The following is a 46,079-nucleotide window of genomic DNA, read 5'->3' as shown; positions in this document are numbered from 1 at the left end:
GGAGCGGTTCGAGGTTCATTTACAGGAATGTCCGGAATGTGAGAAACTGGTAAAGGAATACCGCCAGGTAATCGGCATGCTCCCTCTTGCCTCTGAGCCTGTTGCACCGCCGCTGGGGATGAAAAAGCGGATTATGTCTTCTGTATTCAAAGCAGATGCACCGGTTCATGTAGAGCGTAAGCCTGTAACTGAGGCGCCTAAGGCGCTTCCGGTAGAGCGTGAAATTAAAGTGGAAACGGCTGTGCCGGCGGTCAGAAGATTGCCCGTCTGGCGCTATCTCAGCACTGGGCTCGCGGCAGCGGTTGTGGTGCTGCTCGTCTATACCGGCCAGCTGCGCGAGGATGTCGGCCGGCTGAAGCAGCAGGTAGCTGTCAGTACAGAGCCGCTGCAGGGGCTCAAGGTGAGTGAAGCGGTTGCGCTGAGTCCGGCTGTCGCGGATATGGCGGCGAAAGGCCTGGCAACCATTATCGCAGACAAGAGCGGGACGCATCTCGTGGTACAGGCTGAGCAGCTGCCGGAGCTTAAGGGTACAGAGGTCTATCAGGTCTGGCTGATCAAGGGCGACGTCCCGCAGAATGCGGGCACCTTCGTGTCACAGGGAGGCAACGGGGCGCTGTATTATACCTTTGAGCCGCAGGAATACGACACTGTGGCAATCACGCTGGAGCCGGATGGCGGCGGAGTAACACCCAGAGGACAGATTGTGCTGGCGGCACCGATCAAGCAAGGGTAAGTGCTCTTATAAGGGAAATCCGGGAGGAACATGGGATGAAAGAGAACGGGAAGCTAAAGGAAGCGGCCTTATCTGAAGTTGCACATGTGAAGGTTCACGGCAGAACTACGGGGAGCCTTGCTCCCCTCACCCTGTTCTGGACCGGAAGCGCGGTTGAATTCAATGCCACAGGCTCGGAGCTATGGGTGGAAGTAGAGGTGGATTATGACCTCTATGAGCCGTGGATCAGCATAGTGATCAATTCCTTTCCTGTCAGCAGACAGATGTTAACGGCAGGCAGGTATTGGGTCTGTGTATTCAGAGGCATGAATGAGAGTGCTGTGAAGAATGTCCGGATCGTCAAAGAGCTGCAGGCCATGAGCGACGACCCGGGATGCTGTCTGCAGATACACGCCGTTAAGTTCGACGGGGAGTTCCTGCCGGTTCCAGACCGGGCGCTCAAGCTTGAGTTCATCGGGGACAGCATCACCTCAGGTGAAGGTGTGATCGGCGCGAAAGCGGAGGAAGACTGGATTCCAATGTGGTTCAGCGCAACTGATAATTATACGGCCATGACAGCAGAAGCGCTGAAGGCCGATTACCGGGTTCTTTCCCAGAGCGGATGGGGTGTGCTGACAAGCTGGGATAATAATCCGAACCGCAATCTGCCGGATTATTACGGGCAGGTCTGCGGGGTGCTCCGCGGGGAACGGAACGAAGCACTCGGAGCCACTCAGGGGAATGACTTTGACGCGTGGCAGCCTAATGCTGTGATCGTTAATCTGGGTACCAATGACGGCGGCGCTTTTTATTCTCCGGAATGGACTGATCCGGCCAGCGGCCAAGTCTATAAACAGCGGTTGAACGATGACGGCACCGTCAACGCGGAGGATCTGCAGGCTTTCGAGGCCGCGGCGGAGTCGTTCCTTGTGAAGCTCAGACAATATAACCCGGAGGCGCATATGGTGTGGGTGTACGGAATGCTGGGACTCCCGATGATGCCGGCTATCTACCGCGCAGTAAATAGCTACACGGCGAAATCGGGAGACCGGAAGGTCTCAGTATTCCAGCTACCCAATATTACAGAGGAAAGCGTAGGCGCGAGGAGCCATCCGGGTAAATTAGCCCATGAGCAGGCGGCCAGGGTGTTAAGCGCCTATCTGCAAGAAATTCTGCATAGTTGAATTTATAGAGCAAAAGAGCTGCCCGCGAGTGGGACAGCTCTTTTGTCATTTCCTATGCTTAACGCTTACAATTAAGCGTGTCTGCGGATTGCTGCGAGCAGCTGATCGGCGATATAGCCGGTTCCCGCTGCCAGATGACTGCGGTCAAAGCGAAGCTTCACGAAGCTCTCATCCGCATTTAGCGCTTCGGCGAACAGTCCGGATAATCCGCGTGCTCTGCGGTCGACTTGCAGCAGCAGCTCAACACCATGCTCATCCGGGTAGAACATGATTTCCAGCTCATCCAGCTGGCCGCGGAATTGGCTGGAAGGTGAGAATTCAAATTCCTGAACGAAGGGGAGCCCGTTTCTTTTACCGTAATGAGGAGCGTATTCACAGCTGACCTCGCGGAGCCGGAAGCCGAGCTGGGCTGCAGCATCCAGAACAACCGCCGAATGCGAATGAGGCAGCACCTGGAGATGGTCCTCGTCCTTCGGGTCCACAGCTTCTTTGATATCCAGTCCAGTCTGAATCCATACGGGAGTTCTGCCCATCGTTACCGGAGTAACTCCCGGAAGCTGGAAGGATACAGGGAACTCATAGACCTTCTCTGCTTCCACGATGAATCCGGAAGCGAGCAGAAACTTGGCTATCGTCGCTTCCACATGGCTCTTGGCATCATTATGCTCCTTCACGTAACGGGTCTTAACGAAGGCGTACACATCATCAACCTTCTGATCTACGCGGCCGCCCTGGATACGGACGATTCCGCTGAGTGTATCTCCTGCTCTAACCACATCTTGATGGAGCATAAGATTAACTTCGGCGGCACCGATTCCTGCGCTCGCGAGCATTCTTTTGAACATGGACATTGCTGAGAATCTCCTCCTTCCATAATAATTCTGATACGGAAGGGTCCTTCACTTGGTTTCACCGAAAGACGCTATTGGGACAGCTGGACATAGAACGTAGTGGATTCACCGGCCACGCTTTTTGCGTAGATCTTGCCTTTATGCTGCTGCTCGACGATCGATTTGGCGATCGCAAGTCCGAGGCCGTAGCCGCCCTGCTTACGCGCACGGGACGTATCAGTCCGGTAGAACCGGTCGAAGATCCGGGTGAGATGCTCTGGAGCGATACCCTCTCCGGTGTTGGTGACGGCCAGCACTACATCGTTATACTGTCTGCGCAGGGACAGGGTCACCTCGCCTTTCGGCCCCGTATATTTCACGGCATTGTCCAGCAGAATCATGACAACCTGCTTAATCTGCTCACTGTTGCCTTGAACGGTCAGATTAGGCTCAATGTCATACTCCAGCGCGACATTCTTCTCGAAGATGACGGCTTCCATAGTCAGGATGATATTCTCAACCGCTTCGCTGATGTTGAAGGGAGCGTGAACCATACCGGTGCGGGAATCATCCATTTCCGTCAGATAGAGCAGATCATTGGTCAGCTTCGCCATCCGCTCCGTCTCTGATTTGATATAATGCAGCCATTTGGACTGGTTAAAAATCGTGTCTTCCTCATTGGCAAACAGCACATCGGTATTGGTATTGATGATGGCGAGCGGTGTTTTCAGCTCATGGGAGGCGTCAGCGATGAACTGCTTTTGCTTATCGAAGGCCTCCTTTACCGGCTTGATGGAACGGTTCGCAAAGTAGCGGCTGGTGAAATACAGGATAATCAGCATCACGACACCGACAAGAGAGAAGGTATAGATCAGATTTGTAAGAATCTTCTGTCTGGCGGTAATGTCAAGGAATACGAGCTTATGCCCGTCAGTGGTCGGCTTGATCTCAAAGATCCAGAGACTGCCGTCCAGCTCGAATTGTCCCCGGGTGGTATCCATGTCCACGGCTTCCTGCAGCGCCTGAGCATAAAATTCGTCATCCATGGTTAGCTGTGATGCAGGTGTACCTACCTGGTTCCACTCGGCATCCGTTTCAATCATGAAGGAAATCAGACGCTCCGGCGGAGGATCGCCTATCTTGCCGAATGAACCGCCGTCCTGACGCTGCATTCCGTCGTCAATCCCGCCATCCGCGCCGCCATCAAATCCACCGGTAATCCCGCCGTGGCGCTCCCCGTTGCCGGGCTTCTGGTACAATTCCACGCTCCGCTGCAGATCCCTGTTGATATCATTATGAACATCCAAGTAGTTAATAACATAGATGGTAGCAAAGGCGGCCAGCATCATTACGGAGATCGTCACCAGATTCACAATCAAGAAGCGGTTTCTGAGCTTTGTGAACATCAGGCATTCACCTCTAATACATAGCCTACATTCCGTATCGTGCTGATCCGTGTCCCCGAGCCGAGGAACGTCAGCTTTTTACGCAGAAAAGAGATGTACACCTCCACATTGTTATGCTCAGCTTCCGAATCGAACCCCCACAGCTTCTCGATAATCTGCTCCTTGGAGGTTACGGATTGCTTACGCAGAATCAGCAGCTCCAGCAGCTCGCTCTCCTTCAGGTTCAGCTTCATTTCCTTACCGCTCACTGTAAGCCGCAAATTGGTTGTATTCAGCTCCAGATCCCCGAACTTCAGCGCATCATCCGGCAGAATCTCACCTTTACGCCGCAGCACTGCACGGATTCTCGCCAACAGCTCTTCCGACGAAAAGGGCTTGGCAATATAGTCATCGGCCCCGTAGTCCAGCCCGGTCACCATATCGGTAATTTCTCCTTTTGCAGTCAGGAAGATGACAGGAGTGGCTACGCCCTTGGTCCGGAGCGCCCGCAGCAGGCTGATTCCATCCAGCTCCGGCATCATGATGTCAAGCAGCAGGAGATCATAGATCCCGCTCAGCGCGTAGTCCATGCCCGATCTGCCGTCATGTACCGCGTCGACCGAATAATTATGTTTTTTCAAGATTTGGGTAACGGCCTCAGCCAGATGCACCTCATCTTCGACGATTAATATTCTCATAGGTTTGTCATCCTCTGCGTGCTTGATGTGTACTGCTTAACTTCCGCTATTATATCAAGATTACCTTTAACCAACCTTAACCGCGGCGACAAAAGATAAAGCCTCTACTATATATCCGTGGTAGCCCAAAAACACAATTGTTAATCGAGTGTAAATAAATCAACGCAGTGTAAAAAGCATTTAAGATTCATTAAAGGTTTAGCCGCTAAGATACATTCATAAGCAAGCGAGACACGCGAACTACTCCAATAAGAAAGGAACTGATCCCCATGGCTATCGAAGTATTCAACCGATATGAGAACAAATACTTGTTCGATACTACAGCCTACCACCAGCTCTATAATGAACTGCTTGAATATATGGAACCGGATGATTACAACAAACAGCATGAGTTTTATTCCATTACTAATCTGTACTACGACACACCGAGCAACACGCTAATCCGCAACAGCCTGTCCAAGCCGAAATACAAAGAGAAGCTCCGCCTCAGAGCTTACGGTGTTCCGAATGAAGACTCGAAGGTCTACCTGGAAATCAAGAAAAAGGTATTCGGTCTCGTCAACAAAAGAAGAACCCCGCTCAAGCTGCATGAGGCTTATGATTTTGTCCGCACAGGTAATCCGCCGGAATACAAGGACTACATGAACAAGCAGGTGATTGAGGAAATCAAGTACTTCCTGAGCTGTTATGACCTTAAACCGATGGTGTATCTCTCGTACGACCGCAAAGCCCTGTTCTGCAAAAATAACCGTGATCTCAGAATCACCTTTGATACGAATATCAGAAGCCGGCGGTACGATCTCAAGATGGAGCATGGCACGCATGGCGAACTGCTGATGGAGCCGGGCCAGTGGCTAATGGAGGTCAAAGCCGAGAAGACGATTCCGGTCTGGCTGTCCAAAATGCTCTCAGAGCATCAAATGTACCGCACCAGCTTCTCCAAATACGGCAATGAATATAAAAAAATGCTGAGAAACAGCAAAGTAGAAAGTGAGAGTGTACTCTATGCTTGATTCCATCTTCGCCGCCGTCTCTGATTCCACGGAGCTAACCTTTGGCAATGCAGTGCTGACTATTCTGATCTCCCTGGCGCTGGGCGCGCTGATCAGCTTCACTTATATGAAAACAAGCCCTGCCGGTTATTCGCAAAGCTTCACGCTCACCATGGTACTGCTGCCTGTTATTGTAGCCATCATCATTCTCCTGATCGGCAGCAACGTTGCCAGAGCCTTCAGTCTGGCCGGAGCGTTCTCGATTATCCGCTTCAGAAGTGCACCCGGCGATCCTAAGGATATCACTTTTGTCTTATTCACGATGGCATCGGGCCTAGCCTGCGGCGTCGGCGCGTATGCTTACGCAGTCCTGTTCACAATTATTCTCTGCATCATCATGGTAATCCTGAATCGCACCGGCTTTGGCGTAAGAAAATCAGCGCAAAAAACGCTGAAGGTAACCATCCCGGAAAATCTGGGCTATGAAGAAGCTTTTGCCGAAGTGTTCAACAAGTTCAATGTCGCTTATGAGCTGAAAAAGATCAGAACCACCGAGCTCGGCAGCCTCTATGAGCTGGTGTATAACGTTACCCTTGATGAGCACACGAGCCAGAAAGAATTCCTGGATGCCATCCGCACCCGGAACGGCAACCTGGATCTGTCGCTTACGATGTGCCCCACTACCACGGAATACTAAACCAGAAACTGAAAGGATTGATCCGATATGAGTAAATTTATAATGGCAAGCAAAGCGGGGCTGATTCTGCTGCTCGCAGCTGTCATGTCAGCCTGCAGCACAACCAGCAATGCCTCTACCTCTTCCTCTGCTGGTACGGCAGCAGTAACTACAGCAGCTGCAGCCAGCGGGGCTGCAGCAAGTGTACAACTGGCAAGTGTGAAGGCGGCGGACCTCGTCAGCTTTGATGAAGAAGACAAAGCGGCAGCCTGGAGCGCTGACAGCGCCACTACGATTGCGTTAAGCGGAACCAGTGCCACCGTGACTGGAACCGGCGCGGCTGCTTCCAGTAACACGGTAACCATCTCGGCTGGCGGAACCTATGTGCTGAGCGGCACCCTGAGTGACGGACAGATTATCATTGATGTACAGGATGACAGCAGCGTGCATCTCGTGCTGAACGGGGCAGAGCTCACGAACAGCAGCAGTGCACCAGTCTACATTAAGGAAGCCGGCAAGGTAATCATGACGCTGGAAGACGGTACGGTGAACACAGTAACCGATGCCACAAAATATGTGTACCCGGATGCGGCTACGGATGAGCCGAGTGCAGCGATTTTCAGCAAGGCGGATCTGACCATTAACGGAACCGGGACGCTGAAGGTTAACGGCAACTATAACGACGGGATTGCAAGTAAAGATGATCTGAAAATCGTCTCCGGCACAATTGAAGTACAGGCTGCAGATGACGGGATGGTCGGGAAAGACCTGGTAGCTGTGCAGGACGGGAATATTACCATCAAAGCGGAAGGCGACGGGATCAAGTCGACCAATGCTGAAGAGGCAGACAAAGGCTTCATTGCTATTGCCGGAGGAACCTTTGATATTACGGCTGTAAATGACGGTATTCAAGGCGAGACTTCTCTTGTGATTGACGGTGGCACGTATAATCTGGTGACCGGCGGAGGCAGTGCCAATGCTGAAGTGAAGACAGGCGATCAAGGCGGCTTCGGTGGCGGCGGCTTTGGCGGAGGCGGCATGGGCGGCGGTATGCGCGGCCAGGCTCCGTCCGCGGACGGTACACAGGCTGCGCCGCCGGATAGGCCAGCGGCTGATGCAGTGGCAGGCGCTACAGCAGAGGCAGCAGAAGGAACTGCAGCAGGGACCGCAGAAGGGACCGCAGAAGGGACCGCAGCAGGAACCGTAGCACCGGCACCAGCAGACAGCAGTGCTGCGGCATCCACTGCTACTGCAGCCACTACCGAAACAGAATCGACCAGCATGAAGGGGCTGAAATCCGGTGGTGACCTTACCGTTAACGGCGGCAGCTTCACGCTTGACTCCGCAGATGATGCGGTACACAGCAACAGCAACGTGTCGATCACAGATGGGGAGTTCCAGATTGAGGCAGGAGATGACGGCATTCACGCCGACAGCCTGACAGCCATCTCCGGCGGCACCGTGAACATCACCAAGAGCTATGAAGGGATTGAAGGCGGCAATATTACCATCTCCGGCGGTGACATTGATGTGGTAGCCTCCGATGACGGCGTCAACGTAGCGGGCGGCAATGATACTAATGCCGGACAAACATCGGGCGGACAGGATCAGTTCGCAAGCTCCGGCAGCAATATGCTGACGATTACCGGCGGCACACTGACTGTAGATGCTACAGGCGACGGTCTGGATTCCAACGGGGCGATCACAATGAGCGGCGGTACCGTTACCGTCTACGGTCCGACCAATGACGGCAACGGCGCCCTCGATTATGACGGTTCCTTCGAAATCACCGGCGGATATCTGGTTGTGGCAGGAAGCGCGGGTATGCTGCAGGCACCTGGCGATGCTTCCAGCCAGTATTCTATCGCCATGACCTTTACGGATTCACAGGAAGCCGGACAGCTGGTGAACCTGCAGGATAGTGACGGCAACACCATTGCAACCTTTGCTCCATCGAAGAGCTACCGCTCGGTTGTAATCAGCTCGCCTGACCTGAAAGAAGGCGGCTCGTACACCCTCTCCACCGGCGGCAGCTCGACAGGCACCGCAGTAGACGGAGTGTATACAGACGGTACTTACAGCGGCGGCACAGAAGTCGTAAGCTTCGACCTCTCCAGCAGCGTAACCTGGCTGAATGAATCCGGTGTTACCGAAGCAACCCAGGGTATGGGCGGCATGGGTGGCGGCGGCCGCGGCCAAGGCGGCTTCGGCGGCGGTACAAGACCTGACCGCGGAATGGCGGGAGGCACTCCGCCGGCAGGCGATGACACACAATAATTAAGAACAAGAACGAACAAGCTGACGCGAAATGCGCCAGCTTGTTTGTGTATTGTTTAGGAAATTATAAGATCCAGTAAAGTCACGTTATCCTTCGCCGAAAGCGGGCAGTGGGGCGAGATAAACGGTATAAATACCGTTGAATCCGCCGAAAGAGGGCAATGGAGCGAAATGAACGGTATAAATACCGTTGAATCCGCCGAAAGCGGGCAACGGTAACCCAAGAGAGCCCCGCTGTCCGCCGGCCAGGTTTACATGAAATCAAAGAAATACCGGATCACATGGAAAAAGATCGGTGAGGTGTACGCCAGGCTGTCGACCCGGCTCAGATAGCTTTTTTGCAGGGCGGCGAATTTATCATCGTCCCCGATCAGCAGGTCACGCTTCAATACGGAGACAGTCAGGCTGCCAAAATAGCCGCTCAGGCTGATCAGCACCCCTGACAGCAGTCCGAACAGCGGAGTGAGCGGGGTCAGGTACGGATAGATGAGATAGGACACGGTTGTTGTGGCCACAAATCCGCAAACAAAGCCCTCCCAGGTCAGATGCGGGTTGGCGGTCGGAACGACCTTGTGCTTGCCGAAATAAAGCGACCCCAGATAGTGGGCCACATCGTTCAGCTGGGTGAGCACCACCAGGAAGAGTACCAGCCCCGCGCCGTATTCCGGAGTGGCGAACTGGAAATAGGCCAGATGGCTGAGCCCGAATACCATCAGCATCATCCCCCACTGGGTGGAGCTGACACTGCGCAGAAAGCCGAGCGTCCCCTTATTCAGGAGCCGGGGGAGCGGCAGCAGCAGGAAGACGTAGACCGGTATAAAGACGATGAACATGCCGTACCACTCAATATAGATCCAGTAGAACTGCAGCGGAATCGCCAGATAAGCCCACAGGAACAGCCTGCGGTCGGCCTTGCGCGTACGGATCATGGAGAAATATTCTTTAAGCGAGAAGAAGCACAGCACCATCAGCGACAGCAGGGACACCACTGCATTGAACAGCGTGGCCAGGCAGAAAATAAACAGCATGCCCCACCAGGTTTTGATGCGGAAGCCGATACCGGTATAATCCTTATCCTTCTGAAGCCTGCTGACAGCGAGATAGATCAGATGAATGGCCGAAAGGCCGGCCGTAATAAGGAGTAGCGTAAACAAAGAGCTGTTCAAGAGCCGATCACCAGCCTGTTTCAGGATAGGATTCCATTAAAGGAATCATATGTTATTATGAAGGAAATGTCCGAACATGATAAGGGGAAAATTTGTAAATGGAAGGTAATCAATCGGTCTTTATTTTGCTTACGAATACAGGCACACTGTTTACCAGGCTCATTCAGGGCTACACGAAGGCTCCGTATAACCATGCCTCAATCTCATTTACCCGTGATCTGTCAGAGATGTACAGCTTCGGGAGAAAGCATCCCAGCAATCCATTGAACGGGGGCTTTGTGAAGGAAGATATTCAGACAGGCACCTACAGCAAATATCCGAATACGACCTGCGTTATCTACAAGCTTCAAGTCACGGAGCGTGAAGTGGAGAAAATGAAGCGGGTTCTGCATATTTTTATCCGCAGCCAGCAGAAGTACCTGTACAACATTCTCGGTGTAATCGGCATCGCGCTGAAAGAGCCGGTTGAATTCAGCAACTCTTACTTTTGCTCGCAATTCGTTGCGGAAATACTGGACCGTTCCGGAATTAAGCTGTGGAATAAGCTTCCTGCGCTCGTGACGCCGGATGATTTCCGCCAGAGCGGAAGGCTGGAATTAATCTATCAAGGAAAATTAAGTGAATATAAGCCGGAGGAGTGAGAGCTATGGTTCATGCCAAAGAGGTGCTGGCCAATCAATTGCTCGCGGGTGCCAATGATCCCAGCTGGCACCTGCCGTTCATGCAGGCCGTTCAGGGAATTACGGAAGAGGAAGCCTTTTGGAAACCGGGAACAGGCAGTAACAGTATTGCCGAGCTGACGCAGCATTTGCGGTATTGGAATGAAACCTGGCAGATCCGGTATAGCGAAGGCCGTGTGGATGCGGTGCCGCCGATCGGCGACAACAATGCCAGCTTTATCCTGCCGGAGAATTTGTCTTATAGTGAGTTGAGCGTAGCTCTGCTGGAGGTGCTGCTGCGGTGGCAGACACTCCTTGGTGAAGACAGCATGGAAGCGCAAGTGACCGGCTTCCCTGAGCCGGCCCGGTGGTGGGAGATCATCAGCAATGCGGCAACGCATAATGCTTATCATATCGGCCAGATCGTCTATATCCGCAAGCTGCAGAAAAGCACTTAAACCAGATACTCTGCAATCCGGAGGATTATGGCTCCGGTACTATGACCTCGATATAATGGGGAAGCACACTAAGCCGGATCGGCAGCGCCGGTCCCTCTTCGCCGTCAACATTGGTCCGCATGGAGTCGGATGACTGGACCGTCACGCTGCGCGCCGTAAAGTAAATAACATCCTTATGATTACTAAGATTGCCGAGCAGGAGAGAGATGCTTGCGGTCAGGGTACTCAGAATCGTGAGGTCTTTGATGATAAAGCAGTGGATCAGGCCGTCGTCAACGGCCGCACCGGGTGCCAGCCGCTCAAATCCGCCGACAGAATTCGTTAATGCGGCAATAAACAGCGGGGAGTCCCCTTCCCATATCTCACCGTCATGGGTGATGGTCAGATGATGAGCAGTGTTTCCTGTCAGTTCTTTAATGCCCTCCTTGAAATAGGCCAGCGCCCCCAGCTTCGACTTATCCTCAGAGGTTACTGAAGAGACGGATTCAGCAATCGCCCCGGCGGCTACCACATTAATAAATAAGCGGTCATTTAACCGGCCGGCATCCACTGCGCGGGTGCTGGAGGAGGCGAGCGCCTTAATCGCCTCCTCCGGAACCAGAGGAAGCCCGATGGCCCGGGCGAAATCATTAACCGTTCCAAGCGGGATAATCCCAAGCTTCGGGCGGTGCAGCTGACCGCCCAGTCCGTTGATCACCTCGTGCAGTGTGCCATCTCCGCCTATCGAAACCACCAGTTCATAGCCTTCTTCACATGCCGCGATGCAGAAAGACGTTGCATCCCCCGCCTTTTGCGTCTCATTAATCGTAATTTCATACCCCTTCGCACGCAGAATTTCTTCCACCATGGTAATATGTGCGGGTCCTTCTTCTTTACCGGAAGTAGGATTGATAATAATCATTGCTTGTTCCATCGGTAACCTCGTCCTCTCGTCCTCAGGTTAGTGTTCTTCACGCCGCCTGCGGAAGGATTCCCCGTAGGCGCTGTGGCGGAAATGAAGGATAGGATCCTCAGACAAGGCTATGCCTTCCGGAACCTCAGCCGGGTCCATCAGCAGCCCTTCCGGCTCGTCAATAATTTCTGTAAGGTGCAGGCTCCCGATTTCGATCCGCCTCCGCTCGTCGGGCCAGGCATGGGTCGGATCGTCGGTTGGGTCGTCCTCCTCACCAAAAATAACGGCCAGCTGAAACACGGGGGACTCATCCTGCAGGCGCAGCACCAGCTCATCCTCCAGATAATGGTCCGGCTGCTGTGAGGCATCCTCCAGGGACAGGGCACGGACTCCGGTAACCGGGGTCCATTCGAATTTCACCGGCCGCTTGTTCCCCCCAGTATCCACGAAGAAGTAAGTATGAATGCAGTAATAATGAGACTCGGCATAGCTGGCGGGCGGCTGCAGCTTTTTGAGGGCAAGGAAGCTGGACTTACTCTCGGTGAAGTGGGCCGAAATCTCCTTGATCAGCTCCAACGGACCGAGATTGCCTGCGCGTGCCCGGTGCACGGAACGAACGATGTCAACAAAGGATTCAGGGGTACGGGCGAAAAAAACCGGCAGCGTCACCCCGACTAAATTCGTAATACTGCCATCCGGCAAGCTAAACTGCACGGCCATCCCTTTGGCCGGGGAGAGGAGATCAGCCAGTGCCGGATCGGTAGAGCTGCCGGAGAAACGGACAACCGCCTCTACCTCCTGTTCCTGAAGATGTGCAGCAGTAGTGAAAGGGGCGGCGAGTCCGTTCGGGCGGAAGACCGCGCGGCAGCAAATCCCCTTGGCATGCGCACGGCGGTAGCCCGGATGGACGCCGGACAGATCCTCAATAGCATCTACCGCCTGCGCGGTGAGGCCGGAACTGCCCGCAGCAGCGGGAATTCTGCCAGGTGAACCGGAATCCTTCATAATGGAATGACCTCCTAAAAGATTTGCTCTATCCACATTCATAACCACGCGGGTTTTTAATTAAACGCTGGCTGCCACGGAATCTGCCGCTATTCATTTTCCTTCCAGTATTTTTGCGATGATAATAGACTCGGTCTCTGGTATACTTTCGGCAAATTGAACCCCGAAGGAGGCTTCTTTAATATTATGAAGAGTATGGTGGGAAGATTAGCAGCGGGTGCAGCCGCCGTCTTGTGCGCAGCCGGGCTGTTTATTCCGTATGGCCAGTCTGTCTCCGCTGAGGCTACGCTGCCCTTTGACGATATAGCAGCCAGCTATGCCAAGAATGAGATCATAGACTTATATAAGCGGAAAATATTAACCGGCATATCGGAGACCAGCTTCTCGCCGGAGGGTAAGGTGACGAGAGCGGAGTTCATTACGATGCTGGGCCGGCTGCTGAAGCTTGAGCCTGTGGCCAGTCCTGTCTCTCCCTATATAGATACCGGGAAGGGCGCATGGTATTACGGCTGGATACAGGCAGCGGTTCAGCTGGGTCTGGCGGGCGGCACCTCGGCATCCACCTTTGCACCGGCGAAGCCGGTAACGCGTCAAGAGGCTGCCGTCTGGTTAACCAAAGCGTTCAAGCAAACGGGGAGCAATGCGGGCGGGGCAACGGTGTTTACCGACGCAAGCACCATCGCTGCCTGGGCAGACAGTGCCGTGGAAGCTGTAAACCGCTTAGGCTTGATGAAAGGCGACGGAACAGGTGCTTTCCGCCCGGCCGCCCCGATTACAAGGCAGGAAACGGCAGTGCTCCTGTACCGGGTGCTGCAGCAGGAGAAATGGACGGCAGAGCTGGCGGGTGCGAAGGACCCGCACATTGTGCTGGGATGGCAGTATGGCCAGACGACCACAGAGTATGAGAGTAATATTCTGCAGTCCAATGTGAATACCTTATCTCCGCGCTGGTATTTTGTAGGGAGTACGGGTGTAGTCCCGGATTCCACGGTGGCTTCACTGGTAACCTGGGCGAAGAAGAACGGCAAGCAGGTGTGGCCGCTGGTCGGTAACCGGTTTGATCAGGCGGCGACACATCAAATGCTGTCCAGTACAGCAGCGAGGAATACGGCGGTTAATCAACTGGCGGGATTAGTCAGTACATACGGCCTGGATGGGCTGAATATTGATTTTGAGAATGTGGCAGCGGCAGACCGGGCTTCGCTGACCGCTTTCATTACACAGCTGGCCGGGAGGCTTCATGCGCTAGGCGCAGTGCTGTCGATAGATGTGTCGCCCGATCTCGGGACAGACTGGACGGAGGCTTTTGATTATGCGGCACTTGGCAGGCAGGCTGATTATCTGGTGATGATGGGATATGACGAGCACTATAGCGGGAGTATGAGGCCCGGCTCTAACGCTTCGCTGCCCTATGTTCAGCACGCGGTAAGCACACTGCTGAAATCTGTATCCGCCGAAAAGGTGATTTTGGCAATGCCTCTATACACCCGTGACTGGACGCTCAAGCAGAACGGCATCACTCCGTCGTCCGCTGAACTTTCGCTAACCCAGCAGAACCAGCTCTTGAGCAGCTATTCACTGCACCCTGTATGGAACAGCACACTGGGGCAATATGTGGCCAGCTATACCAAGCAGTCACTGAAGCATACTCTCTGGCTGGAGGACGGACGGTCTCTTACGGCAAAATACAATCTGGCAGTGAAGCACAAGCTGGCGGGAATTGCCTACTGGCATATAGGCGGGGAGAGTCCTGATATTTGGTCCAGCATAAGTAATGCGGAGAAATTCGCCGGCTATTCCTTCTAAAAATAAATCGTATACAGCACTTATAATGGCGCCTTTGTATGGGCGCCTTTTCATTTGCTCATTGCATCCGCTAAGCAGCTTGGCTTATTGGGGAGAGTAGGGCAGCGCTCAATAAAATACTTTTCCTGCAGCAGATCAAGCGCCCGAGTGATCTCTTGGCGTTCGGCTTCGCTCAGATGTCCGGTGCGCTCGGCGAACCGGATCCCGATGTGCCGGAACGCTTCGTTCATCATGTCTTGGCCTGCAGCGGACAGCGTGATGCCCTGCTTGCGCCGGTCCCCGGGATCGGTCACCCGCTCGCACAGCTGCTTCTCCGTTAATTTCTTCAGCTCCCGGCTCGTATTAGGCATAGACATGTGCATGCAATCGCTGATTTCGCTCAGTGTAACCGGCTGGCTTACCGCAATATATTCGAGAATTTTATACTGCAAAGGCGTTAGTGCCTCAGATTTCACATCTTTGGATATTTCACTGGTTATTTGATGGACGGCGGTGGTGAAGGTCACAAATTTCTGAAATAAAGTATTGTTGTCCACAGGATCACCTCTTGAGGACACCATAGCAAAATAATTATCAAAATACAATTATCATTTGACAACTAAATTTCAGGTGTGCTACCCTTTGGTTATCAAATGATAAGTAAAGGGGTGCCGACATGAACACACTGGTTATCTATACTCATCCGAATCATCAGAGCCTCAGCTATGCTTTTTTACAGGAGGTGCTGCGGGGCAGCCGGGAGAATTCTGAAGTTACAGAAATTAAAGTGCTGGATTTATATGAGGAGGGCTTTGATCCGGTGCTGGTGTTTAATGAACAGAAACGCCGCAGAGATATGCACAGCGATCCGAGGCTGGCCGTGTACAGGGAGCAGCTGATCTGGGCCGACCGGATTGTACTGGTCTATCCGATCTGGTGGGGCCGGCCTCCGGCGATGCTCATGGGGTACATTGATCAGATGTTTGCTTCAGGCTTCGCTTACAGGGATAAGGGCGGGATGCTGCCGGAGGGGCTGCTGAAGGGGAAGTCTGTAGTGTGCATCTCCGTCATGAAGGGACCGGCGCATTATCCGCTGCTGTGGCTGGGTAATGCGCACAAGATCCTGATGCGTAAAGCATTGTTCAACTATGTCGGAATCCGCAAGGTGAAGTTTTTTGAGTTCGGCAGCATGGAGAGTCCGCGCGGCAAGCATGAGCGCAAGCTTCAGCAGGTATACCGCTATTTCAAGACGGTAAGGGGATAGGAGCAGCCGGTTAGCTGTATTGCTCCACGTACCAGTCTATGATTTTGCGGGCAATACTGACATGTGGCGGGATATTCGGGAGATTGTCCGGCTTGAACCAGGCGGCGTGGTCCAGCTCTACCCCGTCTACGGTAATTTCTCCACTCTCGTATTCGGCCAGGAAGCCGACCATTAGCGAATGGGGGAAGGGCCACTGCTGGCTGCCGAAATATTGGATGTTCTTGACCTTGATGCCCACTTCCTCGCTGATTTCACGCTGCACGCAGTCCTCAAGCGTTTCGCCCGGCTCGACGAAGCCGGCAATCAGCCCGTACATATTATTCTGGAAATGCGGTGCATGGGCGAGCAGAATCTGGCCGTCCTTCAGGATCGCGGTGATCACCGCCGGTGCGATCCGCGGATAACTGACCTGTCCGCATGCCGGGCAGACCCGGGCATGCTCTGCCCCGGAGAGGACGGTAGCTGTGCCGCACTTGCCGCAGAATTGATGGGTCTCATCCCAGGCCAGCAGCTGCAGGGCCCTTCCCGCCAGATGGAATACATCCTCATCGAGCACATCATACAAGGTGCGCAGAGGATGGAAGGCCATACCGGCAGGTTCAGGCATATCTGAAGGAACCTCTGCCGCGAAGCAGGGTGTGCCGGCGAACAGGCCAAGATAAAGTATCCGGGTGGGGGCGGCCGCAAGCTGATCCGGCGATTCCAGCTGCGGGATATCGGCTTGTCCGGAAGTTTCGTTTACCAGCAGCTTGCCTGAATGGGTGATGAACCAGTAGGCAGCTCCGCTGTACTCCGGGTCTGGATTAACGGACGGAAGATAACGCTGATAAACAGATGCTCTTGGTTTAGGCATAATACAGAACCTTTCTGAGTAACGGTAATGGAATTCTTTTGCTGTTAAGAATAGCACTATGCGGGAAGGCTAACAAATAAATGGACTGACGGCGGGCTCCCCAGGCTATGGGCGGGCCGCTTTTTGCGTCACGAAAAACAAAGGATTTGACAACCAGCCAACTTGTAACTACAATAGTTACAGGAAGCGCGAATCCTTGAATACAACATGAAATGCACAGCAACACAAATAAATAGTTCTTAAATGGAGGAAATTGAGATGAAGATCGGATTAACAGGTGCAACCGGACAATTTGGTTCTATCGTGGCAGAAGCTTTACTGAAATCTGTACCCGCCGGCAGTCTTGTGGCCAGTGTAAGAAACCCGGAGAAGGCGGATAACCTGCGGGCTCGCGGTGTTGACGTCCGCCACGGCGATTTCGATCAGCCGGAGACTTTGGATGCGGCGTTTGCCGGTGTGGAGCGCCTGCTGATTGTCTCGGCAGACGGCGACAATGACACACGTATCCGCCAGCATAAGGCGGCTGTAGAAGCTGCAGTACGTGCAGGCGTAGGCTTCATCGTCTATACCAGCGTCGGGCATGCAGATTCCAGCTCCCTGTTCCTCGCTCCGGTACACCGTGCAACCGAGCAATTCATTCGTGAATCCGGCATTCCGTACTCCTTCCTGCGCAACAACTGGTATTTGGAGAATGAGGCCGGCTCAATTCAGGCTGCTGCAGCCGGAGCACCTTGGCTGACTTCTGCCGGAGAAGGCAAGGTTGGCTGGGCAACCCGCCGTGATTATGCAGAGGCAGCAGCTGCTGTTCTCGCCGCTGAAGGCCACCAGAATTCGGTCTACGAATTATCCGGCAAACCGGCTACCCAAGGGGAACTGGCGGCGGTTGTCGGCAGCGTGCTCGGCAAGGAAGTGCAGGTGCAGCAGGTGGATGATGCTACATATTCCAGTGTGATGGCTGGAGCGGGTGTGCCGGAAGCGGTGCTGCCGATTGTGGTTGCAATCCAGGCCGCAATCCGTGAAGGAGCACTGGACATCGAGAGTGGCGACCTGGAGAAGCTGCTGCAGCGTCCGCTTAAGCCGCTTAGTGAGGGTGTAAGTGAAATCCTGAATGGCGCCAAGGCTTAAGACATCAAAAACATCTGGTACACCAGTGGAGGTTTTGCAGTAAAGCAAAAGAGAAGGCGGCTCTGTATACAGGGCCGCCTTCTCTTTTAGGCGATTTTGGAGAAAGGTAAAACAGCAATGATATCGAAGGTGGATTCATTTTTCAAGACGCTCATACTTCCTCCGTATTTATCGGTTACATTTCTAATGTTGTCTAAGCCATAACCGCGTGTTTTGCAATCATACCTGCCGGAATCGGATTCAGCATGATCGACTTCATAAGGGTTGATAACTTGTATAATAAGAAAGTTTTTCTTAGAGTGAATATTGATCTCGATCCACTTCGGCTTCTGTCCAATCCCCTCCACAGCTTCTATTGCGTTGTCCAGAATATTTCCCATGAGTATACATAGATCATACCGCTCGATGCTGATGTTATTCGGAACTGCATGAATTTGATGGGTAACCTCAATTCTTTTTTGGTTAGCGGTATTTAGGGTATAACCCACAAGCGCATCAATGATTATGTTTCCGGTATTTACAAGATGATATGAATGATGAACTTTTCGAAGAATTTGGTTTATATGTATAACAGCATCTTGCGGCAAGTCTTCAACAATACATTTTTCAATGTATATTAATTGCTTGTTGATATCGTGAATTACACTCTGGATGCTCTTAAACGTATTTGACATGTGTTTTAAATTGTTATCTTGAGCTACAAATTGTTCATTTAGCTGGTTGTTTATTTTAGATAGTTTAGTGGCTTTGGCAGCCAGCTCAAAATAATAAATGATAAATAGGCAAGTGCATGATATTGCCATCGCAGCAAGAAGATATGGCGTGTTGTGCTTGTTGTTAATGAACAGATAAGCGGTGATAAATATATTACTGATAAGGATCAGAATGAAGGCGAAGCATTGCAATTTAGACAAACCGGGTGTAATTTCTTTTTTTGTTGATGAGCTAAAAGTTATAAGGAGAAATAAAAATAGTAATGACAGTAAGATAATTATTAATTGGGATTCATCTTTAAATACATTCAGAGGTGTAAATTTAATAAGTAGAAAAAAAAGGCAGCTGGAACCAATGTGTGTTATGGCTACCAGAGATACGTATCTGAATGAATAGTACATAATCCGGGCAGCTCCATCTCTATAAACAACGGCAAACAGCAAGGTTCCGGAAACGGTCAGACAGGCGTGAACAATAATGGGCAGAATGAGTGAATTTGATAGGGTATACAGAATGCTTCCCATAGACAGGTAAAATAATCGAAAGCATGTGTTATTCCGGAGCGTTTGAAAATATATTGAAAAGTAACGTTTGGCTATAAAAATAGAAAACAAAGAAGCCCCCATATACCATATTGAAAGTTCTTTAAACATTGCTTTTTAGACCCGTAACCAAATTTCGTGCCAATGCTTCTTTAACAAGCCTGGATTTAGAACGGCTGAGGGGGAACTGAGAATCATTGATCATGATAACCGAAGATGCTGTCAATTTACGGAGATGATCCAGATTAATAAGTACTGAACGATGAACCTGCAGAAACGGAAATTCCAGCTTTGAATAAATCTCCGATAAGATTCCTTTGGAAGTATAATACTCCTCCGACGTAGTAATAATCTCCATATAGTCCCGCCCAACCACCTTCTTGCTTTTCTGTATGGCTACAATCTCCGAATATCTAAAGAAAAAGTCCTCTCCTTCAATTTTAATAGATAAATACTTCTTGGACTGAGAATACAGGTAATTTAACAGTTTGAACATTTTGGATTCAAAAAACTCATAAGGGACCGGCTTTATTAAATACTGAAAGGGTTGGGTGTCCAGGCTATCCAGTATATAAGCAGGGTGATTTGTCAGGAAGACAATTTGTACATCAAAATCCGGGGAATTTCGTATTTCTTGGGCTAAGTCAATTCCATTAATATCAGGCATTTCTATATCAAGCATTATAATCTGAAATGCTGAGGGCGTTTGCTCTTTATATTTTCGAAGGAGTTGCTCTCCAGATGTGAAGTAATGAATTTGTATGTCAAATGAAGAGCAAACAGCAAGTCTTGCAAACATTTTTTGTAACCGGGCGATCTCATTAATATCATCATCACACACTGCAATGTTAATCAAATTTTAACCCTCCCTGCAAATGAATGCGCAAAAAACAGACAATAAACAGTATACAATAACATCCTATATTTTTACATAAATTATATTATAGAATTTAATAATTAACATCTATTCCATTAAAAGTTAAAATCCAAAAAATTAAAACAATATACCACTCGGACTCTAATTTTTGCAGTTCGGACGCCCATTGAATTTTTGACAGGTATTGGAATTATAATTAAGAATGAAAAGGTAAGCACCGATGAGAAGCTGGTTAAGGATTTAAGCAGTATGGGCTGGGGGTTTTTTTCAGATACCAAAATATATATATAGATAAGCTCAGAACGGTAAATGTTTTAATCAGAAGAAGTTTTGGAAAGATACCCCCGTAATCAGTTCCGCGATATTACAACTGACTAATCAGTGTAATCTGGACTGCAGTTTTTGTAGTAGCGCTTTTTGTCCAATGTGTATAAAATTAGAAAATAATTCCAACAGCTTGAAGGAAGAAGAGTGGTATAAACTCATTGACGAGCTTAGCTTTTTTGGCGTAACAAATTTGGTGTTAACGGGCGGGGAACCGGCTGTTTTCCCTCATCTGGTCGACATCGTTAACTATGGATTGAACCAACAGCTCAATGTCACAATAAGTACCAATGGCCTGATTAAAATTGATGGACTGCCGCTGGAGACCAATGTATATATTAATTTGTTTAGAATCTGGTAATTAGAGAGAGCTCGATTATTAAAACAGGGATGAATAAATTTTTTATCAAGAAAATGAATGACTGGTGCTTAAGCGGCAGAATAACCATTTGTCATAATGGCGATGTCATAAGCTGTCTGGGCAAACGGGATGAGGTGATCGGGAATGTAAACAGAATGGGCATTTCAAGCATATTAAAGATTCTTGTAGAAGAGCATTGGAATAAGCCTGTTTATACCAAGGGCAAATCCGGCAAGTGTATCCGGTGTGAGTTTAACGAATAGTTATCAGAATTCCCCCACTTCTAAAGTGGCGGGATGAATGACAACGGTTTACCTTTGCTTATCAGGAGATTTTCGGTAAAATAAAAACAAGAACATACATTCTTATTTTGAACCGTGGAAAATCGAGGTGAGTTTTCGTGCTCAAAGCCTTCAAGTATCGCTTGTATCCGAGCGATCAGCAGGCCGAATTCTTTGCCAAGAGCTTCGGCTGTGTACGCAAAGTCTACAACCTCATGCTGAATGACCGCATCGAATCCTACAAAAAGAACCGGGGAACCGGCGAAAAAATCAAGTTTCCCACACCTGCCCAATACAAAAATGAATTTCCCTTTCTTAAAGAAGTCGACAGCTTGGCGCTATGCAATGCCCAGCTTCATCTGAACGCAGCCTATAACAACTTTTTCAGTAAGCCCTCCTCCGGTTTTCCAAAATGGAAATCGCGCAAAAATCCTGTTCAATCCTACACGACGAACAATCAGAATGGGACGATCGCCATTGTGGCAGGACGTTATTTGAAACTGCCCAAAATGGAACCAGTGCGGATCAAGCTGCATCGGCAGCTTCAGGGTCTCATTAAAACGGCTACGATCTCGCGTACCGCGACTGGGAAGTATTTTGTCTCGATTCTGTGCGAAACCGAAGTGGAAGCTAAGAAAAAAACCGGTTCCGTCATCGGGATGGACCTCGGCGTAACTTCTTTTGCTGCTTTCTCAGACGGAAAGAAAGTCCAAAATCTGAACCATCTGGCGAAAACCTCAGACCCATTGGCAAAGGCCCAGCGCAAGCTATCGCGCCGAGCTGGGCAGGCAAAGAAAGAGGGACGCTTACTCGCAGACAGCCGCAATTACCAGAAGCAACTCATTCTTGTGGCTAAGTTGCATCAAAAAATATCCAATCAGCGAAACGACTTTCAGAACAAACTCAGTACGTATCTCGTCAACAACCACGACGTGATCTGTGTGGAGACCCTGAATGTCAAAGGGCTTGTTCGAAATCACAGGCTTGCTCGTACGCTGCATGATGTCTCGTGGTCTACCTTTCTGTCCAAACTGACCTACAAAGCAGAGTGGTATGGGAAACAAGTGATCCAGGTTGGACGCTGGTTCCCCTCCAGTCAGATTTGTTCGTCCTGTGGACATCGGGATGGAAAGAAAGGACTACATATCCGGGAATGGAGCTGCCCAAGCTGCGGAACAACGCATGACCGGGACGTGAACGCAAGTATAAACATCCGGGCGGAAGGGCTACGTCAGCTCCACGGAACTGTACGGGTATAACATTTGATTGAACCGCAGGGACTACGGGGATCGCTTGGCGTATAAGCCTAACCGCTGCTTCGGATGTAAGTCATTCAGAGCAAGTCTGGGCTGTTCCCAAGAAGCTCACACCTCTATAGGTGGGGGTAGTTCACATATGCATGTAATGCATGTAATAAGGTCAATACGAAAAAAGCTGTGAGTATAACTTGGAGGCTGGACTATGGAAGTCAAATTAATAGATGTTACAAAAAGGATAGGCGAACAAGAGATTATCAACAAAATTAATCTCCAAATCACCAGGGGGTCTGTCTTTTCTATTGTGGGGCCAAATGGTGCCGGGAAAACAACAATTATCAGAATGATTCTGAATCTGTACAATACCACCGAAGGAAAAATTCTGGTAAATAATGTTGATGTGTCTTCTAAGGAATATACTTCAGTCAGAAATAAAATAGGCTTCCTATTGGACAATATCGGCCTTTTTAAAGACCTGAATTGTTGGGATAACCTCGAATTCTTTGATCGTATTTATTACCCTTCAGCCAAATATCCGGAAAGATCAGAAAGAATAGGACGGCTGCTAAAAAAGGTTGACTTGTTTGATAAGAGATCAGATAAGATCACCTTTTTTTCCAGGGGGATGAAACAAAGACTGGCTATTGCCCGTGCACTCATCAATGAACCGGAATTATTAATTTTGGACGAACCCAGCAGAGGATTAGATGTAGAAGGCAGAATGCTCCTAAAGGAGTTTATCCAAGAGCTTACAGGTAAAGGCTGTACTATCATTTTCAATTCACATGACCTCAACGAATTGCAGGAGGTATGCACACATGTGGCATTTCTCAAAAAGGGTAGCATTCTTCATATGAATACATACAACGAACTGGAGAAAGCTTATTCAGACAACACCTATGTTCTAAAGTCGGAAGACAATAATCAGCTGATAAACAAACTAAAGGACCAGCCCTTTGTGCTATCCTGCAAAATAATCGAGGAGGGAGTGTTTGTTCAACTAAAGGACGAGACAAATCATTTGTCCAGGTGGATTGTAAGCGATAATGTGGAGATTCTGGAGATGAAGAAAGTGAACAATGATTTGAAGCATTTGTACAATAAAATTATTAATGAGTAATTGGTATGGAGGCCTATGAGCATTTATAAAACGATATTTTGGCGTGAAATTAAAAAGGATAAATTAAGGACGAGATCAAATCTGGTTTCTTTATTGTTTATTATTCTTGGGAACTACGTTTTAATCAGGTATAAAAGTTCTTTTCAAAATTATGATGTTTATTTGCTGCTGGCCATTTATTTTGTTTTTCAGATGGAAATGATCCTTTCGGATATGAATCAGAGCATAGAGTCCTTACTGGCATTGCCTATAAATGTGGAAAATATCTGTCTTGGCAAAACGATATATTTAATGTGTAAGTGTATTGTAGTTTCAGGCATCAATATTATGACTCTTCATGTAGCTGACGTATCTTTTAATATGAATTTCTTAGAGATTGCCTGCTTGTTGGCCTGGGTTTTTGCATATCACCTGATGTTATATAAACTGATATGGCGGCTTGGTAAAAAATATAAATTTACTGTGTTATTGCTTGATTACCTTGTTTACTACCTGATCCTAAACCTGGACAAAAAAGAGTTCGTAATTGCAGTGCTCGTAAGCTTTCTATTGATAACCGTATTGAACTTTGTTCTTAGAAGAGACATAAGGAAAGAAAGAATCGTGAGAAGGAGCCTGTAATATGAGAGCGTTAATGTGGAAGAAATATAACGAATTCCAAAGAAGCAAAATCAGAATGCTCGTATTTTTTATCCTGCCGGCGGCTTACTTATTCTTATTGTTAATGTTGAATATAAAAACAGAAAATATAATCGCATTTTATTCCCTGAGCGTAATCCTCCTGCAGACATTCGTATTTTTCTCCATTGAAGAACTTGTATCTACTGAAGTCATACTGGCGACGAATACTTCAATAAAAAAAATATGGTTGGTAAACCTTTTATACACTGCAGTAATTGGTTTTATCTATTCAAACATTATCTTGTGGCTGGCTGTTCTTAGCGGACCCTTCCTGTTCGGTATAGACTTCAATATAACCACTAAGGCAATGCTGCACAATGTCCTGAATATAGTAATTGGTGCCTCAATCATTGGGTTTTCTACAATTCATTATTCGGATTACTCCAAATTCAAGCAGGTTTTGGCATCTGTGGCAGGCTTGTTGATTTATGCCAATCCTTTTTTGTTTTTGTTTTATTACGGAAAAGAGATACATGTTTCTCTGCAGCTCACAGGCTTGTCGTTTGTCCTGGCCCTATTCGTTTTATGGTTTTCTTACTGGATCGTTAATAATCCGAACAAAGAGAATTTAATTATCAACACACAGAAGCTGCTTAAGACATTTGAGGAAAGTAACACAATAGAGGAATGAGGAATGCTTACACTCAGACCACATCGCTATATTCCCAAACGGCTAGTCAAAATGCTTGTCGAGGTGTATGAAGAAAAAGAATTAAACTTAGCAATGGAGGATGCTTATAAAGAGAAAAAGCATACTCTGCTGAACAAACGAAAGGTTTCTCATCTGGATTTTCAGGAGTTTGTGAGCAGTACTACAGATTCAGTTTATACTCAATTTAATTATTTTTACCCGGGTAAATCATTTGTGAAGAGAAAAAAAATCGATTCAGTAAAGTCTGATATCAAGCTGCATGATATTTTGTACATTTCTTTTACTAATTTTAATGATGAGTCGGCTATTGATATTGAAGGTTTATTACATAAGTACCAGCATATGACTTACTTGATCCTGGATCTCAGAAATAACAGCGGCGGCAAATTGGATGCTTGTCTGAAAATCGCCAGACCACTGCTTCCCAGATGTGACATGCTGCTCTTGAATTATAAAGAGAAGCAAGTAATACACCGGAAAATCAATAGTGAGGGCTATAGCTTTAAAAAAATATTTATACTTGTTAATCATCATACAGCAAGCTGTAGTGAAATATTGACGTTGATGCTTGTCCAGAAACTGCAAAATGTATATCTGATCGGAGAGGGAACGGTCAAAAAGACGGTGACCCTGCATTCCATAACCAATATCAAACATCACTATACGGATATATGAATCAGATCTTGAAAATTATAGAAGGAGATGATTGAAATGATACATATGTGCCGGAATTGCGGTGTCAAGCTGATAGAATGTACAGCGACAAATACGGTTGGGCAATTTTCTGCTATCAAAAAGCAGGACAGAGTATTTGCAGCCAAGAAAACCAGTGAACTCGTTCCCTATGTCTGTTCAACCTGTGGCTTGACGGAGTGGTACGTTAAGGAGCCGTCCAACTTTAAAGAGTAGACATAGAATTTTCCAGAAGTCTGTGAACAGCTTCCGCCAGCAAGGGCTCCGGCTTCTTGCCAAGCCATTCCTGAGGAACAATCAGATAGCTGCCGGAGCTGCTCTTCAGATAGCTGTAGATGATCTGGGCTTCATCAATCGTATGGCGGCTGATCTCTGCGGCCAGCTCAGAGGATGCAGCAGCGAAATGCCCGGTGATCGCCGCGAGTACTGTGCTGTGCAGCTGTTCCATATCCGGCTGGCTTATATCCAGCTTGGTACGGAAGAGGATCCTTGCGCCTTTGATCAGGATCAGTTTAAGGGTATGCTCGTCCACCGGCTCCAGCACCGCAATGTTTTTGTTCTCTCCGGTGAACCGGGTGACCTGCTCCTTCTGGAGCAGCGCCTGAACCGCTCCTGCATAATCGCGGTATTTGGCGGCCGCCTCGAAATCAAACCGCTCTGCCGCCTCGTCCATACGCTGTTCCAGGTCGTTAAGTATCCCCCTGTCACTTCCGTCCAGAAGAGCGATAATCCGGTCCATAATTGTATTATAGGTATCCAGTGCTTCTCCGCCGCCGCACATTCCGATACAGAGGCCAAGCGAGTGGTTGAGGCAGAGCGAATGCCCGGTGTGCGGGCTGCTGCAGAGAATCCGCTGGCTTTCTTTGATCCCCTGTACCGCCCGCTCGACAGTGCTCCTGCTCGTATAGGGACCGAAATGCAGCTGCTGTCCGTGAGGGCCGGGATCATAGCCCACTTCAATCTGGCGGCGCCCGGTCCTATCCGCGCGGATAGAGATGTAGCTGTAGGTCAGCGGATTTTTCATTTTTTTATTGTACATTGGTTTGATTTCTTTGATCAGCTGGCATTCCAGCATGAAGGCCTCAAACTCCGTATCGGTCAGTCTGTATTCAAGGTCTCTGATGTTGCGGACGAGCTGCACCACCTTGGGAGAGTGGCCTTTGTTATTGTAAAAATAAGACTGCACCCGTTTCCGCAGCTGCTTCGCCTTGCCGACATAAATGATGTGGCCGAGGCTGTCCTTCATCAGATAGACACCCGGCGTTAGGGGAAGGCTTTGCACTTTTTCCGTTAGATTCATAGGGAGTCACCTCCGCGCATAGCGTTCATTGATATATTTAAGTATATAGGAGAGCTGCAGCTGCAGGCGACTGGAAAAATACAAGGCTTCGTTCTGAGAGGGCTGAATAGCTGCCATGTGATAAAGACCACAAAAGCCCCGGGCAGAACCTATTATCATTAAGTATATGAAATAATGAGTTTCGTTAGAGCTGGGGGGCTTTTTTATGAAATATTCTATCGGGGAGTTCGCATCAATTCTTGGAATCACAGCGGATACGCTGCGGCTTTATGAGAAGCATGATATTGTCAGGCCAATGAAGGATCATCACAACAATTATCGTTACTTCGATGATTTGGATGCCCGGAATCTGCTGTCGAGCCGCTGGTACCGCAGTATGCAGATTCCCCTTCAGGATGTGGCGGAGCTGATCAACGAAGCGCCGGCGGAGCGGGTAGTGGAATCCATTGCCGCCGCACAGCTGCAATTAGAAGCGGAGATCCGGCGGAGCACGATGCTGCTGGACAAAATCAATGACATCCATAAGGAGCTAAAGGTCATCGGCGAATCCTTCTACAAGTGCCGGATTAAGCAGATGCCGGGTATGTACCGGATCCGGCAGACGAACAAAAATCATCTGCTGCAGAAGGAATGCCTGAAAAGAACAGTGCAAGCATGGATGGAGCTGCTGCCGTTCACCTTCTATTCCTTCCGCACCCGGAACACGGCCGGATTCAGCAGTGACGGGGAGTTTGATTACAGCTGGGGTCTGGCGCTGCTTGAAGAAGATCAGGAGCGGCTTGGGGTATGCCTGAACGACAGCGTGGAGTATCTTCCGCCCGGCACCTGTATCTCTGCGGTTATCGTCGCTTCTGATGAAGAATATATCGAACAGAAGGCCTTCCAGTTTATGCTCGATTACGCCGAGGAACACCGTTATACGGTCACCGGCGATATATACGGCAAGATTCTTTTCACGGAACGAGTTAAAGGGGAGAACAAATCTTATTTGGAGATCAACATTCCTGTCTAAACAAACCCGGACTGTATTCTCCAGATTCACTATGAGAAAAAATTCACAACTATTTCATTGACCTTGGTGCTGCACCAAGGTTTACACTCGGTGGCATACAGGCGGCCTATAGCAGAGAAAACGGTCTGCCAATAACCATATGGGGGGAAATAGAAGTGCGCAAGCAAACCATTTCTAGAATGTTCATTTTGCCGCTATGTCTCGTTATGATTCTGGCAGTCATCAGCGGCTGCAGCGGTAATTCCGCTGAACCGGCGGCTTCAGAGCAGCCATCGGCGTCGCCTGAGGCCACGCAGGGGGCGGCGGACAGCAGCGAGATACCGGCTTCTTTTAAAGCGGGAACTTACAAGGCGGAGGCCGACGGCAAAGACGGTAAAATCCAGGTAGAGGTTACACTGGATGCCGCGCAGACTATTACGGATATCAAGGTCGTCAGCCAGACTGAAACTGCAGGCATCGGTGTGGAGGCCATCAATAAGATCAAGGACGAGATTATTGCCGGCCAGACCCTCGCAGTTGATGCGGTTAGCGGTGCTTCCGAGTCCAGCAATGCCATTCTGGCTGCGGTAGAAGATGCCCTCAACCAGGCGGGCAGTAACGTAGAGGCTTTCAAATCACGTGAAGTCGCCAAGGCGGGTGAAGGTAAAACGGAGCAGCTCTCGGCTGATGTCGTCGTCGTGGGAGCAGGAGCATCCGGCGTGTCGGCAGCTGTATCGGCTGCGGATAAAGGCGCGAAGGTTATCATTATTGAGAAGACCGCTACAATCGGCGGAGCAAGCAATCTGTCCTGGGCGGGCAAGTTCTACAATTCTTCAGCTGCAGTCAGCAGCGGGCTTAAAATCAGCGTCGAGAAGGAAATCTCCGACTGGATCGTCAATAACCACTGGCGGGTGGATGCGGCGGCAATCCGCCAGTATGTGACCAAATCCGGAGATACCTATGACTGGCTGGCCAAAAAGGGCTATCCGACGACCTTCATTAATTTCGCCGGAGAACAGCTGCATATGCTGCCGGCTTACGATACGCGTCAAGAACTGCTGCGGGCAATGCTGGCGGAATCGGTGGAAAAGGGCGGGGGACAGGTCATTACCGAAACCACTGCCAAGAAGCTGATTACAGGCGCTAACGGAGAAGTAACCGGAGTAGTGGCTGAGAAGGCGGACGGCACAACCCTCGAAATTACAGGCAAAAGCATTGTGATGGCAACCGGCGGTTATGCCGCTAACAAAGAAATGGTCAAAGAAGCCTTCGGCTTCGAGGGTGTAAACGGCGGCCTCGGCCAGAATATCGGGGAAGGCCTGCAGATGTCATGGGATGCCGGCGCGAAGGTTCCTGATAATTTCGGCGGACAGATGCTGCATCAGACCCTGGCCAGATCCACGGAGAAGCTGAAAGCGGAGTATGAGCCGTTTGAGGCCAGCTATCCGCTGATGACAACCTACCTGCCTAACTTCATGAACGTCGGTCCTTCCGGCGCGAGATTCAGAGATGAAGCGGCGACACTTACAGCTGTAGCAGCGGCCAATACCAGTGCTTTTAACGGAGCCTATCATCTGGTTATCGTCTCACAATCGCAAATCGATGCGCTTAAGGCGAAAGGAATGAACGGGGTAAAAGCACCTGCTCTGCCGGGAATGCCGCCGGAATTCTATGCAGCCTTTGCCGATAAGTTCACCCTGGACAATCCCTGGAAGGATGCGGACAAAGTATTCGAGTCTATGGTTGCTAACGGAGACGGATACAAAGGTAACACCATTGAAGAATTGGCCCAGAATGCCGGCATGGATGCCGCTGTATTCACTGATGCCTTCACTAAATATCAGGAAGCGGCTAAGACCGGCGTGGATACCGAGTTCGGCAAAGTCAAGGAATATCTGCTTCCGATGGGAGAGAGCGGCCCTTATTACGCGGTGATCGCCGAGATCAACAATCTCGGTTCAGTTGGCGGATTGCTCGTCAACACTAAGTTCCAGGTGCTGAACGACAAGCGGGTGCCAATCAAGGGCCTGTACGCTGTCGGTCTGGAATCGGAAGGCGTATTGTTTAATGATACTTATGTCGGCAACGGTGTCGGCATCGGCTACTCCTTCACCTCCGGGCGTCTCGGCGGCGAGGATGCTGCGGCTGGTGCTTTGACACAATAAACGTAGTACGCTTTTGGTTAGAAACAGGAAGGGGGGAGCCGTCAGGCTCCCCCCTTCTTTGCCGCTATGTAACGGTATTTCAGATATTCTGACAGTAAGACTGATGAGCTGCCCTAGAAGAAGATCAGCCGTATCACCGTACCTTGGCCGCGTTGTGACTCCACTTCGATCTGTCCACCCATCGCCTGGACCAGTTCTTTTGTTACAGCCATTCCAAGTCCGCTTCCTTCTGTAGAGCTGTCGGTATTCGTTCCGCGGTAATATCGGTCGAATAAGGCCGCAAGGGTCTGATCATCCATTCCCTGGCCATTATCTTTGAACTCTATACGAAAGCCGTTCCCCGGAAGCTCGGTCAATTCAATCTCTATTCGTGTACCCGGCGCATTGTGAAGAAGGCTGTTGGCGACGATATTATCGACTACACGGTTGAACCAGGGTGGATATACGGCTGCGGTTATCGGTGTGGATGGCAGCAGGCAGCTGATCCTGCTGTCTTCAAATGCAGGATGCTCTTGGGTGCGTGCCACAGATCCGGATAAAAGGGCTGCGATATCCGTCTCCTCCACAGGAACAGGGATAGCGCCATTTCTAAGCCTGTAGGTTAAAGCAAGATCATTGATTAGATTGTTCATATAGGCCGTCTTCTCCAATATCGTTGAGGCAAACCTCCGCACTTCCTCCTCGGACCAGCTGTATTTACCGGCTTCCAGCATATGCGCATACCCTTGAATAGAAGCGAGCGGCGTCTTCATATCATGGGTAACTCCGGCGATCCACTCTTCCCTGTATTTCTGGGTCTGCTCTTCAGCATCCTTCGCTGCGCGAAGCTTGGCGGCAAGGGAATCAATCGAATCCATTACCTCGCCAAAAACGCGGTATCCGCGTTTCCACCGGACTCTTAGATTTCGCCTTCGGCTGGTAACACCTTCCTGCCTGCTGTAGTCCCCTTTGCCCAGCTTTTGGATCCAGCCGAGAATATAGAGAACCGGGGCACCGAACCGGTTGGCATACCAGAGAGAAAGCAGGATAAAAACCACGAATGCAGCAAGCAGAAACGCAGCAATTCCGATAATCATCACTTGCACTTCTGACTCCAGTACCGGATAGCGTGATACCCTTACAGTACTTTGTGCTGCCGGATATTGCAGAACCCAGGTCAGCCCGGAACGCTTGTCATATTGCGAATCTATCAGGAAACCGCTGGGAGTCTGGTTCACAGATTGAAGCGCCAAGTCCTGTAACGTATACAAGGAAGGGGTATCTCCGGGTTTGCTCCAGGACGCTGTTTCCCTGCCAGTACGGTCAAGAACCTGCACCCAGCCCGCTGTTTGCTTCAGCTGCGTTATTGTGCTGCCGGAAAAGCGGATCTGATGTCCCTGAATCTGGCCATCATCGATGATCCGCTGAAGCAGATCTTTCGTCCGGGACCGTGTACCGTAGAGCAAGGTGTATACGATACCCTCTTTCTCCTGAATCCACAGTCCTAAGGTATAGGGAAACGGTTCGTCGCCTAACCAATAATCCATTAGCTGACCGGGAACATAGCGGGCGGGCAAGTCACTCGGTGCATTAAAGGATTGAAGTACCCTGCCCTGCTGATCCAGACTTTGCAGCCAGCCGCCGTCTTCCTGCAGCCTTTGCATTAAGGCTGCATCCACGATCAGCCCCTGAGCGTCAATGTCTGCTTCCGAGATCAGACGAGATATCCCCGCCGGTGCAAAATTGCGCCTGATTTCGATATCCTCAAGCCTTTCGAACATCCATAGGACAACGAGAACAGCGATGATCACCAAAACTGCCCCGGCTATGGCCATTTGAACAGCGAACCGTACCGCTAACCGTCTACGAATCATTGCCCGCCTCCTTGCCGGGGAGAACCAGCTTGTATCCCATCCCTCTTACATTCACAAGATACCGGGGCTTGGAGGGATGAATCTCTATTCTCTCACGGATACGGTGAATATGAACCATAACAGTATTGTCATCATGGTAGAGCTCCTCCCCCCATACCCGCTCAAACAGTTCACTCTTGCTGAATATACGGTTAGGATGTCTGCACAAGAACAGCAGTAACTGATATACCTGTGCCGGACAATGGGCAATCTGTCCCTCTACCGTCAGCGTTGCTTCGGATTCGTTCAATTGAAAACGGCCAAAATCATAAATGCGCACAGAGAAGGGCTCTTGCGGTTTAGCCTGCATATATCTGCGCAGCTGTGCGCTGATCCTGGCCACGACCTCCAGCGGGTTAAACGGTTTCGTTATGTAATCATCTCCCCCTACAGCAAACCCTGAGAGCTTGTCGAAATCTGAAGTTCTGGCCGTCAGAAATAAAATGGGAGCATTGGTGGTACGGCGAATGAAGGGACAAATCTCAAGGCCGCTGGCTCCAGGCATCGTTACGTCAAGCAGCACAAGATCATAGATTGTATGTGCACAGGCCGCAAGCGCTGCTTCTCCATCGAAGACTGTGTCGATATGGGAAAACCCCTCTTTCCGGAGCACGGTTACCATCATCTCTACAATCGCACGTTCATCATCAACTATCAGTATCCTGGCATCCTTCACGGTTCATCCTCCCATCCAAGAAATTTCTTCCATTGTATCACGTCTGCATTACCTCACGGATAACACAACCTTACCAAAAGCTTAATTTTTAAGCTTATAACGCAAGAATAGTTTATGAAGAGGTAAGATCTGCTTAATCGGATGGTAAGACTCGTTTGTTATTCTGGGTATAACCAATTAAGCAGGGGGGGGACAACCGGGTGCCTACATGGAAGAGGGGAGCCTTGATTTATAGTCTTACCATCCTAACTGCGCTCCTGTTTGTTACAGGCTGTGCGGCCAAAAATGAAACCGGTCGGGAGGCTGATACCATGAACACGCCAAAAGAAATAACTAATGACAAGAAGCGAATTGGGGGAGCGGATATTGCAGCGATGATTCTTGCCGGTGAATATGAACGGCTCTACCTGCAGTTCAGTGAGGAAATGAAGAATTTAGTCATGCTTGAGGAATTCCGTTCCATGGGTCAGCAATTTGTAGAGGGCATTGATTCCTTCCAGCTCACATCGGACTTGCGGATCAACGGGTACGAGTCATGGGTATGGAGCGACCCTTCAGGGGATAAGGGGCTGACGGCTACGATCGACGGGAAAGGGCTCATCTCCGGAATGCAAATCAACAACCACTCCAAGTATCCGGAAACAGACGAAGCTTACTCCAAGACTGTCTTTGATCTCCCTTTTGAAGGAGACTGGCTTGTCTTTTGGGGCGGAAATGATATCTTCGTCAACTATCACTATGAGTACGAGCACAATCGCTATGCTTATGATCTAGTAAAAGAAAAGAACGGCTATACCTACGAAGGAAATCCCAAGCTCAACAGCAGTTATTACGCTTTTGGCGGGAAAGTGTTTGCCCCGGCAGACGGTGTAGTGGTTCAGGCTGTGGATGGCATCATAGATAATGAGCCGGTAGGGATGATGAATGAACAGCAGCCTGCAGGCAATTCGGTAACCCTTCAGCATGCCAATGGAGAATATAGCACGATCGCGCATCTTAAGAAGGGCTCCGTCCAGGTTAAGGCGGGAGATAACGTTAAGGCAGGCCAGCTCATCGGGCTTTGCGGCAACTCCGGGAATTCTTCGGAGCCGCATATCCATTTCCAGGTATCCGCACAACAGCACGGGGGCAAAACTATTGTTATTCCGCCCTCCTTCAGGGGTGGCCTGCAACCCATTCGCGGCGATAGCGTATCAGGAACGATAACTCAACAATAAAGTGAGGGTACTATGAAACCTATCGTTAAGCAAAAAATTCACACCGCATCCGGAAACCTGGAATATGCAAAATCCGGTGAAGGCTTACCTGCCGTTATTCTGATCAATGGAGGCAGCGGACCTGTGGAGGGGTGGTACAAAGTGTATCCTACATTGGCGGAAGAGGTTGAAATCTTCGCATATAACCGGTTTGGTGTTGGAGGGAGCGATAAGCCGACAAGTCCTCAACACGGTGAGGCCATCGTGTCCTCACTTAGGCAGCTGCTTCAGGAAGCAGCCCTCCGTCCTCCTTATATTCTGGTGGGGCATTCGCTAGGCGGGTTATATGCCAATCTGTTTGCCAGGAGATACCCCGAAGAAATTGCAGGAGTCGTATTACTAGAATCCAGCCACCCCAAGGATCTGGCCATCAATGAGACACAGCCCGGATGGATCCGGGCAATCAATCGGCTGTTTCAGAAATTAGACACCCTCTCTTCGCACAAAAAGTGGAACGAGACTCACTTTGTAGAAGAGACCGTTAAGCAAATCGAGCAGGCAGGCCCGTTTCCGGCTGTTCCGTTAGTGGTAGTATCCGGAGGCAAAAAACCGCCTATGATGCCGGAGCATGCCTATCAGTTAAGAACGGCAAATCAACTGGACTTCTTGCAGCTGAGCCCGCAGAGCCAGCATATACTGGCTCCCCAAAGCGGACATTTTCCGCAGATGTCCGATCCGGATGTGGTGCTGCAGGCTGTACGTCAATGCATTAGCAAGGTGGATTGCCGTTAAGGACATTCTACAGGATGAGTTAAAAGAAAAAGCCGCTCCGGCTTACCGGAGTGGCTTTTGCTGTCCGCTGGCTCCAGCCGATAATGCCTTTCATGAAGCTGGCGGATACTGTAATTTCCTGCCGGAACCAGCGAACAAACGCCCAGCCCGCTGCATAGCATATAGCACCATCTTGCTATAAAGGAAAGGAGGCGCTATCTATAATGGACATCCATTTAGGTGCGATCCACTATGTATATCTGACCTTTATTGTGTTCATCCTGGCGCTGCTGATCCGGCGGCGTGATACGACCATGATCTGTGTGGCCGGGATCTTCGCCCTCGGGCTGCTGGCTACAGAAACGCTCAGCGGTTCGGTGTCGGGGATCTTCAACTCCTTTGTCTATGCAACCAAAGAGCTGCTGGGCACCATTATGATTATCTCCATTATTGTGGCGATGAGCCGGATTCTGATTATCACAGGCATCAATGAGGCGATGGTCGCTCCGCTTACCCGCTTCCTGCGTACCCCGGCGATGGCCTACTGGGGCATCGGGCTGATTATGATGGTGACCTCGCTCTTCTTCTGGCCTTCGCCTGCAGTTGCACTGGTTGGTGCCGTACTGCTGCCGGTGGCGCTGCGGGTTGGCCTGCCCGCACTTGGCGCGGCGATGGCAATGAACCTGTTCGGCCACGGCATCGCGTTATCCGGTGATTATATTATCCAGGGAGCTCCGAAGCTGACGGCGGATGCCGCCGGTCTTCCGGTATCTAGTGTGATGGAGGCAAGCATCCCGCTGGTTATTGTTATGGGGCTGGTGACTACGGTCTCCGCCTTCTGGATGATGCGCAGGGATCAGAAGAACGGGACCTGGAGAGACGGACTCGTATCCTTCAAAGGCGGAGCAGGCCCGCTTACAGCAGCTGAGGCGGAAGATACAGCACCGGTGTTCATGAGCACGAATCTTAGAAAAGGGCTGGCAATCGCCATTCCGCTGCTGTTCCTGCTGGATCTGGCGGCGATGTTCGCCCTTAACCTGCAGGGCGGCGATGCGACTGCCCTTGTCGGCGGAACAGCTGTGTTCATTCTTATTGTCATTACGCTGCTGGCCCACCGGAATCAGGGCCTGGAGAAAGTTACCTCTTATCTGATCGAAGGGTTTGTGTTCGGCTTCAAGGTGTTCGGGCCGGTGATTCCAATTGCCGCCTTCTTTTATCTCGGCGATTCGGCCTTTACCGAACTGTTCGGCAGCACGCTGCCGGCCGGCTCCCACGGCATCGTGAACGACCTGGGCGTCGCCCTGGCGGACCATGTGCCGCTTAATGGCGCGGTAGGAGCCGTAACGCTGACGGTGATCGGGGCGATCACCGGTCTTGACGGCTCCGGCTTCTCGGGCATCTCGCTGGCCGGCTCGATTGCCCAGATGTTTGCGGCGGCGATTCACTCCGGCGCCGCAACGCTGACTGCCCTTGGCCAGGTGACCGCCATCTGGGTTGGCGGCGGCACACTGATTCCGTGGGCACTCATTCCGGCTGCCGCCATTTGCGGCGTCAGCCCGTTCGAACTGGCCCGGCGCAACCTGAAGCCGGTCCTGCTGGGTCTCGCGGCGATGACAGTGGTCGCTATGTTCCTGGTATAATGGCGCCTGCCCAAAGCCCCGGTGCATAAGAAAGGCTCTCCCTATCCATGCTAATGGGGAACGAAAGCGTGAGAAGGGGGAGTGTTCTTAGTATGAAACATTATGAATCCAGTCTGCGCACGAATAGTACAGTGGATCAGGCGCAGGACTCGGTAACGAAGCTGCATAATGCCGTATCCCAGGCGCTGAGCCATCCGAACGAGCAGACCCTTACCCAGGCAGAGAATAGTCTGGAGCATGCCGAGGAAGCTGTACGGCATGCCCCGGAGGGCTCTGTCGGCAGACACGGTGTGGAGCTGACCGAGGAACGGCTGGCTGACGAAAAAGAAAGATTGGCCGGCCTGCAAGAGCAAGCATACCGATTCGAAGACTAGGCTACTCATAGGCAGCAAGGTCTCGGCGTTTCCGGCAATGGCCGGGAATGCCTTTTTCCTGTGGTTAAATCCTGAGCTAAACGCGGACAACCGCATTCAAACCCCCCATTTCGGGTTATAAATGTAAGAGATATGAGGAGGCGATTATATGCGAGAATCCGCGGAACCATTCGCACATCTGGAAACACGGGAGGAGCTGCAGGCTGCGCTTGCCGGAATTGCCAGGTGGGAGAAGGAACAGAACAAGCTGATGATCTGGGACCGGATCACCCGGCTGCCGTTCAAACTGCTCGACAAGGTCACCCCGAAGGTGATTCACGAGAAGGTGGGCAAGCTGCTGGACGAGCTGGGCAGCTATATTCAGAACGGGGGCAACTATCTGGTGGCCGGCCGCAAGGTGGGACTGCTGATGGAAGCTGCAAGCAAGGCTGCGGGAGCCCCGGAGAAAGGTCCGTTCCCGCTGGCCGTTATGGATGCCGCTGCACAGAGGCTTAGTCAGAGCAGCCGCAATGTTGCAACGGCGCAGGGAGCGACCACAGGCTTCGGCGGTGTGTTCACGCTCGCTGCCGATATTCCTGCTATTCTGGGCCTGTCGCTGAAGGTCATTCAGGAGATCGGGTTATGCTACGGATATAATCCAACAGATAAAGCCGAGCGGATCTTTACAGTGAAGGTGATGCAGTTTGCATCTTCAGACATCGTGGGTAAGCGGACGATCCTCCGAGAGCTGAATTTGCAGGCCGGAGGCGACGGTGATATTACAGCCGGTGCAAACGCCGCCGTCTCCTCCATCCAGGGCTGGCGCGAGGTGATCACTGTCTACCGCGACAACTGGGGCTGGAAGAAGCTGCTGCAGACTGTTCCGGTGGCCGGGATGTTTTTTGGCGCATTCATCAACCGTAAGGCACTGGAGGATGTGGCGGAAGCGGCACAGATGCTCTACCGTAAACGGAGAATTATGGCCCGGCTGGCCGAATTAGACAGCGAATAGCCAGGCAGCCAGGCTTATTCCGGCTTTAGCGGAATACCAGCCCTTTGCCGCCTACCGGCTTGATCTTCGTAGACTCGATACCGGCAATCAGCGGTATGGCGCGCCGTATCGCGGCTTGGGTGTCTTCAAGGGTGAGTGAGGCTGCATGGGCCTCCGGGCTGCTCCACACCTCTGTTACCCAGAGGATATCGGGCTCATTATCGGAGATATTGATAATGTACAGCTCACATTCGTCTATAGTCTCGGCAGCAGCTGCACTTTCCAGCAGAATGGCCGCCAGGGCATCGCGCTGGCCCGGTTTGGCGGTGAATTTTGCATACATTCCGAATTTACTCATGGTTCACGCTCCTATCTGCTCTCGATTTCCAGCCAGTTTTTGCGGATCAGCTTCTGGTACCAGTAATAGCTTTCTTTCGGCGTCCGTTTCTGTGTGCGGAAATCGACATGCACCAGTCCGAAGCGGCAGGAGTAGCCGAACGCCCACTCGAAGTTGTCCATCAGTGACCAGGTAAGATAACCCTTAACGTTGACCCCGGAGTCGATGGCCCGGCCCAGCTCGGTAATATGGCTCTGCAAAAAGCGGATTCTCCGCTCATCCGGCACCCGTCCGTCAATGACCTCGTCATTGTAGCAGGCGCCATTTTCGGTAATATAGATCGGCAGCGGGCCGCACAGCTCTTTTAGCCAGTTTAGGGTCAAATACAGCCCATCCGGGAAAATAAACCAGCCCTTGTCGGACTTGTCATAGCCGATGTCCACATGCTCAAGGTCCAGATAGTTATTCCCCGCTTTGTGCCGCACGATGTTGCCGCCGTAGAAATTCAGGCCCAGGAAATCAAGCTTTTGCGAAATAAGCCCCATATCTCCTGCTTCAATCACCGGCTCAGCGCCTTTGGTCTTGAACCATTCCGCCATGGCTCCGGGATATTTGCCGGCAAAGACCGGCGTTACAAACCAGGTATAGATGGAGAAAGCACGGTAGGCCGCGTCCACATCCTCCTGCTTCTGCGAGAACGGCTCGTACCAGTAAATGTCCGGCGCATAGCCGATGACACCTGCCGTACCGAGTTCCCGGAACTTGCGTACTGTAGCCCCGTGCGCTACCAGGACATGGTGAGCGACCTGGATGGCCGACTGCCAGCTCTGGATACCCGGCGCATGTCTGCCCAGCAGATGGCCGTTAATGGCGATGCACCAAGGCTCGTTGAACGTAATCCAGTGCTTGATCAAGCCGTCGAATTCCCGGAACATGGTTTCGGCAAACTGGACAAAAGCATCGATGGTATTCCGGTTCTCCCAGCCGCCCTGCTCCTGCAACGCCTGCGGCAGCTCCCGGTGGTAGAGCGTGCAGAAGGGCTCAATGCCGCAATCGAGCAGCGCTGTGACGAGTTTTTTGTAATACGCTATCCCTTTCGGATTCACTTCACCGCTGCCGGTCGGATAAATGCGCGGCCAGGAGACGGAGAAGCGGTAGGCTTTGACGCCCAGCTCTTTCATCAGCCGGATATCCTCCTCGTAGCGCTCATAGCTGTCGCAGGCCACACTGGCATCATCGCCGTTATAAATACGGCCTGGAATGGCGGCGAGCTCGTCCCATATGCTTGGCCCGCGCCCATCCTTGTCCAGGGAGCCTTCAATCTGATAGGCAGAGGTGGAGACCCCCCAGACAAAATCTTCAGGAAACTGAATAATCGTACTCACTGCAAATTCCTCCTATACTGGGCTTCCGAGCCGGTCTCTTCCCTATTTTAACAGGAAGACTCAAGGTTCTATATTCAACAGCTGCTCTGTCTTTTCCTTGATTGCAGCTGCATTTGTGGTGAATTAAAGATAAGTCCGGGTGCCGTCCGCCCTGATTCTTGCTTAATCCGGCAGGAGTTACTATGATTGAGCTATTGATGAGCAGCATCTTGTCCCTTCCATCATCAGCCGTGACAGGTGTGGAGCACGTTATGCATTCCGTCTCGCCCGGGAGGCAGGCGAAATCTTTGTGAACCGGGGACTAAAAACAACCTTTCCGGCGGAAGATAGAAATAGTCAGGCCCATTGATCTGTGATACTATTTATTTCTATATATAAGAGGGAAGTGAGCACGAATGATCAGCATTACAATTCCTGCACCGGATGTAACCATATTCAAACAGGAGAATCCTGAACTAAGCCATATTTACGGGTTTACGGACTTTCACCTGATCACACGGGAAGCAGGCGGCATCTTCATGTTCTACAATGATCAGGATGAGCTGCTGTTTGTGGGCAAAGCCAGAAAGCTTAGACCCCGGATCAAAAAGCATTTCGAAGACACTGTATCGGTAATGAAGGGGCACCGCGAAGAGGTCACCAAGATTGAAGTCTGCATCGTCGAAGATCCGGTAGACCGGGAGATTTATGAAACGTACATCGTGAACAAGCTCAAGGCGAAATACAATGTAGAGAAAGTACTGTATAAATAAGCTGTCGATGCATAAGCGTAGTCCTTTGGGGCTGCGCTTTTTGCTGTGTTTGTGTTCATAAATCGTTCCAAAGGCTTGGGTAATCCTTCCTTCACAGATAAACTGGGCCTTAGGATATATTTAACAAAGTTAGACATTAAGGCTCACTTATACACCGGGCAAATCATCTATAATAATCTCGTATATGCTCGACATTTTTTGACATTATAATGAGGTGATTTATAGATGGCTGCTCCTTTTTTCAAAAAAAGAGATGCGGTGGATAAAACGCTGAGGCCGGGCATGGTTCCAAAGATGCAAGTGGAGGAAGCCCCTCCGGAAGACGTGGACAGCTATGAGAAGAATGAGAGCCCGGCCAGCCTGATCTCAACAGGCAAGGCGCAGCTGGACAAGAAATCGCTCGATCTGATCTTTGCCGTGGAGCAGATGATCCAGGCCAGAGCGCATGCCGAGACCAATAATCATGAGCTGCAGGACCGGCTGACCCATTCCAGCGGACATGTGGAGCGGCTGAATAAGGATCTGAAGAACCTGAATAAGGTGATTGAGGACCGGGAAAAGAACATTATGGAGCTTGAGCAGAAGCTGGTGGAGAGGAATCTTAAGGTCGACCAGGTGCTCGAGGACTACCGCGAGCTGCATGCATCCTTGTCAGGCGAAATGGATGAACTGAAGAGCACGATTGATCTGGAGCAGCAAAAGTACGCCAATCTGGTGCAGAAGCATAACGAAGCCCATGCGGAAAAGCTGAAGAAGATGAACGAGCTGGAAGAAAAGATCGGAAGGCTGGAAACGGAGAACAGCCATTTAAGACAGAAGTACGAAACGGTCCGGCAGGAGAAAGCCTACCTCTCCAGCATGATCAGCGATTTCACGAACCGGATGACGGTTCCTTTTGGCGGCAGCATGCCCGCTGCAGAGCGTAATGAAGGAAACGGGGATACCTAGAGCCTATGCCGGTTCATGACATAAGCGCCACTCTGATGGTTGAGCTATTGTCGCTTGAGCACAGCCCGGATGGCTGTCAGATGGAGGTAGGTCTTACCCGCAGCGGCGGATCACATAAGAGACAAATGATAAGCATCGATGAATATACATATCTGCAACTCCTTGCATTAGGCCCTTTTGAAGGGCAGAGAGTACGGCTGTCGCTTTACACGAAGTGGGACCCGTTTCGCGGAACCCATTTCAGCAGCCTGGTCAAAATGAACCGGACATTCAGCGAAACGCTGTATTTTGCCTGTTCGGAAGGCTATACATTGCTGCTGTCTCTGCTTAATCAGCCTGAAGAGGCACCTTCCGCCGAACCAGCCCCGCAAGTGGCTGAAGTGACTGTTCCGGCAGCACCTCCGCGGCAGAAGCGCGAACGGACAGCGCTGTGGAGTTGGCCCATCCTCCTGCGGGGCCTCGTGTTCAGCTTTCTGCTGGCGGTGTTCCTCCTGCGTATGGATGGCGAGGTGGAGCTGTTTACGAACAGTGTGGAAGCGAAGCAGGATGTGTCCGCGGAAACGGCTGGACCGGGGGCGGAGGAGCGTGCACCGGCCGCTTATATTCCGGACGTCCGGCTGGCTGCTCTCCAGAGCAGACAAACGGAGGCAGGCCCGATACCAGTGGAGCCGCCTGAGCAGCCGAAGCTGTCTTATGAGGAGATTGAGCTTACCGGAGATAGCAGTGAGTACAGCCTGCCAAAAGGCTATGTCGCACTATCCTTTGATGACGGCCCGTCGCGTTACACGGAACTGCTCGTGGATATTCTCGTGAAGGCAGGCGTAGCGGCGAATTTTCTGTTCATCGGTCAGAATGTCAGCCATTATCCGGAGGCAGTCAGCTATGCGGATGAACACGGGATGCCGGTCGGCAATCATTCCTGGGACCACAGTGATCTGACCGCTAACAGTGCGGAAGAGAACCGGAATAATCTGGCGCGGGCGAGCCAGTCGCTGGAGCAGCTGATTACCGGCCCGGTCACGATCTTCCGTCCTCCTTATGGAGCGGTGAATCAGCAGCTGGCGGAAGAGGCCGGCAGACAGCACCTGAAGGTGCTGCTCTGGAACCGTGATCCGGAGGACTGGAAGGCGGACAGTCCGGAGAAGATTCTGAATTATTTCTATCATACCGAACCGTCCGGCGGCATATATCTGCTGCATGAGAAGAGCATTACGGTTCAAGTGCTGCCCGAAATCATTGCCTACCTGAAGGAAAAAGGGCTGAAATTCGCCATTTTCAAATAAGATCAGCAGGAAGAGCGTACTCTTGGCGGGGGTGCGCTTTTTTGTACGTTGGCCTGAAATTGTCATATACCGGGGCCGCAGGCGGTAATTCCCCTTGTTTTAATAAAATAAATTTGAGAGAATGAGTATTATAGACTGAACTTTAATGTTTTGAAAAGAGGATAAATAATGAATAAACAATCCATTTATGGATTAACTCTGGAGCAACTGGCGTCATGGCTGCTGGAGCACGGGCATAAGAAGTCACGCGCCTCACAGGTATGGGAGTATCTGTACCGCAAGCGGGTCACCGGCTTTGAAGGTATGTCGGAGATGAATCAAGACTGCGTCCGGCTGCTGGCGGAGCATTTTGTGTTTCAGACGATGGAAGAGCATGTGAAGCAGGAATCGGCCGACGGCACGATTAAGTTCCTGTTCCGCCTGAATGACGGCAACTTGATTGAAACTGTACTGATGCGCCAGAAGTATGGCCTGTCTGTCTGCGTGACCACTCAGGTCGGCTGTAATATTGGCTGCAGCTTCTGTGCCAGCGGGCTTTTGGCGAAGAGCCGTGACCTGTCGAGCGGAGAGATTGTGGAGCAGATTATGAAGGTCCAGCAGCATCTGGACCAGGCCGGGCTTGGACAACGGGTCAGCCATGTCGTGGTAATGGGCATCGGCGAGCCGTTCGATAATTTTACGCACCTGCTGAACTTCCTGACCACGGTCAAGGATCATAAAGGGCTGGCGATTGCGGGCAAAGGCATCACCGTCTCCACGAGCGGTCTGGCCGACAAAATCAGAGAATTCGCCGATGCCAATATGCAGGTGAACCTCGCGATTTCTTTACATGCGCCGAATAATGAGCTGCGGACCCGGATCATGAAGATCAACCGCGCGATTCCTATAGAGAAACTAATGCCGGCGATTGATTACTATCTGGAGAAGACGAACCGGCGGATTACGCTGGAGTATATTCTGCTGAAGGATATCAATGACCGCCAGGAGCATGCCCTGGAGCTGGCCGAACTGATCGGCGACCGCCGGCAGCTGGTTAATGTGAACCTGATTCCGTATAACCCGGTGGATGAGCACAGCCAATACCAGCGGACGGAGCGGGAGACGGTGCGGGCCTTTTTTGACACCTTGAAGAAGCAGGGCGTCAGCGTCAGCACCCGGCTGGAGCATGGTGTGGATATCGACGCCGCCTGCGGCCAGCTGCGCAGCAAGCAGATCAAGAAGACCAAAGCGGACACAGCGGTGGTCGGGTAAGCTGAAGCTGCTCTGTCCGGGCATCCTTGCCGGTTCCTGATTTTGTGATACAATAGCCTCAGCAGAGATTCAGGAAAAGAGGAATGCGCAGTGCTGACATTTACGAGTTACACCGCCGAGAATATTAAAGACCCTTTTGGTATTCTGAGCGGCAAACGATATGAGTTCGTCGTCAATCTGGATGTGCCGGAAGAGGACGAGTTATACGAAGAGAACGGCGTATCTGCCCGGGCAGTGATCAAAGTCGAAGAAGGAGACGTTAAGGTAGTCTCTTGCGATCTGCTGGAAACGGCGACCGGCAAGCTGCTGGAGTTTGATCTGGAAGAGGACGAGGAAGCTGAGCTGGCTCAGTTCTGCAAAGAGCATCTGCCGGAATAACGGAACACAAGGAAGCCCCGGGATAAGCACGTTAACCCGGGGCTTTTTGCTATATAGATAGGCGGATATTACAGGCAGCTGCTGACATAATAATGAATCTGCTTGTTCCACCAAGGCCAGTCATGGTTCACATCATGGCCCCAATAGTCAATTCGTGCAGGAATGCCCTTGCGCTGCAGCAGGTCCTGGAGCAGACGGGTCTCATGAAGCATCTCGTCTTCATAGGCTCCTTGTCCGACACAGAGGATGATCTGGCTGCTGCGGTATTGACCCAGATAATGCTCATCATTCAGGCCGGGCAGGTAGTGGAGCGGAGAATTGAAGTAGACGTTCTCGCTCATATAGTCCCCGAAGAAATAATAGGTGGAATAGACGCCGCTCAGGGCGATTAAGGTATCGAAAAACTGCGGATAACGGAAAAAGAAGCCGGCGCTGTAGTACGCGCCCATGGAGCAGCCGGAAATAAGGATTTTCTGGTCGTCCCCGCCATTGTTCCCTTTGCTCTCATGAAGAATGCCGGGAATCAGCTCCTGCGTAATGTACTTGTCGTACTGTTCATGCCGGATGGCCTTGTCCTCATGGTTCCAGTGGGTGGAGAAAAAGGTCTCTTCGTCGATGCTGTCGCAGGCCCAGATCTGCAGCTTACCGGCCTCGATGAACCCGGAGAGCGTTTCAATCATCCCGGAATCCTCGTATTGATAGAATCTGCCGAGCGAGGTGGGGAAGACAAGCATCGGTTTGCCGGCGTGGCCGTATACTTTATACTCCATGTCCCTCTGCAGGTGACGGCTGTATTCCTTGCGGTAGCTTGTCTTCATCCATTAACACATCCTATCCCTCTACTTGTTGTATATACCTTACGATTTCCCTGACATCTTCTAAGGATGGAGAACGGAACTGGTAGGCGCTGTTGCCCATCGCTCTGCTGAATACCTCTTCGATCTCGGCGTAATTCACAATCTTCGCGCCGTAGGTGCGGTAGATGTCTTCATGGCTGTGCGTGTAAGGCTTGTGCTGCTTGCGGCTGGCATAGCCGGTATAATATTTGCCTTCATAAGGGCCGCCGACCTCATTATTTGCGATCATACCCGCCCATTCTTTATACACATCGATATCATATGAGAAGTTAATGGCATCGGTCATCCACGCGCCGGGCGGACGCATATTCACCTCTAGCGCGATGATCCGGCCGTCCTTATTCGACTTGAACAGTTCGATATGGAAGAACCGCTCCCGGATGTCAAAAGCCTTCAGGATACTCCGTCCGGCCTCCTCGACCTCAGGACTGATCTCCTTCAGGCAGAAATAATAGAGATGGTTATCGGTGTTGACCACTTCCATGACGCTGTTCTCGAACAGATGGCTGACGGCAAACCGCACTTCCCCGTTAATATCCACCAGCCCGTCATAGGTGAGAATCACCCCGTCAATGAATTCCTCAATAATGAAGGAGACATCCGCAGGCTTCGTATCAAAAAAAAGCTGCAGCTCTTCCTCATTGCTGATTTTGTAAGTATTGCTGGCTCCGGAACCGAGGTCCGGCTTCACCACCAGCGGGAATCCGGCACTGCGGATGAATTCGTCTACACTGTCGCGGGTAGTTCCGGTAGAAAACTGGACGGTGCTTACCCCGCTTTTGCGGAAAAACTCTTTCATCTTGGACTTCTGTTTCAGGTTAGCGACGAAATCGTTCTTCGTGCCGTAAATGTTGAAATCGGTCCGGATATTTGCGTCCTGCTCCAGCCAGTATTCGTTCAGCGACTCGAAGCGGTCGATTTTGCCGTATTTATGGGTGAAATAGCCGACGGCCCGCAGAATCTCCTCATAATTTTCCAGATCAGAGACCTTGTAATATTCCGTAAGCGCGAGCTGCAGCTTGTCCTCTAAATGGGCATATTCGGCGTCACCAATCCCGAGTACGATGACCCCCTGGCGCTGCAGCTGGGTACAGAAATCAGCACTGTTCTTAGGGAAATGAGGGGAAAAGAAAACAAAGTTAATAGGGATCAGCCCCTTTGGCTAAAATGTAATTCCGAGTCGAACCGTATGATTAATTTAATCTAATCTACCAGCTGGATCTACTTTCGTCAATCCTTTTAAGGGGGGGGATGCTACTCCGTCAGCTTACGGTTAAGTTTGGCCAGCAACGTGCGGAACGTTTGGCATTCCTCAGGTGACCAATCTTCGAAAATCTCCTCATACCGCTGCAGGCGGAGCCGCCGGGCATTGGCCAGGGTCTGCGCCCCAAACTCCGTAATCTGAAAATAGCTTGATCTTCCATCCTGCGGATCAGGAATCCGCACGACAT

General features: G+C 50.8%; 46 protein-coding genes. 28 read left to right on the top strand and 18 right to left on the bottom strand.

Annotation, left to right across the window (positions count from 1 at the left end):
• Positions 1-733: anti-sigma factor (locus tag AQR02_RS21710; RefSeq protein ID WP_082452010.1), on the top strand; the 733-nt coding region annotated here is incomplete at its 5' end.
• A gap of 35 nt (positions 734-768) precedes the next feature.
• A complete protein-coding gene (locus AQR02_RS21705; RefSeq protein WP_054942506.1) occupies positions 769-1,896 on the top strand; it encodes an SGNH/GDSL hydrolase family protein in 1,128 nt (375 codons plus the stop codon).
• A 71-nt stretch (positions 1,897-1,967) separates the two neighbouring features.
• On the opposite strand, the gene AQR02_RS21700 is transcribed toward AQR02_RS21705, so the two are convergent.
• The 3 genes from AQR02_RS21700 to AQR02_RS21690 all read right to left on the bottom strand — a co-directional run bounded on the left by AQR02_RS21700 (position 1,968) and on the right by AQR02_RS21690 (position 4,809).
• A complete protein-coding gene (locus AQR02_RS21700; protein WP_054942505.1) occupies positions 1,968-2,747 on the bottom strand; it encodes a sporulation protein in 780 nt (259 codons plus the stop codon).
• Between the two features lie 71 nt (positions 2,748-2,818).
• The gene (locus AQR02_RS21695; protein ID WP_054942504.1) at positions 2,819-4,132 is read right to left on the bottom strand and encodes a sensor histidine kinase; all 1,314 of its coding nucleotides are present in this window, start codon (positions 4,130-4,132) and stop codon (positions 2,819-2,821) included.
• The gene (locus AQR02_RS21690; protein WP_054942503.1) at positions 4,132-4,809 is read right to left on the bottom strand and encodes a response regulator transcription factor; all 678 of its coding nucleotides are present in this window, start codon (positions 4,807-4,809) and stop codon (positions 4,132-4,134) included. The genes AQR02_RS21695 and AQR02_RS21690 overlap by 1 nt, the downstream gene beginning before the upstream one ends.
• Positions 4,810-5,078: 269 nt before the next feature.
• On the opposite strand from AQR02_RS21690, the gene AQR02_RS21685 reads away from it, so the two are divergent.
• The 3 genes from AQR02_RS21685 to AQR02_RS21675 are packed head-to-tail and all read left to right on the top strand — an operon-like array spanning position 5,079 to position 8,754.
• Positions 5,079-5,822, top strand: a complete 744-nt coding sequence (locus AQR02_RS21685; RefSeq protein WP_054942502.1) for a polyphosphate polymerase domain-containing protein — start codon at positions 5,079-5,081, stop codon at positions 5,820-5,822.
• Positions 5,815-6,498: a DUF4956 domain-containing protein gene (locus tag AQR02_RS21680; protein ID WP_054942501.1), complete on the top strand. Its 684-nt coding sequence runs from the start codon at positions 5,815-5,817 to the stop codon at positions 6,496-6,498. The genes AQR02_RS21685 and AQR02_RS21680 overlap by 8 nt, the downstream gene beginning before the upstream one ends.
• A gap of 27 nt (positions 6,499-6,525) precedes the next feature.
• Positions 6,526-8,754 (top strand): carbohydrate-binding domain-containing protein, encoded by a 2,229-nt coding sequence (locus AQR02_RS21675; RefSeq protein ID WP_054942500.1) that lies wholly within the window; start codon positions 6,526-6,528, stop codon positions 8,752-8,754.
• 251 nt (positions 8,755-9,005) lie between these two features.
• On the opposite strand, the gene AQR02_RS21670 is transcribed toward AQR02_RS21675, so the two are convergent.
• Entirely contained in the window at positions 9,006-9,920 is a 915-nt protein-coding gene (locus tag AQR02_RS21670) for a phosphatidate cytidylyltransferase (protein WP_054942499.1), read from the bottom strand.
• A gap of 98 nt (positions 9,921-10,018) precedes the next feature.
• Between AQR02_RS21670 and AQR02_RS21665 the strand changes: the two genes are divergently transcribed.
• Both AQR02_RS21665 and AQR02_RS21660 read left to right on the top strand, forming a co-directional pair.
• Positions 10,019-10,561, top strand: coding sequence for a hypothetical protein (locus AQR02_RS21665; RefSeq protein WP_054942498.1), 543 nt, complete (start codon positions 10,019-10,021; stop codon positions 10,559-10,561).
• 5 nt (positions 10,562-10,566) lie between these two features.
• Complete coding sequence (locus tag AQR02_RS21660; protein ID WP_054942497.1) at positions 10,567-11,037, top strand: DinB family protein; 471 nt, start codon at positions 10,567-10,569, stop codon at positions 11,035-11,037.
• Between the two features lie 25 nt (positions 11,038-11,062).
• Here the strand turns inward: AQR02_RS21660 and AQR02_RS21655 are convergent, their stop codons facing one another.
• Positions 11,063-11,950 (bottom strand): diacylglycerol/lipid kinase family protein, encoded by an 888-nt coding sequence (locus tag AQR02_RS21655; RefSeq protein ID WP_054942496.1) that lies wholly within the window; start codon positions 11,948-11,950, stop codon positions 11,063-11,065.
• Positions 11,951-11,977: 27 nt separating this feature from the next.
• Complete coding sequence (locus AQR02_RS21650; protein ID WP_082452009.1) at positions 11,978-12,934, bottom strand: catalase family peroxidase; 957 nt, start codon at positions 12,932-12,934, stop codon at positions 11,978-11,980.
• Between the two features lie 186 nt (positions 12,935-13,120).
• On the opposite strand from AQR02_RS21650, the gene AQR02_RS21645 reads away from it, so the two are divergent.
• Positions 13,121-14,740 carry an S-layer homology domain-containing protein gene (locus tag AQR02_RS21645; protein ID WP_245237662.1) on the top strand — a complete coding sequence of 540 codons (1,620 nt, stop codon included), beginning with the start codon at positions 13,121-13,123 and terminating at the stop codon, positions 14,738-14,740.
• Positions 14,741-14,790: 50 nt separating this feature from the next.
• On the opposite strand, the gene AQR02_RS21640 is transcribed toward AQR02_RS21645, so the two are convergent.
• A complete protein-coding gene (locus tag AQR02_RS21640) occupies positions 14,791-15,276 on the bottom strand; it encodes a MarR family winged helix-turn-helix transcriptional regulator (protein ID WP_054942495.1) in 486 nt (161 codons plus the stop codon).
• A 119-nt stretch (positions 15,277-15,395) separates the two neighbouring features.
• Between AQR02_RS21640 and AQR02_RS21635 the strand changes: the two genes are divergently transcribed.
• Positions 15,396-15,983, top strand: coding sequence for an NAD(P)H-dependent oxidoreductase (locus AQR02_RS21635; protein ID WP_054942494.1), 588 nt, complete (start codon positions 15,396-15,398; stop codon positions 15,981-15,983).
• Between the two features lie 10 nt (positions 15,984-15,993).
• On the opposite strand, the gene nudC is transcribed toward AQR02_RS21635, so the two are convergent.
• Entirely contained in the window at positions 15,994-16,836 is an 843-nt protein-coding gene (gene nudC / locus AQR02_RS21630) for an NAD(+) diphosphatase (RefSeq protein WP_054942493.1), read from the bottom strand.
• 258 nt (positions 16,837-17,094) lie between these two features.
• On the opposite strand from nudC, the gene AQR02_RS21625 reads away from it, so the two are divergent.
• On the top strand, positions 17,095-17,961 hold the full coding sequence (locus tag AQR02_RS21625; RefSeq protein ID WP_054942492.1) for an SDR family oxidoreductase: 867 nt from the start codon (positions 17,095-17,097) through the stop codon (positions 17,959-17,961).
• A gap of 86 nt (positions 17,962-18,047) precedes the next feature.
• On the opposite strand, the gene AQR02_RS21620 is transcribed toward AQR02_RS21625, so the two are convergent.
• Together AQR02_RS21620 and AQR02_RS21615 are read right to left on the bottom strand one after the other, a co-directional pair.
• Positions 18,048-19,199, bottom strand: a complete 1,152-nt coding sequence (locus AQR02_RS21620) for a sensor histidine kinase (RefSeq protein ID WP_159067811.1) — start codon at positions 19,197-19,199, stop codon at positions 18,048-18,050.
• Between the two features lie 121 nt (positions 19,200-19,320).
• On the bottom strand, positions 19,321-20,073 hold the full coding sequence (locus tag AQR02_RS21615; RefSeq protein WP_054942490.1) for a LytR/AlgR family response regulator transcription factor: 753 nt from the start codon (positions 20,071-20,073) through the stop codon (positions 19,321-19,323).
• 370 nt (positions 20,074-20,443) lie between these two features.
• Here AQR02_RS21615 and AQR02_RS21610 point away from each other — a divergent pair, with 370 nt between their 5' ends.
• The 6 genes from AQR02_RS21610 (at position 20,444) to AQR02_RS21580 (ending at position 25,444) form a co-directional block, all read left to right on the top strand.
• A complete protein-coding gene (locus AQR02_RS21610) occupies positions 20,444-20,779 on the top strand; it encodes a radical SAM protein (RefSeq protein WP_082452007.1) in 336 nt (111 codons plus the stop codon).
• 400 nt (positions 20,780-21,179) lie between these two features.
• The gene (tnpB, locus tag AQR02_RS21600) at positions 21,180-22,319 is read left to right on the top strand and encodes an IS200/IS605 family element RNA-guided endonuclease TnpB (RefSeq protein WP_054942487.1); all 1,140 of its coding nucleotides are present in this window, start codon (positions 21,180-21,182) and stop codon (positions 22,317-22,319) included.
• A 202-nt stretch (positions 22,320-22,521) separates the two neighbouring features.
• Positions 22,522-23,436: an ABC transporter ATP-binding protein gene (locus tag AQR02_RS21595; RefSeq protein WP_054942486.1), complete on the top strand. Its 915-nt coding sequence runs from the start codon at positions 22,522-22,524 to the stop codon at positions 23,434-23,436.
• A gap of 15 nt (positions 23,437-23,451) precedes the next feature.
• Positions 23,452-24,057 carry a hypothetical protein gene (locus tag AQR02_RS21590; RefSeq protein ID WP_054942485.1) on the top strand — a complete coding sequence of 202 codons (606 nt, stop codon included), beginning with the start codon at positions 23,452-23,454 and terminating at the stop codon, positions 24,055-24,057.
• Position 24,058: 1 nt separating this feature from the next.
• Complete coding sequence (locus AQR02_RS21585) at positions 24,059-24,748, top strand: hypothetical protein (protein WP_054942484.1); 690 nt, start codon at positions 24,059-24,061, stop codon at positions 24,746-24,748.
• A 3-nt stretch (positions 24,749-24,751) separates the two neighbouring features.
• The gene (locus tag AQR02_RS21580; RefSeq protein ID WP_054942483.1) at positions 24,752-25,444 is read left to right on the top strand and encodes a S41 family peptidase; all 693 of its coding nucleotides are present in this window, start codon (positions 24,752-24,754) and stop codon (positions 25,442-25,444) included.
• 223 nt (positions 25,445-25,667) lie between these two features.
• Here the strand turns inward: AQR02_RS21580 and AQR02_RS21570 are convergent, their stop codons facing one another.
• Complete coding sequence (locus AQR02_RS21570) at positions 25,668-26,762, bottom strand: UvrB/UvrC motif-containing protein (protein ID WP_054942481.1); 1,095 nt, start codon at positions 26,760-26,762, stop codon at positions 25,668-25,670.
• A 205-nt stretch (positions 26,763-26,967) separates the two neighbouring features.
• Here AQR02_RS21570 and AQR02_RS21565 point away from each other — a divergent pair, with 205 nt between their 5' ends.
• Together AQR02_RS21565 and AQR02_RS21560 are read left to right on the top strand one after the other, a co-directional pair.
• Positions 26,968-27,774, top strand: a complete 807-nt coding sequence (locus tag AQR02_RS21565; protein ID WP_054942480.1) for a MerR family transcriptional regulator — start codon at positions 26,968-26,970, stop codon at positions 27,772-27,774.
• Between the two features lie 155 nt (positions 27,775-27,929).
• Positions 27,930-29,918 carry an FAD-dependent oxidoreductase gene (locus tag AQR02_RS21560; RefSeq protein ID WP_054942479.1) on the top strand — a complete coding sequence of 663 codons (1,989 nt, stop codon included), beginning with the start codon at positions 27,930-27,932 and terminating at the stop codon, positions 29,916-29,918.
• A gap of 113 nt (positions 29,919-30,031) precedes the next feature.
• Here AQR02_RS21560 and AQR02_RS21555 read toward each other — a convergent pair whose 3' ends face one another.
• Both AQR02_RS21555 and AQR02_RS21550 read right to left on the bottom strand, forming a co-directional pair.
• Positions 30,032-31,771: a sensor histidine kinase gene (locus tag AQR02_RS21555; RefSeq protein ID WP_054942478.1), complete on the bottom strand. Its 1,740-nt coding sequence runs from the start codon at positions 31,769-31,771 to the stop codon at positions 30,032-30,034.
• Positions 31,761-32,486, bottom strand: a complete 726-nt coding sequence (locus AQR02_RS21550; protein ID WP_054942477.1) for a response regulator transcription factor — start codon at positions 32,484-32,486, stop codon at positions 31,761-31,763. Before AQR02_RS21550 ends, AQR02_RS21555 begins: the two co-directional genes overlap by 11 nt.
• A gap of 311 nt (positions 32,487-32,797) precedes the next feature.
• On the opposite strand from AQR02_RS21550, the gene AQR02_RS21545 reads away from it, so the two are divergent.
• The 5 genes from AQR02_RS21545 to AQR02_RS21525 all read left to right on the top strand — a co-directional run bounded on the left by AQR02_RS21545 (position 32,798) and on the right by AQR02_RS21525 (position 37,458).
• Positions 32,798-33,703, top strand: coding sequence for a M23 family metallopeptidase (locus AQR02_RS21545; protein WP_148449174.1), 906 nt, complete (start codon positions 32,798-32,800; stop codon positions 33,701-33,703).
• 12 nt (positions 33,704-33,715) lie between these two features.
• Entirely contained in the window at positions 33,716-34,474 is a 759-nt protein-coding gene (locus tag AQR02_RS21540; protein WP_054942475.1) for an alpha/beta fold hydrolase, read from the top strand.
• Between the two features lie 203 nt (positions 34,475-34,677).
• Positions 34,678-36,093: a hypothetical protein gene (locus tag AQR02_RS21535; RefSeq protein WP_054942474.1), complete on the top strand. Its 1,416-nt coding sequence runs from the start codon at positions 34,678-34,680 to the stop codon at positions 36,091-36,093.
• Positions 36,094-36,185: 92 nt separating this feature from the next.
• Positions 36,186-36,467: a hypothetical protein gene (locus AQR02_RS21530; RefSeq protein WP_054942473.1), complete on the top strand. Its 282-nt coding sequence runs from the start codon at positions 36,186-36,188 to the stop codon at positions 36,465-36,467.
• Between the two features lie 148 nt (positions 36,468-36,615).
• A complete protein-coding gene (locus tag AQR02_RS21525; RefSeq protein ID WP_054942472.1) occupies positions 36,616-37,458 on the top strand; it encodes an EcsC family protein in 843 nt (280 codons plus the stop codon).
• A 25-nt stretch (positions 37,459-37,483) separates the two neighbouring features.
• Here the strand turns inward: AQR02_RS21525 and AQR02_RS21520 are convergent, their stop codons facing one another.
• Together AQR02_RS21520 and AQR02_RS21515 are read right to left on the bottom strand one after the other, a co-directional pair.
• The gene (locus AQR02_RS21520; protein WP_054942471.1) at positions 37,484-37,795 is read right to left on the bottom strand and encodes a putative quinol monooxygenase; all 312 of its coding nucleotides are present in this window, start codon (positions 37,793-37,795) and stop codon (positions 37,484-37,486) included.
• Positions 37,796-37,806: 11 nt separating this feature from the next.
• Entirely contained in the window at positions 37,807-39,159 is a 1,353-nt protein-coding gene (locus tag AQR02_RS21515; RefSeq protein ID WP_054942470.1) for a GH1 family beta-glucosidase, read from the bottom strand.
• 395 nt (positions 39,160-39,554) lie between these two features.
• Between AQR02_RS21515 and AQR02_RS21510 the strand changes: the two genes are divergently transcribed.
• The 5 genes from AQR02_RS21510 (at position 39,555) to AQR02_RS21490 (ending at position 43,771) form a co-directional block, all read left to right on the top strand.
• Positions 39,555-39,911 (top strand): nucleotide excision repair endonuclease, encoded by a 357-nt coding sequence (locus AQR02_RS21510; protein ID WP_054942469.1) that lies wholly within the window; start codon positions 39,555-39,557, stop codon positions 39,909-39,911.
• Positions 39,912-40,169: 258 nt separating this feature from the next.
• Positions 40,170-40,859: a hypothetical protein gene (locus AQR02_RS21505; RefSeq protein ID WP_245237661.1), complete on the top strand. Its 690-nt coding sequence runs from the start codon at positions 40,170-40,172 to the stop codon at positions 40,857-40,859.
• A gap of 35 nt (positions 40,860-40,894) precedes the next feature.
• Positions 40,895-42,142, top strand: a complete 1,248-nt coding sequence (locus AQR02_RS21500) for a polysaccharide deacetylase family protein (protein WP_209444236.1) — start codon at positions 40,895-40,897, stop codon at positions 42,140-42,142.
• Between the two features lie 168 nt (positions 42,143-42,310).
• Entirely contained in the window at positions 42,311-43,393 is a 1,083-nt protein-coding gene (gene rlmN, locus AQR02_RS21495) for a dual-specificity RNA methyltransferase RlmN (protein ID WP_054942466.1), read from the top strand.
• A gap of 90 nt (positions 43,394-43,483) precedes the next feature.
• Positions 43,484-43,771 (top strand): DUF6509 family protein, encoded by a 288-nt coding sequence (locus tag AQR02_RS21490; RefSeq protein WP_054942465.1) that lies wholly within the window; start codon positions 43,484-43,486, stop codon positions 43,769-43,771.
• A gap of 68 nt (positions 43,772-43,839) precedes the next feature.
• On the opposite strand, the gene AQR02_RS21485 is transcribed toward AQR02_RS21490, so the two are convergent.
• The 3 genes from AQR02_RS21485 to AQR02_RS21475 all read right to left on the bottom strand — a co-directional run.
• On the bottom strand, positions 43,840-44,589 hold the full coding sequence (locus AQR02_RS21485; protein ID WP_054942464.1) for an esterase family protein: 750 nt from the start codon (positions 44,587-44,589) through the stop codon (positions 43,840-43,842).
• Between the two features lie 13 nt (positions 44,590-44,602).
• Positions 44,603-45,427 carry an ATP-grasp domain-containing protein gene (locus AQR02_RS21480; RefSeq protein WP_245237660.1) on the bottom strand — a complete coding sequence of 275 codons (825 nt, stop codon included), beginning with the start codon at positions 45,425-45,427 and terminating at the stop codon, positions 44,603-44,605.
• Positions 45,428-45,882: 455 nt separating this feature from the next.
• Positions 45,883-46,079: MarR family winged helix-turn-helix transcriptional regulator (locus AQR02_RS21475; protein WP_425340021.1), on the bottom strand; the 197-nt coding region annotated here is incomplete at its 5' end.

This window comes from Paenibacillus ihuae, assembly GCF_001368795.1.
In the GTDB taxonomy this organism is placed as follows: Bacteria; Bacillota; Bacilli; order Paenibacillales; family Paenibacillaceae; genus Paenibacillus_AQ; species Paenibacillus_AQ ihuae.
Note: the sequence above shows the minus strand (reverse complement) of the source record. Positions and strands in the feature narration are given on the sequence as shown.

Bases quoted from the DNA above. Each gene is read 5' to 3' on its own strand.
- AQR02_RS21705 (WP_054942506.1), top strand. From the start codon at position 769: ATGAAAGAGAACGGGAAGCTAAAGGAAGCGGCCTTATCTGAAGTTGCA.
- AQR02_RS21700 (WP_054942505.1), bottom strand. From the start codon at position 2,747: ATGTCCATGTTCAAAAGAATGCTCGCGAGCGCAGGAATCGGTGCCGCC.
- AQR02_RS21695 (WP_054942504.1), bottom strand. From the start codon at position 4,132: ATGTTCACAAAGCTCAGAAACCGCTTCTTGATTGTGAATCTGGTGACG.
- AQR02_RS21690 (WP_054942503.1), bottom strand. From the start codon at position 4,809: ATGAGAATATTAATCGTCGAAGATGAGGTGCATCTGGCTGAGGCCGTT.
- AQR02_RS21685 (WP_054942502.1), top strand. From the start codon at position 5,079: ATGGCTATCGAAGTATTCAACCGATATGAGAACAAATACTTGTTCGAT.
- AQR02_RS21680 (WP_054942501.1), top strand. From the start codon at position 5,815: ATGCTTGATTCCATCTTCGCCGCCGTCTCTGATTCCACGGAGCTAACC.
- AQR02_RS21675 (WP_054942500.1), top strand. From the start codon at position 6,526: ATGAGTAAATTTATAATGGCAAGCAAAGCGGGGCTGATTCTGCTGCTC.
- AQR02_RS21665 (WP_054942498.1), top strand. From the start codon at position 10,019: ATGGAAGGTAATCAATCGGTCTTTATTTTGCTTACGAATACAGGCACA.
- AQR02_RS21660 (WP_054942497.1), top strand. From the start codon at position 10,567: ATGGTTCATGCCAAAGAGGTGCTGGCCAATCAATTGCTCGCGGGTGCC.
- AQR02_RS21655 (WP_054942496.1), bottom strand. From the start codon at position 11,950: ATGGAACAAGCAATGATTATTATCAATCCTACTTCCGGTAAAGAAGAA.
- AQR02_RS21650 (WP_082452009.1), bottom strand. From the start codon at position 12,934: ATGAAGGATTCCGGTTCACCTGGCAGAATTCCCGCTGCTGCGGGCAGT.
- AQR02_RS21645 (WP_245237662.1), top strand. From the start codon at position 13,121: ATGAAGAGTATGGTGGGAAGATTAGCAGCGGGTGCAGCCGCCGTCTTG.
- AQR02_RS21635 (WP_054942494.1), top strand. From the start codon at position 15,396: ATGAACACACTGGTTATCTATACTCATCCGAATCATCAGAGCCTCAGC.
- nudC (WP_054942493.1), bottom strand. From the start codon at position 16,836: ATGCCTAAACCAAGAGCATCTGTTTATCAGCGTTATCTTCCGTCCGTT.
- AQR02_RS21625 (WP_054942492.1), top strand. From the start codon at position 17,095: ATGAAGATCGGATTAACAGGTGCAACCGGACAATTTGGTTCTATCGTG.
- AQR02_RS21620 (WP_159067811.1), bottom strand. From the start codon at position 19,199: ATGGGAAGCATTCTGTATACCCTATCAAATTCACTCATTCTGCCCATT.
- AQR02_RS21595 (WP_054942486.1), top strand. From the start codon at position 22,522: ATGGAAGTCAAATTAATAGATGTTACAAAAAGGATAGGCGAACAAGAG.
- AQR02_RS21590 (WP_054942485.1), top strand. From the start codon at position 23,452: ATGAGCATTTATAAAACGATATTTTGGCGTGAAATTAAAAAGGATAAA.
- AQR02_RS21585 (WP_054942484.1), top strand. From the start codon at position 24,059: ATGAGAGCGTTAATGTGGAAGAAATATAACGAATTCCAAAGAAGCAAA.
- AQR02_RS21580 (WP_054942483.1), top strand. From the start codon at position 24,752: ATGCTTACACTCAGACCACATCGCTATATTCCCAAACGGCTAGTCAAA.
- AQR02_RS21570 (WP_054942481.1), bottom strand. From the start codon at position 26,762: ATGAATCTAACGGAAAAAGTGCAAAGCCTTCCCCTAACGCCGGGTGTC.
- AQR02_RS21565 (WP_054942480.1), top strand. From the start codon at position 26,968: ATGAAATATTCTATCGGGGAGTTCGCATCAATTCTTGGAATCACAGCG.
- AQR02_RS21555 (WP_054942478.1), bottom strand. From the start codon at position 31,771: ATGATTCGTAGACGGTTAGCGGTACGGTTCGCTGTTCAAATGGCCATA.
- AQR02_RS21545 (WP_148449174.1), top strand. From the start codon at position 32,798: ATGAACACGCCAAAAGAAATAACTAATGACAAGAAGCGAATTGGGGGA.
- AQR02_RS21540 (WP_054942475.1), top strand. From the start codon at position 33,716: ATGAAACCTATCGTTAAGCAAAAAATTCACACCGCATCCGGAAACCTG.
- AQR02_RS21535 (WP_054942474.1), top strand. From the start codon at position 34,678: ATGGACATCCATTTAGGTGCGATCCACTATGTATATCTGACCTTTATT.
- AQR02_RS21530 (WP_054942473.1), top strand. From the start codon at position 36,186: ATGAAACATTATGAATCCAGTCTGCGCACGAATAGTACAGTGGATCAG.
- AQR02_RS21525 (WP_054942472.1), top strand. From the start codon at position 36,616: ATGCGAGAATCCGCGGAACCATTCGCACATCTGGAAACACGGGAGGAG.
- AQR02_RS21520 (WP_054942471.1), bottom strand. From the start codon at position 37,795: ATGAGTAAATTCGGAATGTATGCAAAATTCACCGCCAAACCGGGCCAG.
- AQR02_RS21510 (WP_054942469.1), top strand. From the start codon at position 39,555: ATGATCAGCATTACAATTCCTGCACCGGATGTAACCATATTCAAACAG.
- AQR02_RS21500 (WP_209444236.1), top strand. From the start codon at position 40,895: ATGGTTGAGCTATTGTCGCTTGAGCACAGCCCGGATGGCTGTCAGATG.
- rlmN (WP_054942466.1), top strand. From the start codon at position 42,311: ATGAATAAACAATCCATTTATGGATTAACTCTGGAGCAACTGGCGTCA.
- AQR02_RS21485 (WP_054942464.1), bottom strand. From the start codon at position 44,589: ATGAAGACAAGCTACCGCAAGGAATACAGCCGTCACCTGCAGAGGGAC.
- AQR02_RS21480 (WP_245237660.1), bottom strand. From the start codon at position 45,427: ATGAAAGAGTTTTTCCGCAAAAGCGGGGTAAGCACCGTCCAGTTTTCT.